Below are 52,108 nucleotides of genomic sequence, written 5' to 3' on the forward strand. Positions count from 1 at the left end.
GCGGCTGACCAATTTGCAGTCGCCGCACCGGGCCTGGCAGGTGGGTGAGGTGCATTACGACTTGGGCAACGATTTGTACGAAGCCATGCTGGACCCGTCCATGGCCTACAGCTGTGGCTACTGGCCCGCTGCCCAAACCCTGGCTCAGGCGCAAGAGGCCAAGCTGGACCTGATTTGCCAAAAGCTGCAACTCCAACCTGGCATGACGCTGCTGGACATCGGTTGCGGCTGGGGCAGTTTGATGCTGTTTGCGGCCCGGCATTACCGGGTGCAGTGCGTGGGGCTCACGGTGTCCAAAGCGCAAGCCCAGCTGGGCGCAGACAAGGCGCGGGATTTGCCTGTGCGTTTTGAGCTGGCCGATTACCGGCAGTTCAACCCGCTGGGTGAGCAGCGCTTTGACCGCATCGCCTCGGTGGGCATGTTCGAGCATGTGGGCCACAAAAACTACCGCGCTTACTTCGACATGGCCCGGCGTTGCTTGCGGGACGATGGCCTTTTTTTGCTGCACACCATCGGCAAAAACAGGGCAGGGGCGGGGATCGACCCATGGATTGAAAAATACATTTTCCCCAACGGGGCGCTGCCATCGGCCTCGGAGATCGCGTTTTACAGCGAGGAACACTTCGTCATGGAAGACTGGCACAACTTTGGCGAGGACTACGACAAAACCCTGATGGCCTGGCACGAGCGCTTTGAGGCGGCTTGGCCCGCGCTGAAAGACCGCTATAGCGAGCGCTTTTACCGCATGTGGCGCTATTACCTGCTGTGTTGCGCGGGCACTTTCAGGGCGCGTGACAACCAGCTGTGGCAGGTGGTGCTGTCGCCCAGCGGGCAAGCGGGGGGCTACCGCAGGCCGCTGCTGTGAGGGGCTGGCGGCGCAGGGCCAGACGCAAATCAAATCAGTTGCACAAAGTCGTGCTCCAATGCGCGGGTTCCATTGATCGCTTTGCGCCCAGCCCCCATGTCCAGCCCTTCGTCTGCTCCATCGTCCTTTTCCGTGCCCGAAGCCTGGCCCTTGTCGGTCCGGTGGTTTTTGGCCTTGGGGGCGATCAGCGCCTGCACCAGCGTGGTGTTCAGCGCCGCCTTTGCGCATTTGCCGGTGTTTGCCGGGGGCGTGCCCACGGCGGTGCAAACCGCTTTGAGCCAGCAGCAATTCCATTCGCTGGGTTTGTTGTTCACGGGGCTGGCGCTGCGGGTCTGCGGGGCGTCTCGCTGGCTGCAGGCGGCAGGCTGGCTCATGCTGGTCGGTTTGCTCTTGTTCAGTTTCAACCTTTATGCCCGGCATGTGTGGGCTTGGGACGCTCTGCGCGCCCTGGTGCCATGGGGTGGCGCAGCCTGGATATTCGCTTGGCTGGCTTTGGCCGTGGGTTTGGTCAAGGGGTTTGGCAGATCAAATCGTTAGGGCTGAGTTGAAAGCTTTTTCCTATGAGGCTGATAGAAACTACTCATGAGTAGAAACCCTAGGCTGCATTATGATTGCAACCAATGAGTTATCTCATTCGATAGTTTTTTTAAACCACCAAAGGAAACACCATGTCATCTTTGATCAATACCCAAGTCCAGCCCTTCAAGACCCAAGCCTTCCACAACGGCAAGTTCGTCCAAGTGTCCAACGAAACCCTCAAGGGCGAGTGGTCCGTGCTGATTTTCATGCCTGCCGCTTTCACCTTCAACTGCCCCACCGAAATCGAAGACGCGGCCGACAACTACGCTGAGTTCCAGAAAGCCGGTGCCGAGGTCTACATCGTGACCACCGACACCCACTTCTCGCACAAGGTGTGGCACGAGACTTCGCCTGCCGTGGGCAAGGCCAAGTTCCCCTTGGTTGGCGACCCTACACACCAGCTGACACGCGCTTTTGGCGTGCACATTGAAGAAGAAGGCCTGGCATTGCGCGGCACCTTCATCATCAACCCCGAAGGCATGATCAAGACCGCCGAAGTGCACTCCAACGAGATCGCTCGCGACGTGTCCGAGACCCTGCGCAAGCTCAAAGCTGCTCAATACACCGCCGCCAACCCCGGCCAAGTGTGCCCCGCCAAGTGGAAAGAGGGCGCCAAGACTTTGGCTCCTTCCATCGACCTGGTCGGCAAGATCTAATTCTTGACCTCTGCGCCCTGTATCGCAGGGCGTTGAGCACAGCACAACAGGGCCACAAGCCCGGTGTGTGCTGTCCTCAACGATTTCCCCCAACCCCACCCTCTGTCCGAGGCCCCGCCACAAGCGTGGGCCTGGGATGATTGCAGCCTGAAACCGGAGAACACCATGCTCGACGACACCCTCAAAGCCCAATTGCAGCAATACTTGGCCCTGTTGCGCCATCCGATTCGCCTGATCGCCACGCTCGACGACAGCGAGACTGGCCTGGAGATGAAGCAACTGCTGGAAACCATCGTGGGGCTGTCCGACAAAGTCACGCTGGACACTTCCGGCAGCGACGCTCGCAAGCCTTCTTTTGTGGTGGCGCGTGAAGGTCAAAGTACCGGTGTGCGCTTTGCTGGTTTGCCGCTGGGCCACGAATTCACCTCGCTGGTGTTGGCCTTGCTCTGGACCGGTGGACACCCCCCGAAGGTCGAGCAAGACGTGATCGACAGCATCAAGGTACTGGAAGGCGACTTCAATTTCGAGGTCTACATGTCACTGAGCTGCCACAACTGCCCTGACGTGGTGCAGGCGCTGTCGATCATGGCCATCGTGAACCCCAAGGTCAAGACCGTTGTCATCGAAGGCGGTGCCTTCCAGGGCGAAGTCGAGGCGCGCCAGATCATGGCCGTGCCCATGGTGTTCTTGAACGGTCAGGTGTTCGGCTCGGGCCGCATGTCGGTCGAAGAAATCGTGGCCAAGCTCGATACGAATGCCGGTGAACGCGACGCGGCCAAGCTCAGCGCCAAAGACCCGTTTGACATGCTGGTGGTGGGCGGTGGCCCGGCTGGTGCGGCCGCTGCCGTGTACGCCGCTCGCAAAGGCATACGCGTGGGTGTGGCTGCCGAGCGTTTTGGCGGTCAGACCAACGACACCATGGCGATTGAAAACTACATCTCGGTGCTGGAAACTGACGGCCCCAAGTTTGCAGCGGCTCTGGAAGCGCAGGTGCGCCACTACGAAGTGGACATCATGAACCTGCAACGTGCCGACAAAATCATCCCCGCCAGCCAGCCCGGCGGCCTGATCGAGGTGCAGATGGCCAACGGCGCCAGCCTCAAAGCCCGTTCGGTCATCTTGTCCACCGGTGCCCGCTGGCGCAATGTCAACGTGCCCGGCGAGCAAGAGTACAAAAACAAGGGCGTGGCCTACTGCCCGCACTGCGACGGCCCCTTGTTCAAGGGCAAGCGCACGGCGGTGATTGGCGGCGGCAACTCCGGCATCGAAGCGGCGATTGACCTTGCGGGCATCGTGGCCCATGTCACGGTGTTCGAATTTGCCGACCAGCTCAAGGCCGACGCGGTGCTGGTGAGCAAGCTCAAGAGCCTGCCCAACGTCACGGTGCACACTCACGCGCAGACCACCGAGATCACTGGCGCTGACGGCAAGGTCAACGGCATCCGCTACAAAGACCGCACCACGGGCGATGACCACTGGGTGGAGCTCGAAGGCGTTTTCGTGCAAATCGGCCTGGTGCCCAACACCGAGTTCCTCAAAGGCACTCTGGAGCTGAGCAAATTTGGCGAGATCGTGGTGGACGCCAAAGGCCACACCAATGTGCCCGGCGTGTTTGCAGCGGGTGACTGCACCACCGTGCCTTACAAGCAGATCGTGATCGCCGCAGGCGAGGGCGCCAAAGCCGCCTTGAGCGCTTTTGACCACCTGATCCGCATGCCTGCTTTGCCGGTGAGTGACGCCACAACACCCGCACACGCCGAAGCCGTTTAAGCTGGCGGTTTTTTTACCCCCACCAGGAGCCCTGTGATGACGTGTTTTGTGATCGACCCCACCGCCAAAACCATCACCTCCTTCCCTTGGGATGGCGGGCTGGAGGCGATCCGTCAGCTGATCGGTTTTGAAACCATCGACAGCGACGAGATCGATGCGAATGGTGACCGTTTGTTTTTCGACGAAAAATGCTTCATCCGCCAGACGCCGGGCGTGGGCCGTTTCCAGCTCGACAGCCTGGCCCCGGTGGCGGGGGGCGGTGTGGTGGTGGGGGCTGGGGCAGCTTCCCCGCAAGTGACGCTGCAAGCCTTGCAGGGGCGGGTCAAGTTTTTGTGAACGGCCACGGCTGCCAGCGGGGATTTCCCGTTGGGTCTTGAGAACTTCACGCCCGGCATGCTTGCAGGGTTTTTATTTGGTCAGGATCAATTTGCCTTGCCGCGTGGTTTGCAGGCGATAGATTTCGCCCAAATGGCGAATAAGCACCAGGGCCTGCTCGCCCAAGAGGTCATGGCTGTCCAGGGTGCGCGGACGGGTTGACCGGCTTGCGCTGCGGGGGGAAGCCGCCAGCGACTCAGGCGTTTCTGGCGCAATGGTTGCGCTTGTGGTGTCTGTTGGCCCAGTCACAGGCGATTTGATGCTCATGGTTTCTGGCCCTCGGTCACAAAACCTATTTTTGCCAGCCCCGCACGCTGCGCAGCGCTCATGGCCTGGGCCACATGTTCATAAGCCACTTTTTTGTCGCCCCGGATGTAGAGCTGGGGTTGCGGGTCTTTGGCTGCGTGTTCGCGCAGTGAATCCTCCAGCGCGTCAGTCGCTACAGGCTGTTGGCCTAAAAAGAACTGGCCCTGACTGTCCACGGCCAGTTGCAAGTTCTCGGGCGGTGTTTTGTCTTGGCTGCTGGGGGTGCGGGGCAGTTCCACTTTCACGGCGTGTTGCACCACCGGGATGGTGATGATGAAGATGATGAGCAGCACCAGCATGACATCCACCAGGGGCGTCATGTTGATTTCGTTCATCACGTCATCGTTGTTGTCGTTGATTTCAAAGGACATGCGGGTTTCCTTGTCGGCGAGTCAGGTGCTCAGTGGCCAACATGCGCTGCAGCTAGGTGGGATGGGAGATTGGCCTGCGCCGACGGGCTCACGCGGGCACCGGTCACGTAATAGGCGTGCAAATCGTGCGCAAAACGGTTCATGCGGGCGATGACGAATTTGTTGCCATGCACCAGGGCGTTGTAGCCCAGCACCGCCGGAATGGCCACGGCCAGGCCCAGCGCGGTCATGATCAGGGTTTCGCCAATCGGGCCGGCCACCGCGTCGATGCTGGCGTTGCCGGTGGCGCCGATGGCCACCAGCGCGTGGTAGATGCCCCAGACGGTGCCAAACAAACCCACGAACGGGGCGGTGGAGCCCATCGACGCCAGGATGGCCAGGCCGTTTTGCAGGCGGCTGGTGTGGTCGTCAATGCAGTTGCGCAGGCTGCGCGTGACCCAGTCACTCACGTCCAGACGGTCATGCAACTGTTTTTGCGCCGCCTGGTGGTGTTCTGTGGCCTCTTGCCCCACTTGGGCCAGCGTGTGGAACATGTTGTCCGGGCGGTGGCTGAGCACGGCCAAGCCTTCGGCCAGACTGGTGGTGTGCCAGAACTGTTCGCTGCTCAAGGCACTTTGTTTGTGTTTCCACACGTCCAGCGCCTTGAGCACGATGACGACCCAGCTGGTGACCGACATGCCGATCAGGGCGATGAGGATCAGGCGGGTGACGGCGTCCCCTTGGGTCCAGATGTGGGCGAGGCCAAATGATTCGGGCATGAAAAAACTCCTGTGAATGGGATCGGGCAAAAAATGGTTGGCAGTCGGGCCGGTGGGGGCGAATCAGTCCAGCACAAAGCGGATGGGCACGTTGAACCACATGGCCTCGGGCGCGCCGTTGCGTTGGCCGGGCACAAAGCGCCAGCGCTGCACGGTGGAAAGGGCTGTCTCGTCCAGGCGCAAGTAACCGCTGGATGTTCGGATTTCGGCCTTTTCGGCGCGGCCCTCGGGCGTGATCAAGACGCGAATGATGACGGTGCCGTGCTCGCCCAGGCGTTTGCTCTGGCGCGGGTAGGGTGGGGCCGGGTTGTTCAGGTAGTCGGCGCTGGTGGACGGCAGCACCAAGGCCGCCGCTGTGGCGTTGTTGGTCGGGCGCTGGTTGCCTGCTGCCATCGGTGTGGCAGCGGTAGGGGGCGTGACCGTAGCCGTTGCAGCTGAAGGCGCAGCGCTTGGCACGATGGGCGCGGCATCGCTGGGGGCCGCAGGTGACAGCACAGGCGCGGGTTGCACTGGAGGGCTGATGGGCTTGGCCTGAGGCTGCCGCTCGGGTTCTGGTTTGGTTTTGGCTTGGATTTGGGGTTTCGCCGGTTCAGGCTTGGGTGCGGCGGGGGCGGGGGCATCCATGACCACGCTGGCCATGATCACCTTGTCGGGTGCGCCTGCGGGGGCCACGCGGGTCCATAAACCGCTGCCCAGCAAGCAAGCCACGCCAACGTGGCCCAGCATCACCGCACCAGTCACGCGCCAGGTACGGCTTGGATGCGTGCGGTGGGGCTGATGCATCGGTTCTTCTAAATGGGCTGCTTGCATAAAAGGGGCTCAATGGAAATCAAGGGGCGTCAAACGGGCTGCAGAGGCCACAAGCGGTCTCTGTCAATGTCTTGAAGGTGCGCGCAACCCGTCAGAGCCATGGTGGCCTCGAACTCGTCGCGCAGCAGGCGCAGCACATGCGCTGCACCGCGGGCACCCGCATGGGCCAGGCCATACAGGGCAGGGCGGCCAATCAGCGCGGCATCGGCTCCCAAGGCCAGTGCTTTGAACAGGTCGGTGCCACGTCGGATACCACCATCGACAAGCACCGGCGCTTGTGGGTGGTGCTGGCGAACGGCTTGCACGATGCGCGGCAGCAACTCGGCTGTGGCCGGCAGGGTGTCCAGCACGCGGCCGCCGTGGTTGCTGACGATCACACCTGCTGCGCCCAGATTCAGCGCTTGCACAGCGTCTTGCGGGTGGATGATGCCCTTGAGCAGCACGGGCAGGCGGGTCTGGCCAATCAGCCACTGCACATCGGCCCAAGTGGGCGCGGCATCGGTCAAGCCAGCGCACAGGCCTTGGGCGTGGGTTTTTGTTGGGCTGTTGTCGGGGGCCTTCCAATGCGCCGCCTTCACGCCCTCGGGCAAAGGCATGCCCTGGCGGCGTTCGCGGTCACGCACGCCGTGTACCGGGGCGTCCACCGTGAGCACCAGGGCTTCAAAACCAGCGGCTTCAACCTGTGCCAACAGCTCGCGCAGGGCACCCCGGTCGGTCAGCCAGTAGAGCTGAAACCACAAGGGGCCACGTTCGCCGTCGGAGGCCACCAGCGCAGCCACATCGTGCAAAGGCGTGCTGGTTTGGTGGGACAACACCATGCCGCAGCCTTGCGCGGCGGCGGCCAAAGCCATGCCCGATTCCCCATCGGCATGGGCCCAGCGCTGGTAAGCCATGGGCGCCACCAGCAAGGGCATGGGCCATTCGCGGCCCAGCAAACGGCAACGCGTGTGGCCACCGCGCAGGTCTTGCAACACGCGCGGCGACAAGCGCAGACTTTGCCAAGCGGCCACGTTGTGGCGCAGTGTGATTTCGTCTGCCGCACCGCCGCTGAAATAGGCCCAAGCCGCCTCGCTCAGCGCCGCTTGTGCGGCGTGTTCGTGGTCTTGCAGGTTGACGATGGGCTGGGTCATGGTGTGTGCGGGTTCAAGGGGCAGATCAGGTGTTGGCCCACTGGCGCAGCAGCTGGTGATACACCCCGGTCAAAGCCGTGGTCTCGGGCGTTTCGCCGTGTTGTTCACGCAGCTTGAGCAGGTTCATGTCCAGATCGAACAGGATGCGGCGCTGTTCATCTGAGCGCACCATGCTTTCGACCCAGAAAAAGCAAGCCAGGCGCTGCCCGCGTGTGACGGGCGTGACCTCGTGCAAGGTGTTGCCGGGGTACAGCACGGCATGGCCTGCGGGCAGCTTGACGCGGTGCACCACGCTTTGGTCTTGCGCACTCAGCTCGCCGCCTTCGTAGTCATCGGGATCGTTCAAAAAGACGGTGCACGACAGGTCGCAGCGCACGCGCTGGCCGTCGGCACGCAGTCGAATCGCGTTGTCAATGTGCCAGCCGTAATGCGGAAATTCTGGCGTGTAGCGGTTGATGCGGGGTGTGAACACCTTCAAAGGCAAGGCCGCTGAAAAGAAGGTGCTCGACTGGTCCAGCCCACCGAGCACCCAGTGGCGAATTTGCGCGGCCACCGGGTGTTGGTGCGGCAGTTGCAGGTTGTCTTTGACCGTGCGGGCTTGCGGGCCTGCACTGTCCCGCCCGTCCGCCCAGTCCGATTCGGGCAGGGCCAGCAACAGGTCGCGGGCCTGGCGCACGGTGTCCGGGCTGAGCAATTCGGGCAGGAAACGGACCATGTGGGTGTCGTCCTCAGAATTTGTAGGACGCGGTGATTTGCGTCAAACGGCCTGCACCCGGGATGTAGTGGCCGGGGTACAACTGATCGGCATACAGCTTGTTGGTGACGTTGCTCACATTGGCTTTGAAGCTCAGGGCATCGCTGTAGGCGTATTCGGCCATCACATCGCCCACCACAAAGGAGGGCACTTCAAATGCGACACGGGTGGGGGTCTGGCGTCCCCGGAAAGTCAGACCAACGCCTGCACGCCATTGCCCGTTGATTTGGTAAGTCGTCCAGGCGCTGCCGCTGTGCACGGGGGTCAAAGCGGGGCGATCGCCTACCCGTTCACCAAGGGCGCCCTGGCTGCATGGGCCTGTTGCAGGGCAGGGGGCGGCCTTGCTCACTTTGGCATCCGGCATCCAGGTGAAGGAGCCAAACACTTCCCATTTTTGCGTCAAGCGACCCGCCACATCGATTTCCAGCCCCGAGGCATAGCGGCTACCGCTCAGTGTGACCACAGGCAGCAAGGGGTCGGTGTTGCGTTCATTCTTTTTGGTGGCGCGGAACAAAGCCAGGCGCGTGGTGAAGCGTTTGTCGGCCGAGTCGAGCTTGGCGCCCAGCTCCCAATTCACGGATTGTTCGGGTGGTGTGTCCACATTCGAGGCACCAAGGGAATAGGAGTCCCCAGTGGTGTTGAACGAGGTGCCATAAGACAAGTGGAAGGACTGCAAGTCATTGGGCTGGAACAGCACGCCTGCGCGTTGGCTCCACTCGCCCACCTTCATGCGGTAGCGGGTTGGGGTGCCATTTTCTGTGGCGTTGGGGGGAGGGCCGAACTGGTCGTAGTCGCCTTTGAGGCTGTCGTAGCGCAAGCCTCCCAATACTTTCCACTGGGGTGCCACTTGCACCAGGTCTTGCAGGTACGCACCCCAGCCGGTGCTGCTGTACTGGTTGTTCACACGCAGCACGCGGGTGCTTTCGTTGACCCTGGCGCCGTCATGGGGTGTGCCAATGGTGGTGGTAGGCTTGGTGATGGTAACGCCACCTTGCGCACCCGCTGTGCGGGCGACGTAGACGGTTTTGTCCTCGGTGGCCAGGTCCACCCCGGCCAGCAATTCGTGTTTCAGACCCAGCGCCTGGAACTTCTTGCTGAAATCACTTTGCACATGCAGCGTGTCCATGTCCTGAATCTTCAGGTGATTGCCCCGGGTCATGACCGTGTTGGGGCCGAAGGTGGCCAAACTGACGGCTTGCCTGCCCGGTTGGCTGGCGGCGTTGGCAAACCGCACGGCGCCTGCGCGCTGATCGCGCTCGTATTGCCCCTTGCGGATTTGCGTTTTCAGTTCGCTGTCGGCCGAAAAGCGGTGTGTGTGGCTGGCCGTCAAGTGTGTCGCGCGGCTCGCGTTGTAGTCGCTGGCTGCGCCGTAATAGGCCTTGGGGTCCAAAGGCAAGACGGTAGACTCCAGCGGGGAGGTGGAGGTGCTTGGGCGAATCCAGGGCATGCCATAGTTCATGCCATTGTTGTTGTTCAGGTGGTACAAGCCAAGTTGGAACTCGTCCTTCTCGCCAATGCCCCATCGGTAAGCCCCGGCGATGCCTTCTTTGTCCAAAGAACTGCCCGAGCCGTTGTTGTCGGCTTGGGTTTTCATCACGTTCAGGCGCAGCGCGGCGCTCTCACCCGTTTGCTTGTTGAAATCGCCCACCAGCCGCACATGCTTGTGTGAGCCCAGGGTCAAGTCCACCTGGCTTTCATCCATGAGGCGAGGTGTTTTGCTGACCTGGTTGACCGCGCCGCCCGTGGAGCCACGGCCAAACAGCATGGAAGCGGAGCCGCGCAGCACTTCCAGGCGGTCCAGGTTGAATGTGTCGCGCTCATAGAAAGCCGGGTCGCGCACGCCGTCAACAAACACATCACCCGTGGCCTGCAAGGAAAAGCCGCGCAAACGGATGTCTTCTTCACCCCCTTCGGCTGCCAGAAAGCTGATGCCTGCGGTGTTTTTCAACGCTTCTTTAAAGGTGTCCAGGTTGCGGTCATCCATGAGTTTTTCGGTCACCACGGTCACCGATTGCGGAATGTCGCGCAGTGCTTGCTGGCCTTTGCCGATGCGTGTTTCCGTGGCGCGCACGCCGTGCTTGCCCTCGGCCATGTCGGTTTCAGCCTTGTCCTTGACGGTCACCGTTTTGAGGGTGCTCTCTTCAGGCTTGTTTTGGGCCATGGCAGCAGGCGCGGCTGAGAGCGAACCCGCCAGCATGATGGCGGCCAGGGGCAGCAATTTGGCTGGAGGGCGCGAATTTTGGGCGTTTGTGTGTCTTTGAGTCATGGTGATGCGAGTCATTGATGGATGGGGAAAAAGGCAAAACAGGTTTGCCGATGGGGTCAATGGCTGGCTATCACCACCCGGGCGTGCGCCCGGTGTGAATGGCTGGCTGATGGAGAGAAGGTGGGTCGCCAGCGGCGACCCCCGGGCGAGGCTTTACTTGAAGCCCACGCGGTCCAGCATTTGCTGCACCTTGATTTGGTTCATGCCCACGGCACTGATCGGGATCAGCTCGCTTTTGAAACTGCCGCCGGTCATGGCTTTGAGGGCCGGGTTGTCAAAGCTCACGCCTTTGGCCGCTGGCCACTCGTTGTTGCCGTTGGCAAAGTGGTTTTGTGCTGAAGGGCTGGCCAGGTATTCGAGGAATTTGACCGCGTTGTCGGTGTTTTTGGCATGGCGGGCCACAGCGCCACCGGCCACGTTCACATGCGTGCCCCAAGAGTTTTGGTTAGGGAAGACCACACCGATTTTTTCGGTCACCGCTTTGTCGGCCGGGTTGCTTGACCGCATCATGCGGGCCAGGTAATAGGTGTTGGTGACGGCCACGCCGCATTCGCCCGAGGCCACGCCTTTGATCTGGTCTGTGTCACCGCCTTTGGGGCTGCGGGCCATGTTGTCCACCAGACCTTTGAGCCAGACCTCGGTTTTGGCAGGGCCCAGGTGCTCGGTCATAGCACCAAACAGGCTCAGGTTGTAGGGGTGCGAGCCGCTGCGGATGCACAAACTGCCCTTGAGCTTGGGATCGGCCAGTTTCTCGTAGCTGTCCACGTCTGCTTTGCTGAACTTGAGCTTGTCGTAAACGATCACACGCGCCCGTGTGGACAGGCCAAACCAGGCCGTGCCGCCATTGTCGGCGGGCTTGGCGCGCAAGTTGGCGGGGATGGCGTCTTCAAGTTTGACCGACTTGATGGGCAAGAAGAGACCATCCACCTCGGCACGCCACAAGCGGGCGGCGTCCACCAGCAAAATCACGTCGGCGGGTGAGGCCGCGCCCTCGGCCTTGAGTCGGGCGAGAATACCCGCATCATCGGCATCCACGCGGTTGATCTTGATCCCAGTGGCTTTGCTGAAGTCGCTGTACATGACTTCATCGGTGGGGTAATGCCGGGCCGAGTAAATGTTCAGGCTCTTGTCGTGTGCAATGGCGGCAGCAGATGCGCTCATGCAAGCAATGATGAATGCAGATTGGACGAAGTTCATGGAATTTGGCCTCAAGATGTTGCGGTGCGTTGGCTGAAGTTTATATCAAATGAGAATCATTATCAATAAGGTGGGTTTGTGAATCAAAAAAACAATGACAACTTGAGGTGCGAGGGCTCGGGTAGGCGCGCGGCTTGGGTGCGGGCCATGGGGGCGTTCGCTTTGGCTTGCGGGCTTTTGTCTGCTGGGTGTTCCAGTGTCGGTCCCGCCCGGCCGGATGCCTCTGGAGCCAGCACCGCGCCTGAGCGCCGCACTGTGCAGCTGGGCCTGGCTTTGGGCGGAGGCGCGGCCAGAGGCTTTGCCCATGTGGGGGTGATTCAGGTGCTTGAAGAAGCCGGTCTGCATCCGAGCCATATGGCCGGAACGTCGGCCGGCAGTCTGGTAGCAGCCCTGTATGCAAGTGGCAAAAGCGGCAGTGAACTGACCCGGCTGGCCGAGTCCATGCAGGAAGCGGAAATCACCGACTGGATGCTTCCCATCCTGAACCGGGGCGCCCTGCGCGGTGAGGCCTTGGCCAAATATGTGAACACCCAGGTTGGTGGCAAAAACCTGGAGCAGATGAAGATTCCCTTGGGCATTGTGGCCACCGATTTGCGCACGGGTGAGGCCATCACGTTCAGACGGGGCAATACGGGGGCTGCTGTGCGGGCATCGAGTGCGGTGCCTGCGGTGTTTCAGCCTGTTCGCATCGGCGGGCATGAGTATGTCGATGGCGGTTTGGTCGCCCCGGTGCCCGTGCGTCAGGCCCGTGAGATGGGGGCTAATTTCGTGATCGCGGTGGACATTTCCAGCGACCCCGAGGGCAATCCATCAGGCGACACCTTCCAGATCCTCATGCAGACCTTTGCCATCATGGGCAAGAGCATCAACACGCTGGCCTTGAAGGACGCCGATTTTGTGGTTCGGCCCGCCTTGTCGGGCGTCAAAAGTGCCGACTTTGGTGCCCGTCGACGCTCCATTGAAGCCGGGCGTGCAGCGATGCTGGCCCAGTTGCCAAGCCTGAAGGATCGGTTGGCCGCCTTTGAAGCGGGGCGTTGAACTGATGCCTGGCCTGCCGCATGTGGCAGGCCCTGCAAAAGCACAAAAAAAGGGCTGATCTTGCGATCAGCCCTGGAAGGGATCCCTGTTTCCCTGACGAAATTCAAAGAGATCCGAGGAGACAACTTGCAAAAACAGCAGCAGATCTTTGCAAAATCTGCCGCTTGAGAAAATCACTTTTTCTTGGCAGCCTTGGGAGCAGCAGTTTGTGCCACGGCAGCCAAGTTGGTCTCGGCCAGGTCAGTGGCTTGCTTGACGGCTTTTTGCACGGACTCGAAAGCCGTGTTGGCGGCGGTCACGGCACCCTTCATCATGGCCACGGCATGCTCGGAACCTGCTGGAGCGTTTTGAGCGGCGCTGTCCACCAAAGTGGCGAACTGCTTTTGCGCAGCGGAGCTTTGGGCTTCGAAGGCCTTGGTGAACTCGCTGCCCGTGCCCGACGCGATGTCGTACAGGTGGCGGCTGTAAGCGGCAGTTTTTTCAGCCAATGGCTGGAACAGGTTGGCTTGCATGGCCAGCAATTCCTGGGCGTCTTTCACGCTCAAAGCGGCTTGGGTGTTATTGGCGGATTCGTCCAAGGCGGCCTTGGCCACGCTCAGGTTCAGTTCAACCATTTTTTCCACGCCTTCGAAGGCTTTGGCGGTCAGGCCAAACAGGGTTTCCACATTGGCTTTGTGCGAGGCAACGATTTGTTCGGGTGTCATCATGAGGGGCTCCAGAGATAAGTTCGGTTTCAAGAAGACTGCGCCGTAACTGGCCGGGACCGTACAACTTTGTTGCAGTGCAGCATGGGTTGAATTTTAGGGTTTCTACTGGGTATTGCAAGGGGATGGGCCCACACGTGGCTCAGTTTAGAGAGGGTTTTCTAGAATCACCTTGCTCAGAATCAAAACATGCACGCCTACTACGCCGACCACTTTGTCCTGCCCCTGCCCGAAGGCCACCGCTTTCCGATGCGCAAATACAGCCGTTTGCGCGACCGCTTGTCGCAAGAGTTGCCCGGCGTGCGCATGCGCGAGGCCCCAGCCGCGAGCGACGGTGAGCTGGCGTTGGTGCACACGCCCACCTACATCCAAGGCGTGGCCACGGGCAGCCTTGAGGCGGCTTTGCAACGCGAGATCGGTTTCCCCTGGAGCCCGGCCATGGCCGAGCGGGCGCGTCGATCCGTCGGGGCCACGGTGGCTGCGGCCCGCGATGCGCTGGCCCAAGGCGTGGCAGGCAACCTGGCGGGCGGCACGCACCACGCCTATGCGCACAAGGGCGGGGGCTTTTGTGTGTTCAACGACATCGCCGTGACGGCCCGCCTGATGCAGGCCGAGGCCTGGCGGCACCACCGCCAGCAGATGAAGGTGGCGGTGATCGATCTGGACGTGCACCAGGGCAATGGCACCGCGCATGTGTTTGCCAACGACCCCAGCGTGTTCACCCTGTCGATGCATGGCGAAAAGAACTTTCCTTTCCGCAAGGAGCCGAGCGATCTGGATGTGGGCCTGCCGGACGGCTGCACCGACGAACCTTATTTGCAAGCCCTGCACCAGGCGCTGCAGACCCTGCAGGACCGCTTTGACCCACATTTGGTGATTTACCTGGCCGGGGCCGACCCGCACGAGGGCGACAGGCTTGGACGGCTCAAATTGACGATGGACGGCATGCAGGCCCGCGACCGGGTGGTGATGGACTGGGCCTGGCAGCGCAGGCTGCCGGTGGTGCTGTGCATGGGCGGGGGCTACGGCCACGACATCGAGACCACGGTGCAGGTGCAAATGCAGACCTGGGATGTGGCTTTGGGCTATTGGCAACGCTGGCACAATCTCGGGCGATGAACACGCCTGCCAAACCCCAAGCCGACGCCCGCAGCAGCTACAAAGCGTTTCGCCCCATCAGCACGCGCTGGATGGACAACGACGTCTACGGCCATGTGAACAACGTGGTCTATTACAGCTGGTTCGACACCGCCGTGAACGCCACCCTGATCGAGCAGGGCGTGCTCGACATTCACGCTGGCACCACCATCGGCCTGGTGGTGGAAACCCAGTGTTTTTACTTCGCGCCGCTGGCTTTTCCGCAAACCGTTGACGCGGGCATCCGTGTGGCCAAGCTGGGCACGTCCAGTGTGCGCTACGAGGTGGGCCTGTTCGCGCAAGGCGAAGACCTCACCGCCGCCCGTGGCCATTTTGTGCATGTGTACGTGGACCGCGAGACCCGCCGCCCTGTGCCCTTGCCGGCCGCACTCAAAGCATTTTTGGAGACATTGACATGAGCATTTTGGACATCGGACCCCAGGTCAGCACCCGCGTGAACGACCCGGCCAGCGTGGACGCGGCCATCTTGAGCCGCTTTTCGGCCCGGGCCTACCTGCCCCAAGCGGTGGAGCGCAGTGTTTTGCAAGAGGTGCTGAGCGTTGCAGCACGCTCGCCCAGCGGCACCAACACCCAGCCCTGGAAGGTCTATGTGTTGCAGGGCGCCAAGCGCGACGAGCTGGTGGCCAAGACCTGCGCGGCGCACGACGCCATCAGCGCCAATCCGGCCTTGGCCGCTGACTACGCTGAGTCTTATGACTATTACCCTGAAAAATGGGTCAGCCCCTACATCGACCGCCGACGCGAGTGCGGTTTTGGTTTGTATGGCGTGCTGGGCATTGGCAAGGGCGACAAAGCCCAGATGCACGCGCAGCACCAGAAAAACTTCCGCTTTTTTGACGCACCCGTGGGCCTGATCTTCACCATCGACAAGGTCATGGGCCGGGGCAGTTTGCTGGACTACGGCATGTTCTTGCAAAGCATCATGGTGGCCGCCCGCTCGCGCGGCCTGCACACCTGCCCGCAAGCGGCCTGGAACGGCTTTTCCAAAATCATCTTGCCGCTGGTCGGTGCGGGTGACAACGAAATGGTGGTCTGCGGCATGTCGCTGGGCTATGCCGACGAGTCGGCTTTGGTCAACACCTTCCAGACCACCCGCGTGCCGGCCCAAGACTTCACCCACTGGGTGGACTGAAGTCGAACGGCCCGAACATCAGGGCCTATCTGACGGGCCTCAGTCAGCAATAGATGGCGCCTTGCTTGTGCATTGGGACGCCGATCCCTCAAGGCGCTTGCTTTACCATCTGCCATCGCCTAACGAGTTGCTCCCTCATCAGGGGTGACCCTCACACGCCATGATCATCACCAGCTTGCTCGACACCGACCTCTACAAATTCACCATGATGCAGGTCGTGCTGCACCAGTTTCCGGGGGCACAGGTCGAATACAAATTCAAGTGCCGCAACCCGGGCATACCTCTGGCGCAGTTTGTCCAAGAAATTCGCCAGGAAATCCGCTCGCTGTGCAGCCTGAGTTTCACCGAAGGCGAGCTGCAATACCTGCGGTCCATGCGCTTCATCAAGAGCGACTTTGTGGACTTTTTGGGGCTGTTCAAACTCAACGAAAAATACATCCAGGTCACGGCGCTGCCCTCGCAAGAGATCGACATCACCATCCAGGGCCCCTGGCTGCACACCATTTTGTTCGAGATCCCGGTGTTGGCCATCGTCAACGAGGTCTATTTCCGCAACACCCAAAAGGTGCCTGATCTGATGGAGGGGCGCCGCCGACTCGACACCAAAATCGCCCAATTGCAAGCCCCGGGCCTTGAAACACTCAAAATTGCCGACTACGGCACGCGTCGACGGTTTTCACGGGCTTGGCATGAAGAGGTGCTGCGGGTTTTGTCAGCGCGCTTGGGCACAGGACCTGGCGGTCAATTCGCCGGAACAAGCAACGTGTATTACGCCTATTTGTTGGGCCTGACGCCGCTGGGCACCATGGCACACGAATATTTGCAGGCCGCGCAAGCACTGGGGCCGCGGTTGCGCGACAGCCAGATTTTTGCCTTTGAGTCGTGGGCCAAGGAATACCGGGGAGACCTGGGCATTGCGCTCAGCGATGTCTATGGCTTCAACGCCTTCTTGCGCGATTTCGATTTGTACTTTTGCAAGCTGTTTGACGGCGCACGGCACGACAGCGGCGACCCCTTCAGCTGGGGCGAGCGCATGATTGCGCATTACCAGCAAAACCGGGTAGACCCCAGGACCAAGACCCTCATCTTCAGCGACAGTTTGACCATTCCGCGCACGATTGAGCTGTACCAACAATTCCGCGAACGCTGCCTGCTGGCCTTTGGTGTGGGGACCAACTTGACGAATGACCTGGGTTACGAGCCGCTGCAAATCGTCATCAAAATGACGCGTTGCAACGGTCAGCCCGTGGCCAAGCTGTCGGACTCGCCCGGCAAGGGCATGTGCGACGATGAAAAGTATTTGGCCTATTTGCGCCAGGTTTTTGAAATTGCCCCCAACGCCTGAACAAGAGGCTTGGGCCGTTAACATACGGCAGCATTTAACAGGAGATTTGCATCATGGCTCGATGGGGTAAGCGGTGGACCGCGTTGCTGGCTTTGCCGCTGTTGTTGTTGTCCGGCGGGGCTTTTGCCGCCGATTTTGATGGCGCTCAGCTGTCGGTGATGTGGGGTGTGCCTTTTGCAGGCATTTTGTTGTCAATTGCCTTGATGCCTTTGCTGGTGCCCCATTTCTGGCACCACCATTACGGCAAAGTAGCCGCCGCTTGGGGCTTGGCATTCCTTGTGCCTTTCGCCATGGTGTTTGGTCCCGCAGCAGCAGGCGCGAACACGGTGCACGCCCTGTTTGCCGAATACATCCCCTTCATCATTTTGCTCACTGCCTTGTTCACCGTGTCGGGCGGTATTTTCATCCGTGGTAACTTACACGGCAGCCCGGGCCTGAACACCGCCATCTTGGCCATTGGGGCCGTGCTGGCCAGCTTCATGGGCACCACAGGTGCGTCCATGCTGCTGATTCGCCCGCTCATCCGCGCCAACGACAACCGAAAGCATGTAGCGCATGTGGTGGTGTTTTTCATCTTCATCGTGTCCAACGCAGGCGGCTCTTTGACGCCTTTGGGCGATCCCCCCTTGTTTTTGGGTTTCTTGAAGGGTGTGGACTTTTTCTGGACCGTTAAAACCATCTTCCCCGAGACACTGTTTTTGGTGGGCAGCTTGCTCGCCATCTTCTTTGCGCTCGATTCCTGGTTTTACCACCGCCGTGAAGAGGTGCTGCTGCATGACCCGACACCCGATTCCAAAGCGATTGGTTTTGACGGTGCCATCAATTTCTGGCTGCTGGCAGCCGTCGTTGGCTTGGTGTTGATGAGCGGCTTCTGGAAATCCCCCGTGTCTTTCAACATCTACGGCACCGAAGTCGGTTTGCCGGGCGTTTTGCGCGATCTGGGTCTGGTGGCCTTGACCATTCTGTCACTCAAGATCACACCGGCCAAAGTGCACGAGGACAACCAATTTGGCTGGGCTCCCATGGCCGAAGTGGCCAAGTTGTTTGCCGGCATTTTCCTGACCATCATCCCGGTCATCGCCATGCTCAAGGCGGGTGTCAATGGCCCATTCGGCGCAGTGGTTCAAGCGGTGACCCGGCCCGATGGCAGCCCCGACGTGATGATGTACTTCTGGATTACGGGCGCATTGAGTTCATTCCTCGACAACGCACCCACTTATTTGGTCTTCTTCAACACCGCAGGCGGTGACCCGCAGGTGCTGATGACCACCTTGGCCCCGACGCTGGCCGCCATTTCGGCTGGTGCCGTGTTCATGGGTGCCAACACCTACATCGGTAATGCGCCCAACCTGATGGTCAAAGCCATCGCCGAAGACCGTGGCGTGAAGATGCCCAGCTTCTTTGGTTACATGTTGTGGTCGGGCGCTGTCCTGATTCCTTTGTTCGTGGTCATGACTTTCATCTGGTTCAAGTGATGTCCAAACCCGCTGTTTTGGTGGCCCGCGCCATCTTCCCCGAGGTCCTGCAGTCTTTGGCGCAGGTGTTTGAAGTCGAAAGCAACCAGGCCGATGAGGTCTGGTCTGCCGCTGAGCTGACCCGCCGCATGCAAGGCAAAGTGGGGGCCCTGACCACCGGCAGCGAGCGCATCGACGCGGCGCTGCTGCAGGCCAACCCGCAACTGCGCATCGTGGCCAATATGGCTGTGGGCTTCAACAACTTTGATGTGCCCGCCATGACTGCTGCGGGTGTACAGGCCTGCAACACACCCGACGTACTGACCGAAACCACGGCCGATTTTGGCTTTGCTTTGCTCATGGCCACCGCCCGCCGCATCACCGAAAGCGAGCATTTCTTGCGCGCAGGTCACTGGACCAAGTGGAGCTACGACATGTTCGCCGGGGCCGAAGTGCATGGCTCAACCCTTGGCATCATTGGCATGGGCCGCATCGGTCAGGGCATTGCCCGCCGGGCGGCGCATGGCTTTGGCATGCAGGTGATTTACCACAATCGCTCGCGCCTGAATCCCGAGTTGGAGGCTGCCAGCAAAGCCCGCTATGTGAGCAAGGAGGAATTGCTCAACACGGCGGACCATGTGATGCTGGTGGTGCCCTACAGCGCCGAGTCGCACCACACCATTGGCGCGGCCGAGCTGGCCCAGATGAAGCCTACAGCCACCTTGGTCAACATTGCACGCGGCGGCATTGTGGACGATGCGGCCTTGGCCAAAGCCTTGGCAGCGCGCCAAATTGCTGCGGCGGGCATCGATGTGTTCGAGGGCGAGCCTTCGGTGCACCCTGACTTGCTCAAAGTGCCCAATGTGGTGCTCACCCCACACATCGCCAGCGCGACCATCCAGACCCGAAAGGCCATGGCCCAGCTGGCAGCTGACAACCTGGTGGCCTACCTGAGCCGTGGCCAGGCGCTGACACCTTTGAACAGCTTGCCCGGCACCGCTGCATGAACGAATGGGTCTTGCTGGCCCTGGGTGGGCTGAACCTGTTGTTGTTGGTCTGGCTGCTGCTGCGCCGCAGCGCTTCGCCCGATGCGCAAGCGCAGCGAACCGCTGCGCTGCTGACCGAGCAAATTGCAGCGCAAAGGGGCGAACAATACGCCTGGTATCAGCAACAGTTTGCGGCCATACAAAGCCAAACCGAACGCCTTGAGCGCGAACTGCGCACCGAAATCAGTCAATCCGGTGTGCAAGGCCGACAAGAGGCCATGCAGACCCTCACGCTGTTCCAGCAATCGTTGCTGCAGCAAAGCGCTGAAGCTACCCGCACGCAAAACCAGCAAATCGACGCGCTGGCCCAGCAACTGGCCTTGCTGCAAAAAAGCCTGACCGACAGCCTGGCCCAGCAGGTCAATGCGTTGTCTGAGGCCAATGCCCGACGCTTGACCGAAATGCGCGGCACCATGGAAACGCAATTGGCGCAGCTGCAGCAAAGCAATTCTGCCAAACTGGACGAGATGCGCCAGACCGTGGACGAAAAACTGCAAGCCACCTTGCAAGCCCGCTTGGGCGAGAGCTTCAAACAAGTGGCCGATCGCCTGGAGCAGGTGCACAAGGGTCTGGGCGAAATGCACACCCTGGCGCAAGGCGTGGGCGACCTCAAGCACCTGCTGACCAACGTCAAGACCCGAGGCATGTTTGGCGAAGCGCAGCTGGCTTCATTGCTCGAACAAGTGCTCACGCCCGAGCAATACGCGGTGCAGGTGGCCACGCGGCCTGGCGACAAAAACCGGGTGGACTTTGCGATTCGTCTGCCCGGCCGCTCGGACAGCGGCCTGCCCGTGTGGTTGCCGATTGACGCGAAGTTTCCCAATGAAGATTACGAGCGCCTGCTCGAAGCCCAAGGTCGCGCTGACCCGGTGCAGGCTGAGCTGTGCGCCAAGGCGCTGGAGACACGCATCAAGCTTGAAGCCCGGTCGATTGCGGACAAATACCTGGAGCCCCCGCACACCACCGACTTTGCGGTCATGTTTTTGCCCACCGAAGGCTTGTATGCCGAAGTACTGCGTCGCCCAGGGCTGATGGAAGCCCTGCAGCGCGACCACCGCGTCACGCTGGCCGGCCCCACCAACCTGATGGCCATGCTCAACGCCTTGCAAATGGGCTTTCGAACCTTGGCGCTTGAAAAACGCTCCAGCGAAGTCTGGCAGGTGCTGGGTGCGGTCAAAACCGAGTTCGGCAAGTTTGGCGATGTGCTGAGCAAGGTGCGCAACCAGACCCAGACGGTGCTCAACACGCTCGACCAAGCGCAAACCCGCAGCAACGTGATGCATCGCGCCCTGCGCCAGGTGGATGCGCTGCCCGAGTTGCAAGCCCAAACACTCTTGCCCAGCGGGCCGGATGTTCCCCAAGAGGATGACAAGTGAGCCCCGATCTGGCCCGCCTGATTGCTGGCCAGATGTTTTTGCATGCGTGCATGGCGGGGACACGCATGGCCATTCCCTTGTTGGCCCTCAAGCAGGGATTCAGTCCCGTGGCAGTGGGGGCACTGTTGGCCTTGTTCGCGCTGTCTGCCATGTTTTTGGCGCTGCCTGCAGGCCGTTACAGCGACCGACGGGGCTTGCAAAAAATCCTGCGCATCAGCATTGTCCTGGCGGCATCGGGTGTGCTGTTGTCGGCGCTGTGGCCAATATTCCCGGTCATGTGCCTGAGCGCTTTGGCCACAGGCGGTGCCACCGGCATGGCTGTGATCGCCATGCAGCGCCATGTGGGCCGCATGGCCAAAGACCCGGCCGCACTCAAGGTGGCGTTCAGTTGGTTGTCTCTGGGGCCTGCCGTGTCCAATTTTGTCGGCCCTGTGCTGGCTGGCTTGTTGATTGACTTTGCCGGACCCGAGGCGGGGCACGTTTCGGGCTTCAGATGGGCCTTCTTGCTGATGGCCGTGTTTCCGTTGTTCACATGGTTTTGGGTACGCCCAGTGCCTGAGCTGCCCCTTTCACCCGAACTCGCCAACGCCCAACCCCGACGTGCGCTGGATTTGCTGGCCGAGCCCATGTTGCGGCGCTTGCTGGCGGTCAACTGGTTGCTGTCTTCGTGCTGGGATGTTCACACCTTTGTGGTGCCTGTGCTGGGGCACGAGCGCGGTTACAGCGCTTCGGTGGTGGGCGCCATCCTGGGGGCCTTCGCCTTGGCGGCGGCTTTCATTCGGGTGTGTTTGCCATTCATCGCGCGCCACGTCAAAGAGCACCAAATCATCACGAGCGCGATGGTGTGCACCGCCTTGCTGTTTGCGGTCTACCCCCTCATGCCCACCGCTGGGACCATGGGGGTGTGCTCGGTGTTGCTGGGTTTGGTGTTGGGTACGGTGCAGCCCATGATCATGAGCACCTTGCACCAGATTACCCCGGCACACCGTCAGGGCGAGGCGCTGGGTTTGCGGCTGATGAGCATCAACGCGTCGAGTGTGCTGATGCCCATGCTCTTTGGCACGGCCGGTGCCATTGCGGGCGTGGCCCCCGTGTTTTGGGTGGTGGGCACATCGGTGGGCCTGGGTGCCCGAATGGCCTGGAAACTCAGGGCCACACACAGCCATTGAACCTGAGGGCGAGGGGCAGGCCCACCGCCTTGGGGGCTTATTTTTGCAGCAGGGCGTTGATACTTTGCAGGTCTTCGGCCTTGAGCGTGCCGCTGGCCTGGCGCAGTTTGAGTTGGCCCACCAACACGTCGTAGCGGGCTTTGGCCAGATCGCGTTTGGTCTGGAACAGCTGGCTTTGGCTGTTGAGCACGTCGATGTTGATGCGCACCCCCACTTGGTAACCCAGCTTGTTGGCGTCCAAAGCAGCCTGGCTGGAGGCTTCTGCGGCTTCCAGCGCCTTGACCTGGCCCAGACCCGATTGCAGGCCCAGATAGGCGGTGCGCGTGGCTTGTGCCACCTGACGCTGAGCGCCTTCCAGATCGTTGCGAGCCTTGTCTTCCAGGGCCAGGGTTTCACGGATGCGGTTTTGGGTGGCGAAGCCCGCGAACAGGGGGACGTTCAGGCTGACGCCAGCACTGGCGATGGTGATTTGGTTATTGACTGGAAGTATTGAAACAGACGTTCCGTTGATGTTTTTCTGTATGTTGTAACCCAGTGTGAAGTCCACAGTGGGTTTGTGTCCCGCTTCGGCTTTTTCAGTTTCGAGTTTGGCAATTTCCAGATTGGCGCGGGCTTGCCGAATACCGGGGTGCATCTGTTCGCTTTGGGTGATCCATTCCTGGGCATCAGTGCCTGGAGCAGAGGGCAGGATGGCAGCAGCATTCAGCACGGTGGGCTTGATGCCCGTTTTGCCGACCAGCAATTCCAGTGCGACTGTTTTCACGCGGAGATCATTGTCCGCGGCAATTTCCTGCGCAGTGACCAGATCAAACCGGGCTTGGGCTTCTCGGGTGTCGGTGATGGTGGCTGTGCCTACTTCGAAATTGCGTTTGGCGCTGGCCAGTTGTTCCGCCACTGCGGCTTTTTGTGCTTTCACGAAAGTCAAACTGTCTTGTGAGGACAGAACATCGAAATAGGCCTGACTTGTACGCACGATCAGGTCTTGTTCTGCCTGCAGCAAGGTCGCCCGGGCAGCATCCAGTGCTTTTTGGCTTTGTTGGTAAGTGGCCAGATTGGCCGGGCGGTATAGCGGTTGTGTTGCGTTGATGCCCGTAGTTTGAGTGGTGTAGTTGTAGTTTGAGTTAGCAGTTTCAGGACTCATGGACCTGTCTGCTCGCGTCACGCCAGCGCCCAGACCCACAGTTGGCAACAACACCGCCTTTCCCTGATCTGCTTTCGCCAGATTGGCCTCGTACTGAAATTTTGCAGACTGGTAGCTGGCGTCATAGCCTTTGGCCATTTCGTACACGTCCACCAGGCTTTGTGCCTGGCTGGTGCTGGCCAAAGCCAGGGAGGCAAGCAGGCTCACGGGCAGGCGGCGAAACAGGGTGGTGGACGGGCGGGGTTGCTGCATGGACATCTTTCTTGAAGCCGAAATGGCAAATTTCAATAAACCGGAATGGACGGATCAACTTGCGCAGACCAGGCATGGATACCGCCTGCCACGTTCACCACTTGAAAGCCATGCTGCTGCAAAAACGCAGCGACTTGCATGCTGCGGCCACCATGGTGGCACAGGCAGGCTATGGCGCGGGATTTGTCCAGTTCGTCCAGCCGAGCCGGGATGGTTTGCATGGGCATGTGGACCAGATCGAGCGCCTCAGGCCTGGCGCTTGCGGTTTGCACTTCCCAGCCTTCGCGCACATCGAGCAAGACGGGGCGCTGGGCTTGTTGGCTGGCCCATTGGGCAACTTGGGCGGGGTAGATCTGTTCCATGGTGGTTTCAGAATTGGAAGCTGGAAGGTTCGGCAAAGCCCGACAGGCGGGGTGCGTTGCAGTCCCAGGGTTCGGTGGTGGTGAAGCTGCTGTTGCTGGTGCGGGTGATCAGCGTGGCGCGCATCATGGGCTCGTTGCCAACGATGGCGGCCAGGCGGCCGCCGATGGTGAGTTGTTGCAGCAAAGTGGCTGGCACTTCGGCCACAGAGCCACTGAGCAAAATCACGTCAAACGGTCCTTCGGCTGCGGCACCCTGGCTCCCGTCGGTGTTGCGCACAGTCACATTGCTCATGCCCGCTTTTTGCAAGTTGGCTTGGGCTTGGGCGGCCAGTTGGGCGTCCATTTCCAGGCTGAGCACGCTGGCGGCCTGGTGGCCCAGCAGCGCGGCCATGAAGCCTGAGCCGGTGCCGATTTCCAACACTTTGTCGGTTTTTTTGACGGCCAGATCTTGCAGCAGACGGGCCTGAACGCGTGGGGCCAGCATGACCTGGTTGGCCGCAGTACCAAGCGGGATGTCCATGTCCACAAAGGCCAGGGCTTTGTGGGCCAGTGGCACAAAGTCTTCCCGGCGCACCACAGACAACAGGTCCAGCACTTGGGGGGCGAGCACCTCCCATGGGCGGATTTGCTGTTCAATCATGTTGAAGCGGGCCTGGTTCAGATCCATTTTTTTCTCCTGGGGGGACGTTGATCAATATCCGAAAGATTTTACTGTTCAGTCGCGTCGTGGGGCTGACGCACAGGGCCTATACCGGCTTTGCGGCGCAGCCACTGGGCCAGATCGTCCATGTAGCAGTACACCACCGGCACCACCACCAAGGTCAGCAGCGAGGACGTGATGACGCCGCCAATGACCGCCTGGCCCATGGGCGCGCGTTGCTCGGCGCCCTCGGTCAGGGCAAAAGCCAGTGGCACCATGCCAAAAATCATGGCCAAGGTGGTCATCAAAATCGGACGCAGTCGCACTTTGGCCGCCAGCAGCAGGGCTTCGGCGCGTTCCAGTCCGTCCTCTCGGGCGCGGATGGCAAAGTCCACCAGCAAGATGGCGTTTTTGGTGACCAGGCCCATGAGCATGATCACGCCAATGACGGAGAACATGGACAAAGTGGAGCGGAACGCCATCAGGGCCAGCACCACGCCGATCAAGGTCAGGGGCAGGGCGGTCATCAGGGCCAGGGGCTGCAGGAAGCTCTTGAATTGGCTGGCCAAAATCATGTAGATGAAGATCACCGCCATGGCCAGGGCCGACAAGGCGTAGCCAAAGGATTCAGCCATGTTTTTGGTCGAGCCGCCAAAGCTGTAGCGGTAGCCGGGCGGCAGGCTCAGGCTGTCCATGGCTTGGCGGATGTCGGCCGAAACCTCACCCGCTGAGCGTCCGAACACGTTGGCGTTGATGGCCACCTCGCGCATCAGGTCGCGCCGGTTGATCTGGTTGGAGCCAGTGGTTTCGGTGACGCGGGCCACCTGGCCCAGGCGCACGATGCGTGGGCTGCCATCGACGGCAGCTGCCACCATGAAGGGCAGGCGCTCCAGGTCCTGCGGGCTGTTGCGGGCTTCAGGCGAGAGGCGCACGTTCACGTCGTAGGTCTGGTCGTCCGGGGCGCGCCAGTTGCCCACGGTTTGCCCGGCCACCAGGGTGCGCAGGGGCCCGGCCAGTTGCGCCGTGCCCAGGCCCAGGTCCGAGGCCGAGTCGCGCAGCACTTCCACACCGATGACAGGCTTGTTGGGCTTGACGCTGGAGTCCAGATCGACCAGGCCGGGAATGTCCCGCACCTTGGCCAGCGCCAGCAGCGCCAGGCGCTCCAGCTCTTTTTGGTCCGGGCCTTGCAGCGAGAACTCCACTTGCTTGTTGCCGCCAATGGCGTCGAGCAAGCCGGCGTGCGTGACCGCGATGCCGGGCACTTGTTTGAGGCGATCTCGAAGTGCGGCGGACATCTGGTCGGCGTTGCGGCTGCGGTTTTTGCGGTCCACCAAACGGATGTACAGGTTGACGTTGTTCTTGCCCTGCGCATTGGCGGTGTTGATGGTGCTGACGGTGTAGCGCACTTCCGGGAAGTCGCGCAGGATGGCCTCGACCTGGCGTGTTTTGGCCTCGGTGGCTTCGAGCGAGGTGCCTACCGGGGTTTCGAACTTGAGCGAGGTCTCGGAAAAGTCGGCCTTGGGCACAAACTCGGTGCCCAGCAAGCGGACCATGAACACACTGGCCACAAAAATGCCGAGAGCTAAAAAGACGGTGGATTTTTTGTGCACCAGCGCCCAGCGCAAGATGCCCTGGTAGCCATCGGCCAGGCGCTCGGTGCCCCGGTCAAACCAGCCGGTCACCCGGCCAATGGTCCTGTCGTACCAGCTCACAGGCGCTTGGTTTTTGCCGTGTGCGTCGATGGCCGGGTCGTGCCAGATGCTGGACAGCATCGGGTCGAGCGTGAAGCTCACAAACATCGAGATCATCACCGCCGCCACGATGGTGATGCCGAACTCGTGGAAGAACTTCCCGATGATCCCTTCCATGAAACCAATCGGCAAAAATACCGCCACGATGGACAAGGTGGTGGCCAGCACGGCCAGGCCGATCTCTTGAGTCCCCTCCATCGAGGCGCGGTAGGCGCTTTTGCCCATTTGCACATGGCGCACGATGTTCTCGCGCACCACGATGGCGTCGTCGATCAGCAGGCCCACACACAGACTCAGCGCCATCAGCGTGATCATGTTGATGGTGAAGCCGAACATCTGCATGAACATGAAGGTGCCGATCAGCGAGATCGGCAGCGTCAGGCCCGTGATGACGGTGGAGCGCCAGGAGTTGAGGAACAAAAACACGATCAGCACTGTGAGGATGGCCCCCTCGATCAGGGTCTGGCGCACGTTGTTGACCGACACGCGGATGGGCCGCGAGTTGTCGGTGATGGGCTCGAGCTTGACGCCGGGCGGCAGCTGGCTCTGCAATTCGGCCACGGCCTTGACCAGGCCGTCCACCACCTGGATGGTGTTTTCGTCTTGCGACTTTTGCACCGACATCAAGAGGGTGCGCTGGCCGTTGTAGAGGGCCAGGTTCTCCAGCTCTTGGGCGCCGTCCTGCACCGTGGCCACTTGCGACAGTCGAATCGGCGTGCCGTTTTTGCGCGCCACGATGATGCGGCCAAAGTCCTCGGGCCGCGCCATGCGCGAGCTGATTTGCACCATGCGCTCTTGCTGCAGCGAGCGGATCGCGCCCACGGGCAAGTCCTGGTTTTCGTTGCGCACAGCGGCCACCACCTGCTCGGCCGTGACACCCAGCGCTTCCATGTTGGCCGGTTGCAAATACAGGTTGATCTCGCGCTTGCTGCCGCCCACCAAGGTGACCGAGCCGACACCGCGCACATTCTCCAGGCGCTTTTTGAGCACCTGTTCGGACCAATTGGTCAGCTCCACGGCGTTGAGTTGATTGCCCTCGGGGATGACAGCGAGCGACCACACGGCGCGGCTGGCCGGGTCAAAGCGCAGCACCCGGGGCTCTTTGACTTCGGTGCGCAGCAGGGGGCGCAGCGAGGCAACTTTTTCGCGCACATCTTCAGCGGCTTTGCGGCCGTCGATCTGCAGCTGGAATTCGATCACAACGACCGACTGGTTTTCGTAGCTGCGCGAGGTCAGGGCGCTGATGCCGGCAATCGAGTTGACGCCTTCCTCGATCTTTTTCGAGACTTCGCTTTCCACGATCTCGGGCGAGGCCCCGGGGTATTCGGTGGTGATGACGACCACCGGAAAGTCGATGTTGGGGAACTGGTCGACTTTGAGACGCTGGAAGGAGAACAGGCCCAGCACCACCAGGGCCAACATGACCATGGTGGCAAAAACCGGGTTTTGCAGGCTGACGCGGGTGAACCACATGCTGTAAACCCTTTTATTTCGCTGCGCTGGCGGGCGAAGCCGGAGCGGCTGGCGAGGTCACCGTTGACTGGGGCGGTGCAGTGAACTTGACTTGAACCCCTTCGCGCACCGTACCCACGCTGCCCGACAGCACTTGTGCGCCTTCAGAAACGCCGGTCACCGCCACCAGGCTTTCCCGCTCGCCTTCGCTGCGCACATCGGTTCGCACCGTGATGTGCACCACCTTGCCGTCTTGCACCACCTGCACATAAGGCTGGGGTTTGTCGGTGCGCACGCTGCTCACGGGCACGGCCAGCACTTGCATGGTTTGTGTGCCCAGACTCCCTTGCGCAAAGAGGCCCTGGCGCAAGCCTTCGCGGCCTGTGACGCCCAGGTAGACCACGATGCTGCGGCTGCCCATCTGGGCGCTGGGGTTGATGCGCAAGACTTTGGCAGTGACCGGTGCGTCCACGCCCTCGACTTGCAGCTGCGCTGTCATGCCCACCCGCACGCGGCTGGCGTCTTCTGCCGTCAGGGCCGCTTCGAGTTCCAGTTGCGAGAGGTTGATCACCTCGATCAGCCGGGCATCGATGGCCACGCGCTCGCCCGGCTGGGCCAGGCGCTGCGCCACCACGCCCGACAAGGGCGAGCGCAGCGTGGCATCGGCCAGTGACTTGTTGGCCAAGTCCAGCGCTGCCAGCGCGGCTGCGTGAGTGGCCTTGGCCCCGTTCAGGCTGGCCTGCGAGGTGAGCAGGGCAGTTTGCGAGATGAAGCCCTGGTTCACCAGCGCCTGGTTGTTGTCAAACTGGCGCTGGGCAATGTCCACCTGGGCGCGGGCCGCATCGGCTTGCTGCTGGGCCTGGCGCACACGCGCCAGGTATTCTGTTTGGTCGATGCGGGCGACCACCTGCCCGGCCTGGACGCGGTCGCCTTCGCGCACGCTGAGTTCTTGCAACTCACCGGCCACGCGGGCTTTGACGATGGCGCTTTGGCTGGCTTTGAGCGCGCCCGAGACCGCGATGCCCAGGCTCAGGGTCTGTGTGCGGGCGGTGAACACGTCGCTGCTGGCCAGCTCCAGTGTGGGGGCTGCGGCCGTGGCGACTGCGGCTGGGGTGCTGTTGGCGGCTTTGCGTTGGCTCAAGAGGCGAGCGCCACCAACTAAAACGATGGCTGCGGCCACGCCAGTGAGGATCCAGAGAGTTGATTTTTTCATGGAAGATCAGGATGTAGACAAGCCACGCACCAGCAATTGGGCGTGTTGGGAGATGAAGGCTTCAGGGTCGATTTGTTCGCTGGTCGGGCAGCACGGCCCCATGGAGTGTTTCCACATGACCAAAAAAAGCAGAGGCGCCATGACTGAATGCAAGGTCAGGTCCAGATTGACCAGGCGAAATTCGCCCTGGTCAATGCCGCGCTGCAGCACCGAGCGCACCATGGCGTGTGCGGGCTCGATCACTTCTTCACGGAAAAACGTGGCCAGATCAGGAAAATTGCTGGCTTCGCTCATGACCAGTTTGGAAATGCCCGAGGCTTTGGTCGCGCCGTAGCGCCGCCACCATTGCAGCATCATCCATTCGAGCAACTCGCCGGTGCCACCTTGAAACTGGGCCAATTCGGCAGCCCCTTGATTCACTGGGTGCACCACGTTTTCGCGCACCACGGCCTTGAACAGGTCTTCCTTGGTCGGAAAGTACAGGAACAAGGTGCCTTTGGAGACGCCAGCGCGCAAGGCCACTTCTTCGACGCGGGTGGCGGCAAAGCCTTTTTCCACGAACAAATCCAGCGCCGCTTCCAGGAGTTCTCCGGGGCGCTCTTGCTTGCGGCGTTCGCGTTTGTGGGGGGGGATGTCTAGCACGGATGCGATTTTAATGACTGACTGGTTAGTAATGTAGGTGAAAAGCCCTTATTCGTCAACGCAGGGAAGAATCGGGGCCCTGTAGAACTTCGGTGAACTCGCTACAGTCTCGGGCAGGCTTGTGGCCTTGTCCTGAGGTCAGGGTGTTGTCACACAGCAGCGGTCTTTTTCCAAGGGGCCGGACCCACAATATTGATGTAATGGACACAAAAATGACGGAAACACTGGTGTTGGGCGGCGGTTGCTTTTGGTGCACCGAGGCCGTTTATGTGAAAGTGCGCGGCGTGATCGACGTGGAGTCGGGTTACTGCAATGGTCAGACCGTGGCACCCACTTATGAGCAGGTATGTACCGGCCGCACGGGCCACAATGAGGTGGTCAAGTTGGTCTATGACCCGGCGCAAGTCAGCGCCCGGGAGTTGCTGGAGGTCTTTTTTGTGATCCACGACCCGACCACCCTGAACCGCCAAGGCAACGACACTGGCACGCAGTATCGAAGTGGCATTTACTTCACCACGCCTGACCAGGCCGAAGTAGCACACACCATGATGGCCGAGCTGGCCGCAACCAGAGCATTTGGCCAGCCCATCGTGACCGAGGTGCTGGCCCTTGACAACTACAGTGCTGCCGAGGACTACCATCAGGACTTTTTTGAGCGCAACCCCTACCAGGGCTACTGCATGGCGGTGGCCGCGCCCAAGGTGCTTAAATTCAAAAACACGTTTGCACGCCTGGTGCGTGAGTGACAATATGCGCAGCCGTTGTCGGCTGTTGACCGAGTTGAACGCTCGCGCCAGAAAGCCAATCATCCCTTAGCCCAAAAACATGAAAAAAACAGCCTTTTTCCTCTTCGCCCTGAGCTTGTCCTGGGCTGCCCTGGCCCAGCACAGCGCCAAAGAAGTCCAGGCCGACATTGCCCGCCATCGCGCCATGGCCGAGGCACACGAAGAGGCCGCCAAGTGCCTTGAATCTGGCAAGAAGCCCGAACAATGCGCCAAAGCCCTGCAAGCGGCCTGCAAAGGTTTGGCACTGGGCAAGTCCTGCGGCATGAAGCACGTCCATTGAGCGGTCAATTCAAGGCGGCCCCAAGATGAGTTTCACGCGTTCACGCCTGCCCAACTGGCTGAGTTTTCTGCTGGTTTGGGCCTTGCTGTGGACGCCACTTTGGGCGCATTGGCACCGCATTGCACACAGCACGCCTCAGGGGGGTTCTGCCCCCATCGGCCTGCACGAAGCGCATGCAGCTGAAGACGGGCAGGCAGCCAGTGAGTCTGCACTTGGGGGGCATGCTGCCGGGTCTGAACTTTGCCTGGTGCTCGACCACCTGGCCCATGCCGAGCGCCTGAGCGCATCGGCAGCGGCCTGGACCGCCCCGAGGGTGCCCGCGCAGGCCCCTGTCTTTGAGCTTGCCTTTTCTTCTGACCAGGACCGCTGGTCCCCGGCGCAAGCCCGTGCGCCGCCTGTGTTGATTTGAATCCCTGATCTTGTCTGGCTGGCTTTCCGTCTGTGGCGGAAGGCGCTGGGCTGTTCCTGTTTTTCAAATCACACCGTCATGACACATTCTTTTCAGCTTTCGGCCTTGGCTTGCGCCTGCTTGGCCACTTTGTCTTGTTCAAATGCCTGGGCGCAAAGCGCCACACCGGGCGCGCCCAGCGAAATCGTCATCACCGGCAACCCCTTGGGCCGCGACAGCACCACCGTGCCCGTCAGCACCATGGGCCGTGCCGACCTGCTCGAGCGCGGGCAAAGCACTTTGGGCGAAACCCTGAACGGCTTGCCTGGCGTGTCCAGCACCTACTTTGGCCCCAACGCCAGCCGCCCCACCATTCGCGGGCTTGATGGCGACCGCATCCGGGTGCTGAACAACAGCGCCTCCAGCCTCGACGCCTCGGCGCTGAGCTACGACCATGCGGTGCCGCTGGATGCCTTGTCCACCGACCGCATCGAGGTCTTGCGCGGCCCGGCAGCCTTGCTTTATGGCGGCAGCGCCGTGGGCGGCGTGGTCAACGTGATCGACAACCGCATCCCGCGTGCACCGGTCTCGGGCGTTCTGGGCAAAGCCCAGCTGCAAGCGGGCACGGGCAACGACGAGCGCAGCGTGGCCGGTTTGGTCGAGGCGGGTAACGAACGTTATGCCCTGCATTTGGACGGTTTTGACCGCCGCACAGGCGAAGTGCGGGTGCCGGTGTCGCTCGATTGCACAAAACCCGGCTCGCCTGCCAACGCCCGGCGCATCTGCAACTCGGCCAGCACCGCCCGGGGTGGTGCTTTGGGGGCCAGCACCTTCTGGGATCACGGCTATTTGGGCGCATCGGTCAACACCTACCAAAGCGACTACGGCACCGTGGCCGAAGACGAAGTGACGATTGGCATGAAAACCACCCGCTACGCGCTGGAGGGGCAAGTGCGCCAACTGCCGGGCTGGTTTGAGAGCGTCAAAGCCCGCCTGAGCCAGACCGACTACCAGCACACCGAGTTTGAGGGCGCCCAAGCGGGCACTGTGTTTGCCAACAAGGGCCATGACCTGCGCATTGAGGCGCGGCACCGCCCGCTGGCGGGGTGGCAAGGCGTGGTGGGTCTACAGACCGAGTCGAGCCGCTTTTCTGCGGTGGGCGATGAAGCCTTTGCGCCCTACAGCCGCACACGCAGCCAAGCCCTTTTTGTGCACGAAGAGCTGCCCACCGCCTGGGGCCAATTCACGGCCGGGGCGCGTTGGGAGTCGGTGCGGGTCGAATCCTTGGGCAACCCCGAACTGGACCGTTTTGACGAGGGCATGGGTGCCCAAAAATTCACGCCCTTCAGTGTGGCCACCGGGGCGGTGTTCAAGCTCTCGCCCACTTGGTCTTTGACCGGCAACGCGGCCATGACGCAGCGTGCCCCCAAAGACTACGAGTTGTTTGCCAACGGCCCGCACCTGGCCACCCACGCCTGGGAAATCGGCAACAAAGACCTGGGTCTGGAAAAGTCCAAGAGCCTGGATGCGGGTGTGCAGTGGAAGTCCGGCCCCGACAGTGTGAATGTCACGGCCTTTGCCAGCCAGTTTGCCAACTACATTGGTTTGATGAACACCTCGGATATCGAGGAAGACTTGCCCGTGCAGCTTTACCAAGGCGTCAAGGCCCAATTCAGGGGCCTGGAAGCCAGCGGTCGCCAGCGCCTGTGGCAGGGCGCTTCGACGCTCGATCTGGATTGGCGTGCCGACAGCGTGCGGGCCAGCAACCGCAGCTCGGGCGAGCCCTTGCCGCGCATCTCGCCCCTGCGTGTGGGCGCTACCCTGGTGCACGGCCAAGGGCCTTGGAGCGCCAAGCTGGGGGCCGACTGGCATGCGGCGCAAAAGCGCGTGCCCGAGGGCAGTGTGGCCACGGGCGCCTACACCTTGGTCAATGCCAGCGTGTCATACCGCCAAAAGCTCGACGCCACGGTGCTCAACTGGTTTGCCCGCCTGGACAACCTGAGCGACCAACTGGCCTACAGCGCCAGTTCCATCCTCACGAGCACGGCATTTGGCAAGTCGCCTTTGCCGGGGCGCAGCTTCAAGTTGGGGGTTCAGGTCACGTTCTAAAGGCTTGCGTGGCGTCGCCCAAGGTGGCGGCGCTACGTGGTTTCCGCTGAAATCAGGCGCAGGCAGGTCGGGATAATCCATCCATGAACCTTGATCACCCCGTCCTGTCCTCCCTCTTGCCCGTGGTGCTGCTCATTTTGATTGGCTTTGTCGCAGGCAAGGCCAAGCTGGTGCGGGGTGAGTCGGTGCGCGATTTGTCGAACGTGGTGTTTCTGGTGCTGACGCAGGCTTTGCTGTTTCGCACCATGAGCAGCGTGTACATCGAGCAGCTCGATTTCAAACCCGTGGCGCAATACTTTTTGGTGGCTGGCGTTTTGTTTGTCGCCATGCTGTGGGCTTATGGTGGCAACAGCCGGGCCTCGGTGCTGGCACTGGCTGGCATTTTCAGCAACACCTTGATGATCGGCGTGCCCCTGATCGGTCTGGCCTATGGCCAAGAAGGCCAGGTGCTGCTGTTCACCTTGATTTCACTGCATGCCCTGGTTTTGCTCAGTGCCGCCACTTTGGTGCTGGAGCTGCAAGTGGCGCACGAGCAAGCGGCTTTGTCGGGTGAGCGGCGGCCCATCTGGCGCACGGTGGCATCGGCCGTGCGCAACGCCATCATTCACCCTGTGCCTTTGCCCATTTTGCTGGGGCTGGCCTACGCCCAAACCGGCTGGGGTCTGCATCCTGTGGTGGACCGTCCCCTGGCTTTGCTGGGCAGTGCCTTTGGCCCCATCGCCTTGGTGTTGGTGGGCATCACCCTGTCGCAAACGCCTGTGGGGCGACAGTTCACATCGGCCCTCAAGCCGTCTTTGGTGAAAACCGTGCTGCACCCGGCGCTCATGCTGGCGCTGGGCTGGGGGCTGGGCCTGCGGGGCTTGCATTTGTCGGTCATGGTCGTGGCGGCGGCTTTGCCCATTGGGGCCAATGTGTTCTTGTTCTCTCAGCGCTACCGCAAGGAAGAAGACACGGTGACCGCCGCCGTGGCCGTGTCCACACTCATCTCTATCCTGGGGATCTCACTGACCATGGCCCTGCTGGCCGAGCTGCCAGGCTGATCCATGGGGTTGATCCATGGATTCGACACACTCAGTAGCCCGTTTGACCGCATGCCCTAACATCCAGCCATGAACACACCCCTGCCGCCTGCGCTTCAAGCCGATCTGAACACGTTGAGCGGAGACTGCGGGCGCATCGCGGTGTACTCAGGGGGCTCCGGTCCCCCTGTGCTCTTGGTGCACAGCATCAATGCGCTGGCTTCAGCGGCTGAAATCAGACCCCTGTTTGAGGCCTTGCGCCAGGACCACAGCGTCTACGCCCTGGATTTGCCAGGCTACGGTTTGTCTGAGCGCTGGCCACGCGCCTACACCGTGGGCGACATGTGCGCCGCCATCGGCCAAGTGGCGCAATGGGTGGCGCAGCGGCACCCGGGCCAGCCGCTGCAGGCCGTGGGCGTGTCCCTGTCGTGCGAATTTGTGGCCCGCGTGGCCCAGCAGACGCCGCAGCTGTTCGCCGCTTTGGCCTTGGTCAGCCCCACGGGCTTTCGGGGCGGCAAGTCCTTGCGCCAGCCTGCGGGCAGTACGCTGTTCATGGCCGGGTTCGACCGTTTCTTGCGCAGCCCGGGGCCGGGCTGGGGGCGCATTTTGTTTCGGCAGCTGTCGCGGCCTTCGGTGGTGCGTTACTTCTTGCAACGCACCTGGGGCGGCAAAGACATTGATGAAACGCTGTGGGCTTATGCGGTGCGCACAGCCCATGTGCCCAACGCGGAGCAAGCGCCTTTGTCTTTTTTGAGCGGGGGCTTGTTCAGCGCCGACATGCACAACGTCTACGAAAGCCTGCGCCTGCCGGTGTGGGTGGTGCACGGCACCCGGGGCGACTTCACCGATTACCGGGCGCTGGACCTGGTGCGCCATCGGCCCAACTGGCAGGTGACGGTCATGCAAGCCGGCGCCATGCCTTACTTTGAAGACATCGACACTTTCATGGCGGCTTACCGGGTGTTTGAGGCTGCGGCTCGCAAGTCTTTGGCTTGACCTGTCTTAAGGCGCCAAGCGTTCGCGCAGCCAGCCGCTGCCCTCTTGGGTGTAACGCAAGCGGTCATGCAGCCGACTTTTGCGCCCTTGCCAAAACTGCCAGTTGTCGGGCACCAGGCGGTAGCCGCCCCAGTGCGGCGGGCGTGGCGGGTTGAGCATGAATTGCGCCGCGTATTTGGCGGCGTTGGTCACCAGCACCGTGCGCCCGTCGATCACCTGGCTTTGTGGCGAGGCCCAAGCCCCGATGCGCGAGTCCAGTGGGCGGCTGTGGAAGTAGGCGTCGCTTTCTTCATCTGAGACCTTTTCCACCCGACCTTCGATGCGCACCACACGTTCGAGTTCAACCCAGTGAAACTGCAGCGCCGCAAACGGATTGCCCGCCAGCTCCTGCCCCTTGCGGCTGTCGTAGTTGGTGTACCAGACGATGCCGCGCTCGTCATAGCCCTTGATCAGCACCACCCGGGTGCTTGGGCGCAGGTTGCTGGCCACGGTGGCCAGCGTCATGGCGTTGGGCTCGGGCACTTCGGCGGCGATGGCCTCTTGCAACCATTGTGCAAATTGCTGCAAGGGGTCGGCGTGGGAGGCGTTTTCGTTGAGCTCGGCTTTTTCGTAGCTCTTGCGCAGGTCGGCGATGTTCATGGTGACAAGTATAGGGATATGGCTTTGTCAGGCATTGAGCCCGCGCAATCCGGGCGGCTTTGATCTGAATGGATGCCGTGCGCCTGACTGACGCGGCGGAGTCACCCGCATCACGCCCAACGCCCAACGCCCAACGCTCAACGCTCAACGCCCAACGCTCAACGCTCAACGCTCAACGCTCAACGCTCAGTCAGCGTGGCGAAGCAGTGCGGCCAGTGCCCGGTCTTCGATGCCGTGGGCCCGCAGGCTCTCGTAGGTTTGGCGGGCATAGTCCAGCGTGGTGCCAAAGCGCCCGCAGGCCTGCTGAAAAATTTGCCGGTAAGTCTCGTCAGGCAACTGACCTGTGAAGCTGGGGCTGCTGCGTGGCAGGGTAAAGGCCAGCGCCTGCACTGGGCCTTGGGGTGTGTTGCAAGGCAGCCAGCTGGGGGTGTAAACATCCATGGGCATTTCGCGCTCCCACAGCCGCACCAGCACCTCGTCGGCCTGGTCTCGGGCCACCCGGTAGGCCACGCCCTGGCAGCTGCCACCGGGCAACAAGGCAAACACCAGACCCGGGCACTCGGGGCTGCCGCGGTTGAGCCGACTCCACATTTTCAGGGCGCGGTGCCAACCCCAGACGCGGCTGATGTACTGCTCCTGGGCCTCGAACTCGGGCCGCCACAAGAGCGAGGCGTAGCCAAATACCCACAAATCACTGCCTGCCGTTTGTGCCCGGAATTGGTCGAGCAAAGCCCCCTGAAATGCCGTGGCACGGCCAGCGGTGGCAAGCGTGCTGGGCGCATCGGCGGGTGTGTCAGTCATGTGCAATTGGGCCCCATTACAATCTGCCCACTATTTTCGGAGAAAAACCCCCATGTCGACCCCTCAAGATGACAATCAACCCGTAGTCTGGACCGTTTTGGTGGCCGTGATCGTGCTGGCCGTGGGCCTGGCCGTCGGTTTTGGCATTGCCAAGAGCAAAAAAGCCGCACCGGCAGCGGCCCCTGCAGCCACGGCACCCGCTGTTGAAGCCTCCGCCCCTGCGGCAGATGCTTCTGCACCTGTTGCTGACGCTTCGGCCCCTGCGGCAGATGCCTCTGCCCCCAAGTGATTCGCCGCACAACGCGCTAAAAACCCGCCTCGGCGGGTTTTTTTGCGCCTGTTTGGGGGGCGCCTCTCGCTTGTACCCAGTCTGTAACCGCGCCAACGCACCAAAGCGCAGGAACGCGGTTACCATCTGTCGTGTAATTTTGTTACAGACCCTCCAGGCGTATCACCCATGAACATTCACCCCAGCGTGGCGGCCGTCACCGCCCGCATCACCGAGCGCAGCCGCCCCACCCGCCAGGCCTATTTGCAGCAGGTGGACGCCGCCGCCAGTCAGGACCCCGGTGCCCAGCGCCTGGGCTGCGCCAATGTGGCCCACGCCTTTGCCGCCATGCCCGAGGGAGACAAGAGTCGCGCCACGGCGCTCGACAAAATCAAAGTGGTGGCCCCGCGTGCACCCAACATCGGCATCGTGAATGCCTACAACGATCTGCTCTCGGCCCACGCGCCGCTGCAGCACTACCCCGACCTGATCAAAGACGAAGCCCGCAAGCTGGGCGCCACAGCCCAAGTGGCCGGGGGCGTGCCCGCCATGTGCGACGGCGTCACGCAAGGCACGCCCGGCATGGAGCTGAGCCTGTTCAGCCGCGATGTGATCGCCATGGCCACAGCGGTGTCGCTCAGCCACGATGTGTTTGACGCCGCCCTGATGCTGGGCGTGTGCGACAAGATCGTGCCGGGCCTGCTCATTGGCGCTTTGCAGTTTGGCCATTTGCCCACGGTGTTTGTGCCCGCAGGCCCCATGACCAGCGGCCTGTCCAACAACGAGAAATCCAAGGTGCGTGAACAAGCGGCACTGGGACTGGTGGGCCGCCCCGAATTGCTGGAAGCGGAGTCGAAGGCCTACCACGGAGAAGGCACCTGCACCTTTTACGGCACGGCCAACAGCAACCAGATGCTGCTTGAAGCCATGGGTCTGCATGTGCCGGGCACGGCCTTCATCAACCCGGGCGAAGGCGTGCGCCAGGAGCTGACGCGCGAAGCGGCGCGCACCGTGCTCGATTTGGTCAAGGCCAAAAACTTCACGCCCATTGGCCGCCTGGTCGACGAGCGCTGCATCGTCAACGCCATGGTGGCCTTGCTGGCCACGGGCGGCTCGACCAACCACCTGATCCACTGGGTGGCGGTGGCGCGTGCGGCGGGCATCGTGATCGACTGGGACGATTTTTCGGCCCTGTCGGATGTGGTGCCGCTGCTCACCCGCGTCTACCCCAACGGCAGCGCCGACGTGAACCAGTTCCAGGCCGCAGGCGGCCCGGGCTACGTGATCCGCGAGCTGCTCGACGCGGGCTTCATGCACGCCGATGTGTTGACGGTGCGCGCAGGCGGCCTGCGCGAATTCACCCGCATCCCGTCTGCCCACAATGGCCAGCTGGTCTGGCAAGACGCGGGTGCCAGCCAAGACGACACGGTGGTGCGCCCCGCCAGCAGCCCGTTCAGCACCACGGGTGGCTTGAAGCTCTTGCAAGGCAATTTGGGCCGCAGCGTGATCAAGATTTCTGCCGTACCCGAAGCGCTGCACGTCATCGAAGCCCCGGCCCGCGTGTTCAATTCACAAGACGAATTGCAAGCCGCGTTCAAGGCGGGTGAACTCGACCGGGATATCGTTTGTGTGGTGCGCTGGCAAGGCCCGCAGGCCAACGGCATGCCCGAGCTGCACAAACTCACGCCGCCGCTGGCGGTGCTGCAGGGCAAGGGCTTCAAGGTCGCGCTGGTCACCGATGGCCGCATGAGTGGCGCGTCGGGCAAAGTGCCTGCAGCCATCCACGTCTCACCCGAAGCCGCAGCAGGCGGCCCGCTGGCCAAAGTACAAGACGGCGATTTGATCCGGATCGACGGTGTGTTGGGCACCCTGCATGTGCTGTTGAGCGAAGCCGAATGGGCCGCCCGCCCATTGGCCCCAATGCCCGCTGAATTGCGCGCTGCCAACGGCGTGGGCATGGGCCGTGAACTGTTTGCCAACCTGCGCCGCAACGCGCTCAAAGCCGAAGAAGGAGCCTGCACATGGCTGTGAATCTGAGTGGACATTTGACTGCCCTGCAAGTGATGCAGGACGCGCCCGTGATCCCCGTGATCGTGCTCAACGACGTGGCCCACGCCGTGCCCATGGCCCGCGCCCTGGTGGCGGGCGGCATCCGCATGTTGGAGGTGACCCTGCGCACCCCGCAAGCACTGGCCTGCATGGAAGCCATTGCCAAAGAAGTGCCCGGCGCGGTGGTGGGGGCAGGCACCGTGCGCAGCCCGGCTGACGCTGCGGCTGCAGCCAAAGCGGGCGCGCAGTTTGCCGTCAGCCCGGGTTACACCCGTGCGGTGGGGCAAGCCTGCCGTGACCACGGTTTGTCATTGCTGCCCGGTGTGGCCACCGGCAGCGAAATCATGATGGCGCAAGAAGACGGCTACACCGAACTCAAGTTTTTCCCGGCCATGCAAGCGGGCGGCCCGGCCATGCTCAAGGCTTGGGGCGGCCCGTTCTTTGACGTGAAGTTCTGCCCCACGGGCGGCGTCACACCCGGTAATGCCTTGGACTTTTTGAGTCTGCCGAATGTGGCTTGCGTGGGGGGCTCGTGGTTGGTGCCTGCCGACGCGCTGGCCCAAGGCGACTGGGCGCGCATCGAAGCGTTGGCACGCGAAGCGAGTTTTTTGCCGCGCTGAGTTTCAGTGCAGCCCTTGCCCACCGGCAAACTCGGCGCGCTGGATCAGCTCGACCTTGTAGCCATCGGGGTCGGTGACAAAGGCGATCACGGTGGTGCCTCCTTTGACGGGGCCGGGCTCGCGGGTGACCTTGCCGCCAGCGGCTTTGATCTTGTCGCAGGCGGCATAGGCATCCGGCACGCCCAGAGCGATGTGGCCATAGGCTGTGCCCATTTCGTAGCTTTCCACGCCCCAGTTGTAGGTCAGCTCCAGCTCGGCGTGGTCGGGGTTGTTGCCGTAGCCCACAAAGGCCAGCGAGTATTTGTACTCGGGGTTTTCCGAGGTGCGCAGCAGCTTCATGCCCATCACGTTGGTGTAGAAATCGATGGAGCGTTGCAGGTCGCCCACGCGCAGCATGGTGTGAAGAAGTCTCATGGTTTATTTCCGTGGGTTGAGGGGATTTCAAAAACAAGGCAAGCGGTGCTGGCGTGCGCATACAGCGTGCCGTCGGGGCCGACCAGCTGGGCTTCGGCGGTGGCCAGTTGGCGGCCGCAGTGCAGCACTTTGCCAATGGCCCGCACACGCTGCACTTTGGGCGTGATGGCCTTGACCAGTTTCACGCTCAAGTCGGCCGTGGTGTAGCCGCGCCCGGGCGGCATCAGGGTGTGCACCGCGCAGCCCAGAGCCGAGTCGAGCAGGCTGGCAAACCAGCCGCCATGCACTGTGCCTAAAGGGTTGAGGTGCTGCACGCCGGGTGTGCCCTGAAAAATGGCCAGTCCCGGGCCGACCTCGATCAGCATGAAGTCCAGCGTTTTGGCCATGTGCGCAAAAGGCAACTCGCCCGTCAGCAGACCCTGCATGACCTGCAAGCCCGTCTTGCCCGCCACTTGCTCAGGGCGGGCCACACCGGGGCCGACCCCGGTATCGATGCGTGTGCGCACGTCGCGCTCCTGGGCCAGCCAGGCCTCTAAATCATTGGGGCGTGTGTCGGTCGTGGTGCTCATGAAAATGGTTTCTCTCAAGCTATTCTTAAACTTTTATCAAACAGGCACGGTGTAGTTGAGTGCCATGCGCCCGCCGTCCACGGTGACGATTTCCCCGGTGATGTAGCTGGCCGCGTCGCTGGCCAAAAAGGCCACCACCTTGGCCACCTCGTCGGGTTCGCCCAGGCGCTTCATGGGCGTGCGCATCATGATTTTCTTTTCAGCGGCCTCGCTGGTCAGCACCGCCTGGCGGGCCAGTTCGGTGGCAATGGTGCCCGGGGCCACCGCGTTCACCCGGATGCCAAAGTCGGCCAGGGCCAGCGACATGGCGCGGGTCAGCTGGTTGATGCCGCCTTTGCTCACGTTGTAGCTGGCGATGTTGGGAATGGCCAGCACCGCGTTGACCGAGCTCATGTTGACAATCGCGCCGCCCCCAGTGCTTTTCATGGCGCGGGCTGCGGCCTGCCCCATCAAAAACGAGCCTTTGATGTTCACGTTGATCACGGCATCAAAGTCTTCTTCGGTCACGTCCAGAAAATCGGCCGCCTTGAAAATGCCCGCGTTGTTCACCAGCACGTCGATGCGGCCAAAAGCCTGCAACACATGGTCCACCAAGGCGTCGACATCGGCCTTGCGCGAGACGTCGCAGGCCATGAATCCCGCGCTGTGGCCTGCGCTGCGCAATTCGGCCGCCACGGCAGCGCCGCGCTCGCTGTTCACGTCGGCCAGCACCACATGGGCGCCTTCACCCGCAAAGCGGCGGGCGCAGGCCTCGCCAATGCCATTGGCTGCGCCGGTGACGATGACCACGCGGCCTTGCAGGCCAAACGAGAGGGCATTGGAAATGGGCATGCGGGGGTCTCCTTGTAACGCATGCATGCGATGCTGCCACAAGGCCAAATGCTTTGCTGTCACCAGTTACCCTGATCGCATGGGGTTTGCGGGCGGGGCAGCTAGGACTTGGGGTTTGTGGCGGATTTGAGCGTTCACCTCATCAAGTAACATGGCCGCAATTCGATTCGCCCGGCAACGGGTTTTTTACTGGAGAGTGCGATGTTCAGTCATGTGATGCTGGGTGTGAATGACCTGGAGGTTTCCAAAAAGTTTTATGACGCCATGCTGGGCACCTTGGGCTATGGCCCTGGGGTGGCCAACAAAAACCGTTATTTCTACCGCAGCCCCACTGGCACCTTCGCCATCACCACGCCCATCAACGGCGAACCCGCATGCCATGGCAATGGCAGCACGATCGGTTTCACGGTGCAGTCGGCAGAGCAGGGTGATGCCTTCCATGCGGCGGGTGTGGCCAACGGCGGCACCACTTGCGAAGACCCCCCTGGTTTCCGTGAAACGCCTTCAGGCAAGCTGTACCTGGCTTACTTGCGCGATCCCGACGGCAACAAAATCTGCGCCTTGCATCGTCCTGGATGAAGGCTCCTCCCAGACTGCAGACCCTCGTTGAAGAGGGCCTGATCGACACTGTGGTGCGTCAGCTCATGAGTGGCAAGGAGGCCATGGTGTTCGTGGTGCGCTGCGGGGACGAGACCCGCTGCGCCAAGATCTACAAAGAGGCCACGCACCGAAGTTTTCGGCAAGCGGTGGACTACACCGAAAACCGCAAGGTCAAAAACTCGCGCTCGGCCCGCGCCATGGCCAAGGGCAGCAAGTTTGGCCGCCAGGAGCAAGAAGCCGCCTGGCAAAGCGCCGAAGTGGACGCGCTGTACCGCCTGGCCGCAGCCGGTGTGCGCGTGCCCCGGCCCTTCAATTTTTTTGACGGCGTGCTGCTCATGGAGCTGGTCACCGATGCGCAGGGTGATGCTGCCCCGCGCCTGAACGATGTGGCCTTCACCCCCGCGCAAGCCCTGCAGCACCACGCTACCTTGATTGGCGAAGTGGTGCGCATGCTGTGCGCCGGTGTGGTGCATGGCGATTTGTCGGAGTTCAATATTTTGCTGGCGCACATCCCCGGCGAGGGTGATCTGCCCGGTGTGGACGAGCCCGTCATCATCGACCTGCCCCAAGCCGTGGACGCTGCGGGCAACAACCACGCCCAGCGCATGCTGCTGCGCGATGTGGGCAACCTGAGGGATTTTTTCGGGCAGTTCGCGCCAGAGTTGCGACAGACCGAATACGGCCCTGAAATCTGGAGCCTTTACCAAGCCGGTTTGCTGAGCAATGAAACACGGCTGACGGGCCGCTTCGAGCGCTCGACGGCCGATGTGGACATGCAGGCCGTGCTGCGCGAAATTGACGATGCGCGCGACGAAGAAGCTGCGCGACGTTTGCGCATGGCCACGGCAGTTTGAGGCTTTCGTCAGCGCATGAGTTCAACAAGACCTGAGCAGGACAAAGCCCCTCACGCGGTGTCGCGCCTGCGCACCGAGCGCCTGGCCCGCAGCGCCAAACCCTTCATGGCCCGTGGCGGCATCAAGGGTGAGCGCTGCCCCGGCTGCCGTCTGGTGCCCAGCCACTGCATCTGCGGTCTGCGCCCGGAGTTGCCCACGCAATCGGGCATGTGCTTGCTCATGGCCGACATCGAACCCCTCAAACCCAGCAACACCGGCTGGTTGATCGCCGATGTGGTGACGGACACCTTTGCCTTTGGCTGGGCCCGCACCGAGGTGGACTCGGCTTTGCTGGCGCTGTTGGCCGATCCGCAGTGGCAGGCCTTTGTGGTGTTTCCGGGCGAATTTGTGGCACCTGAGCGGGTGGTGGGTGACGTGCCCACCCTCTTAGATAACTTGCCCGCCGGGCGGCGCCCGCTGTTCATCCTGCTGGACGCCACCTGGCCTGAAGCCCGAAAGATGTTCCGCAAAAGCCCTTACTTGAACCACTTGCCGGTGCTCAGTCTGAAGCCCGAACAGATCTCTCGTTACCAACTGCGCCGCTCTCAACGCGATGACCACTTTTGCACCAGCGAGGTGGCTTCGCTGTGTCTGGAATTGGCGGGCGAGGTGCGTGCAGCCGGCACCCTGCAGGCTTATCTGGACGTTTACACCCACCACTACTTGCAGGCCAAGCACCAGCTGCCGCCGGACCTGCAAGGGGTCGCGCATGCACAGTTAAAGCGCTGTGCAAGTTCACAATAGCCCAGCTTCCCAGTGGCATCTGGCAGGGCAGCTGGCGGTGCATTTCCATTGATTGATCCGGCACGCTGAAGTTTGAAATCGGTGAGACATGTCTTCTCGTAGGTCGGCACTCGCAGAGTCCGACGTTTTCAGCCTTAGGCACAGGCACCCTGTCGGGGTCTTCGACCGCCGACCTGCAACATCTTTGAGCATTGAAAACTTCACAGGGCCGAATCAAGAGGTGACAGCTCAGCAGGCGATGCAATGCATGCAGTCGCTAAACTCCCATCATGAGCACACCAACCACCCCCTTGAGCGGCCACCCAACGGTCAGCATTTCCCGCACCATCGAGCGCCTGGTCACCGGCCAGGCCACGTCAGACGGCGCAGGCGTCAAGCTCAGCCGCATCCTCACGCAAGACCTGCAGCACCGGCTTGACCCGTTTTTGATGCTGGACGCCTTTGGCAGCGACAAGCCGGACGACTACATCGCAGGTTTTCCGGACCACCCGCACCGGGGTTTTGAAACCGTGACCTACATGATCGCCGGGCGCATGCTGCACCGCGACAGTGCGGGCAACGAAGGCCTGTTGCAAAACGGCGGCGTGCAATGGATGACCGCAGGCCAAGGCGTGATCCACTCCGAAATTCCGCAGCAAGCCGATGGCGTGATGGAGGGTTTTCAGCTCTGGCTGAACCTGCACAGCTCCGAGAAGATGAACGCGCCGTGGTACCGCGATTTTCAGAACGACCAGCTGCCGCAGTTCCAGACGCCCGAAGGCGTGGCCGTGACGGTGATTGCCGGGGCCAGTCACGGCGTGCAAGGCGCGGTGAGCCGCGAGATCACCCAGCCGATTTATCTGGACGTGCACATGCCCGCAGGCTCTCGTTTTGAGCAAACCCTGCCCGCCGGGCACAACGCCTTTGTGTACGTGTACCGGGGCGAGGCGCGCATTGCAGGGCAGGCCTTGCCCTTGCAGCGCATGGCCATTTTGAAAAACACACCGCAGGCCGACGGCGTGGTGATCGAAGCCAGTGCCGATACCCAGTTGATTCTGGTGGCGGGCAAACCCCTGAAAGAGCCCATCGTGCAATACGGTCCCTTTGTCATGAACACCAAGGAAGAGATCTACCAGGCCTTGGCAGATTTTCGGGATGGGCGGCTGGGTGAGAAGGCCTGACGTCAGTTTTCAACGCGCTTGCACGGCTGAACAACAAGGATCCTTGTAGGGTCTGGATTCGTTGGCCATGATTGATCCGGCCCTGTGAAGTCTGCAGGGTGACTTCAATCTTGCGTCTTGTGGGAGCTAGCCCTGCTGGCGATCAGACGCTTGTGGACCACATGCTTTTCGCTTGGCTGGCAAGCTCCCACAAAATCCTCCCAACTGGCAACACACGGCTCAGACTTCATCGGGCCGAATCTATAGGCTGTAGTCAACAGCGCTGCATCGCCTGCAAGGCCGTGGCATCCCACAAAACCTGATGCAGACATTTGGTGTGAAAACGCACCGACCCTGCTCGGATGAGTGCATACAGTGAATCGTGGATACCTCGAAAACAGCTTCACACATACATCTGTGAAGCGGTGAATTCAGAGGTGTCCATTTTCTCCACCTTCCACAAGGAAAATCACTGTGACTCAAATACCACCATCCTCTTTCCAAAATACACCCATCAAGGCATCGAATGTCATCGGCAAAGATGTGGTGAATTCAATGCAGGAAAACCTGGGGGACATCAAAGAACTCATGCTGGACCCCGTGAGCGGAAAAATTGCCTACGCAGTCCTGTCATTTGGCGGCTTTCTGGGCTTGGGCGAAAAGCTTTTCGCAGTGCCTTTTTCGGCCTTGACTTACAGCCACGTCAACGATGAGTACGTGCTGGATGTCAGCAAAGAGATTTTGAGCAAGGCACCTGGTTTTGATTCTTCCAATTGGCCAACGATGGCCACTGAGGAGTGGAATCGCGACATTTACAAGTACTACGAAAAACGCCCTTACTGGGAAATCTGAACACTGAATATGGGGGGCAATTGGATGCCGTACAGCTTCCCTCCATTTCAAATTTTCATTGACGTTTTGCCCCCCAGTCAAAGACCCCACCGACTTTTTCGGCAAGCTCCATCAGATGGGCTTGTGGGTGTTCGTTGCCCGATTCATTACCCCATCCAAGTAAAAAACTGTTCGTTCATTTTCAAGGACGCCCATGAACACTTCAATGCCTCTCCCGGGAAGCCCTGCCTCCCCGGATTATCAGAATTTGCGTGCGAACGCTGATGCGGCCAAGTCGGCAGGTCTGCAGCTCAGCGCCGTTTCCTGGGCGGCCATTTTGGCAGGTGCAGCAACCGCGACGGTCATGTCGATCCTGCTCTTGATTCTGGGCACGGGCTTGGGCTTATCGGTCGTTTCGCCGTGGTCCGCAAAAGGCATCAGTGCCATCAGTTTGGGCATCACTGCGATTGTGTGGTTGACACTCACACAGTTGATCTCTTCAGGCTTGGGGGGCTACATTGCGGGTCGCTTGAGAACGCGCTGGACACACGTCGACAAGGCAGAGACCTATTTTCGGGACACCGCGCATGGTTTTTTGTCCTGGGCCGTCTCGACCTTGGTCACTGCAACCGTGCTGGCTTCTTTCGTTTCTTCCATCACAGGCGCAGGCACACAAGCTGCTGCCACTGTGATCAGTGGCGCCTCCATTGCGGGAGCCACGGTGGCCCATGTCGGGCTGACACGATCCGATGCTGACAACCTTCAAAACGTTTACTTTCTGGATTCCTTGTTCCGTATGCCTTCATCAGCCAGTTCAGTCAATGGACCTCGAACAGGCGGTGAGCGTTTGAACCCGGAATCCTCAGCGTCTGAGCAACAGTCCGAGGTCATGCACATCATGCTCAACAGTTTGCGCACAGGCCCATTGCCGCCAGATGATTTGAGCCATGTCGCGCAGATCGTTGCGCAACGCACGGGTTTGACGCAACAAGAAGCGCAGCAGCGGGTCACTGATGTGTATGGACGCATGCAAGCGCGATTCATTGCGGCACAAACAACCGCCATCCAGGCTGCAGAGCAGGCACGCAAGGCATCGACCTATGCGGCATTGTGGATGGTTGTCTCCATGCTTGTGGGGGCTTTCATGGCCAGTTGGGCTGCCATTTTTGGCGGTCGACAACGTGACCTGTAACAACCCACCCCTATTGATATCACTTTGACTTAGACAGGACTCACTATGCGTTCATTGCTGTTGTATCTGCTCGGTATTCCGATTCCCATCATCATTTTGATTGCCTTGTTTTTACGATAGTTTGCGGTTGGATTCTCCAACTCACATGGCTTCAAAAACCTCAGAAACGGCGGTTCATTCCTATGGCTAAAAGCAAAATTCAAGGCAAAAGCAAGGGTGCTGTGCAAGCAGGTGTTTTCAACCGTGCAGCTGAAAAAGCAATGCAAACGCAGGAGCTTGCAACGGCCATGCCGTTCAATGCCCACAAAGGTTTGGAGTATGGCCTTGGCAACGCGCTGAATCCAAAATCCGGGCAGACCGTACAGCCCGAGTCGCGACTGCCCACCGGCAGCACACTGTCGGAGTCCCAAGGCACGCCCAAGACGGGCAGCATGGCCGCAGAGGGTATGAATGCCGGCATCGGTTCACTCGACCGTGTGCGGGTGGATTCGAGCGGGCAAATGTTGACGACCAATCAAGGCGTGCCCATCAGCGACAACCAGAACTCCCTCAAGGATGGCTTGCGGGGACCGGTCTTGCTGGAAGATTTCATCTTGCGCGAGAAGATCACGCATTTTGACCATGAGCGCATTCCTGAGCGCATCGTGCATGCAAGGGGTTCGGGGGCGCATGGATTTTTTGAATGCTACGAAGCCTTGACGCCGTTGACCCAAGCTGCACCGTTTCAAGAGGCAGGCAAGAAGACGCCTGTGTTTGTCCGGTTTTCTACGGTGGCCGGCGAGCGGGGCTCCAAGGACACGGCGCGTGATGTGCGTGGCTTTGCCGTCAAGTTCTATACCAACGAAGGCAATTGGGATTTGGTGGGCAACAACATGCCGGTTTTCTTCATACAGGATGCCATCAAGTTCCCCGACCTCATCCATGCGGTCAAACCCGAGCCGCATCACCAGATGCCACAGGCCGCCAGCGCGCACGACACTTTCTGGGACTTCGTTTCCTTGATGCCGGAGTCCACCCACATGTTGATGTGGGTCATGAGTGACCGCGCCATCCCGCGCAGCTACGCGACCATGGAAGGATTTGGCGTGCACACCTTCCGTTTGGTCAATGCACACAATGAATCTGTGTTCGTCAAGTTTCACTGGAAGCCCAAGTTTGGCACCCACTCCATGGTTTGGGATGAGGCGGTGAAAATTTCTGGCGCAGACCCCGACTACCACCGCCGCGACCTTTGGGAGCGCATCGAGTCGGGCGCATTCCCCGAGTGGGAACTGGGATTGCAGATCTTCACAGAAGAGCAAGCAGCCAAATTCAGTTTCGATGTGTTGGACGCCACCAAGCTGATTCCTGAAGAATTGGTGCCCGTCAAGCTGGTGGGGCGCATGGTCTTGAACCGTAACCCGGACAATTTTTTTGCAGAAACCGAACAGGTGGCTTTTTGCGCAGCCCATGTCATCCCCGGCATTGATTTTTCGAACGACCCCTTGCTGGCCGGTCGCATCCATTCCTATATGGACACGCAAATTTCACGGCTGGGCGGCCCCAACTTTCACGAACTACCCATCAACAGTCCGATCAATCCCGTTCACAACAACCAGCGTGACGGCATGCATCGCCAGGCCATTCCACGCGGTCGGGTGTCCTATGAGCCCAACTCACTGGGGGGTGGCTGTCCTTTTCAGGCCGGCGCTGAGCAGGGTTTTGTCACGGTGCATGAACGCTTGCAGGCCAAAGATTTGCGTGCCAAGGTGCGTGGCAAGCCGGAAAAATTTGCTGACCACTACACCCAAGCAAAATTGTTCTACAACAGCCAAACGCCTGTGGAGCAGGCCCATATTGCCGCTGCGTTTCGATTTGAATTGAGCAAGCTGACGGTGCCTGCGATTCGCCAACGCATGGTGTCTTCTTTGCGCAATGTGTCCGAAGCACTGGCCCGGCAAGTGGCGGATGGCTTGGGCATGAGCAGCATGCCGCCTGCCATGCCCTTGGCATTGGCCAAGCCGTCCAAGCCCGAGGTGTCGGTTTCGCCCATGCTGTCATTGACTGCCCGTCCCGGTGAAGGGTTGATTGCAGGCCTGAAGATCGCGATCCTGTCTGCGCACGGCATGCTGGGTCAAAGCGCAGCTGCTGTATATGCCGAACTGGCTGCGCTGGGTGCAACGCCCTGTTTCGTGGCACCACACATCGGTGAAGTTCAAACAAGCGATCAAGTGCCGGTCGTGGCGGATGCATCGCTTGAAAATGAACCTGGATTTTTGTTTGATGCGCTGGTGTTGCCAGAGGGTGAGCAAGCGGTCAAAAATTTGGCCAATGACCCCCACACCCTGGACTTCATCAAAGACACATACAGGCATGGAAAAACCCTGTTGTCCCTGAGCGACTCACAAGCACTTCTGGCCGCAGCTGGCGTGCCATCGCAAGTGGCAAAGGGCAGTACGGATCAAGGCTTGATCATCGGGAAAACCTACACGAATGTTCTGCGGGATGCATTCATCCAAGCCCTCTCACTTCAACGGCACCCACAACGCGAAGCTGCCTTCTTGCAAAGTCAAGGCGCTCCATCATGATGGGCCTTGTCAAGACAGTCGGCCAGATTTCGCAATTTGCAACGAGTCGAAAACACAGGGTGGATGCACACATCCCTTCTTCGGCACCGATGTACTGACCCGAATGGCACGGCGCTCAACCTGGGGACTGTTGTCGCGCATGGCCAACAAACAAGCGCGCTGGGTGATGCGTCGTGCGGCCAGTGCGGGCCAAGGTGTTTTGCGGCTTGCATCGCGCTCTTCTGCTGCCCCACGTAAGTCCCGGGTGGCTGCGCCCGCTCAAGGGTGGAGCGAGGGCCTGTCGCTCAACCCCTCGGGGCTGCGGCGATATGGTTTCTATAGACCCCCCAACTTGTCCCCATCCAAACCAAGCCCACTGTTGCTGATGCTGCACGGCTGTGGTCAGGATGCATTGGAATTTTCTGCCAGCACCAAGATGAATCAGCTGGCCAAACGCTTGGGTTTCATGGTGCTTTACCCACAGCAAGACCGGCAAGCCAATGCCATGGGGTGTTGGAACTGGTTTCAAAAGCGCAACGCTCGCGCCAAACTTGAAGCGGCCAGCATTGTGGCGGCTTTGGACCATGTCAGCAGTTTGCATGCAATTGATCGCTCGCGGGTTGCCATCGCAGGACTGTCTGCGGGCGCCAGCATGGCAGCGCTCACGGCGCTGCACTTTCCACGCCGTTTTGCTGCAGTGGTGATGCACTCAGGGGTAGAGCCCACTTCCGCCAATTCTTCGGCCACTGCAGTGGCGGCCATGCACGGACGTTTTCGCGTGCCATTGCATCTGGCCGACAAAGATGCAGCAGTCTTGCCCGCATTGCTGGTGATTCAAGGCAACGCAGACCCGGTGGTTGACAGTGCCAATGGACTGCGGGCAGCGCTGCAGTGGGCTGCTCATGGTCACGCGCAACCCGAAGCGGCGCGTGCGGTTCGTCATGGAAAGCGTTATGCGTTCACCACCATGGACTGGTTTGTGGGTGAGCGTTTGCAGGTGACCTACAAGGAGATCAGTGGCCTGGGACATGCTTGGAGCGGTGGGGCTGCGTCACAAGCCTATTCGGATCCCAAAGGACCTGATGCCTCGCGCATGGTGTGGGCATTTGCAAAACAGCAGTTTGAACAGATCGCCGCTGAGAATCAATCCAGCAAAAGCCATTGATGACTGATTGATCCGGCTCGCTGAAGTTTGAAATTTTTGCACCGTCAAACCGTAGGTCGGTAGATTTATAGATTCGGCCCGATGAAGTCTGAGCCCTGTGTTGCCCGCTGCGAGGATTTTGTGGGAGCTTGCCAGCCAAGCGAAAAGCCTGTGGGCCACAAGCGTCTGATCGCCAGCAGGGCTAGCTCCCACAAGGTGCAAGGTTGAAGTCACCCTGCAAACATCACAGGGCCGGGTCAATAGCTCCGACGTTGGTGGTTGAGCGAAGATCCATGTCGGGGCCGAAGCCACCGATTCCGGGGTGACCTGGCGCACACATCTCAGACTTCAGCGTGCCGGATCAAGAGATGCACCCCGATGCCTGAAGGCCCTGACAAATGCTTCAGCTTGAACTCGCACCTCCTGGGCGCTGCGCCCCGGTGCAAACAAGGCCGACCCCAAACCGAAGCCGGACGCACCAGCCTCCAAATAAGCCGCAACGTTGTCCGGCGTGATGCCGCCCACGGGCATCAGGGCGGCCGATTTGGGCAGCACGGCCCGCAGGGCTTTGACGGTGGCGGGCGAGATCATCTCGGCAGGGAAAAGTTTGAGGCCGTGCGCACCCGCATCGAGGGCGGCAAAGGCCTCGGTGGGCGTGGCCACGCCGGGCAGCGCCACCATGTTCAGGGCCAGGGCTTGCGCCACCACGGCGGGGTTGAAGTTGGGGGCCACAACCAGGCGGCCGCCCGCAGCGTGCACGTCCTTGACCTGCTGCGCGTTCAGCACGGTGCCTGCGCCGATCAGGGTTTGCGGAAAAAGCTTTGTCAGGGCGGCGATGCTCTGCAAGGGCTCGGGCGAGTTGAGCGGCACCTCGATGATGGCAAAGCCGCTGGCCACCAGCGAATCGCCAATGGCGGGTGCTTCAGCGGGCGTGAGGCCGCGCAGGATGGCGATCAAGGGCAGTTGGGCCATGGCTTGCGCCAGGGTTTGAGCGGGGTGGGTGTGGGGTGTCATTTTGAGGTGGTGATGGTTGATTCAGGGCGTGTGCCACGCCCATCGCCCACGGGGTGGGCTCCTACAAAAGAAGGCAGGCGCATGCGTTGTAGGAGCGCACCCTGTGCGCGATGGTTTTCAGGGCGTGTGCCACGCCCATCGCCCACGGGGTGGGCTCCTACAAAAGAAGGCAGGCGCATGCGCTGTAGGAGCGCACCCTGTGCGCGATGGTTTTCAGGGCGTGTGCCACGCCGATCGCCCACGGGGTGGGCTCCTACAAAAGAAGGCAGGCGCATGCGCTGTAGGAGCGCACCCTGTGCGCGATGGTTTTCAGGGCGTGTGCCACGCCCATCGGCCACGGGGTGGGCTCCTACAAAGGAAGGCAGGCTCATGTGCTGTAGGAGCGCACCCTGTGCGCGATGGTTTTCAGGGCGTGTGCCAGGGCGCAATCGCACTGATGAGCAGTGCAGCGGGCACCAGGATGGCTTTGTTGAGCAAAGACCCCTTGGCCACCGCCCAGACCACCGGCAATTCGCGGTCGGCTTT

The 52,108-nt window shown here is 61.0% G+C and carries 53 protein-coding genes and 1 pseudogene (1 of these 54 only partly in view); 31 read left to right on the plus strand and 23 right to left on the minus strand.

Features of this window, described 5'->3' with window-relative positions:
- From cfa to AMM33_RS13940, 5 genes are all read left to right on the plus strand, one after another.
- Window positions 1-865 carry the 3' portion of a cyclopropane fatty acyl phospholipid synthase gene (gene cfa / locus AMM33_RS13920; RefSeq protein WP_090141955.1) on the plus strand. It extends 311 nt beyond the left edge of the window, so only the last 865 of its 1,176 coding nucleotides appear in the window; its start codon lies off the left edge, out of view; its stop codon occupies window positions 863-865.
- Window positions 866-961: 96 nt separating this feature from the next.
- On the plus strand, window positions 962-1,402 hold the full coding sequence (locus tag AMM33_RS13925; RefSeq protein WP_090141907.1) for a DUF423 domain-containing protein: 441 nt from the start codon (window positions 962-964) through the stop codon (window positions 1,400-1,402).
- Window positions 1,403-1,533: 131 nt separating this feature from the next.
- The gene (gene ahpC, locus AMM33_RS13930; RefSeq protein ID WP_090141908.1) at window positions 1,534-2,100 is read left to right on the plus strand and encodes an alkyl hydroperoxide reductase subunit C; all 567 of its coding nucleotides are present in this window, start codon (window positions 1,534-1,536) and stop codon (window positions 2,098-2,100) included.
- A 165-nt stretch (window positions 2,101-2,265) separates the two neighbouring features.
- Window positions 2,266-3,870, plus strand: coding sequence for an alkyl hydroperoxide reductase subunit F (ahpF, locus tag AMM33_RS13935; protein ID WP_090141909.1), 1,605 nt, complete (start codon window positions 2,266-2,268; stop codon window positions 3,868-3,870).
- 36 nt (window positions 3,871-3,906) lie between these two features.
- Window positions 3,907-4,206: a hypothetical protein gene (locus AMM33_RS13940; protein WP_090141910.1), complete on the plus strand. Its 300-nt coding sequence runs from the start codon at window positions 3,907-3,909 to the stop codon at window positions 4,204-4,206.
- Between the two features lie 72 nt (window positions 4,207-4,278).
- On the opposite strand, the gene hemP is transcribed toward AMM33_RS13940, so the two are convergent.
- The 8 genes from hemP to AMM33_RS13980 all read right to left on the minus strand — a co-directional run bounded on the left by hemP (window position 4,279) and on the right by AMM33_RS13980 (window position 11,801).
- The gene (gene hemP, locus AMM33_RS13945; protein WP_090141911.1) at window positions 4,279-4,512 is read right to left on the minus strand and encodes a hemin uptake protein HemP; all 234 of its coding nucleotides are present in this window, start codon (window positions 4,510-4,512) and stop codon (window positions 4,279-4,281) included.
- Entirely contained in the window at window positions 4,509-4,922 is a 414-nt protein-coding gene (locus AMM33_RS13950; RefSeq protein ID WP_090141912.1) for an ExbD/TolR family protein, read from the minus strand. The genes hemP and AMM33_RS13950 overlap by 4 nt, the downstream gene beginning before the upstream one ends.
- Before the next feature lie 29 nt (window positions 4,923-4,951).
- Window positions 4,952-5,680: a MotA/TolQ/ExbB proton channel family protein gene (locus AMM33_RS13955; protein WP_090141913.1), complete on the minus strand. Its 729-nt coding sequence runs from the start codon at window positions 5,678-5,680 to the stop codon at window positions 4,952-4,954.
- Window positions 5,681-5,743: 63 nt separating this feature from the next.
- Window positions 5,744-6,463, minus strand: a complete 720-nt coding sequence (locus AMM33_RS13960) for an energy transducer TonB (protein WP_228768135.1) — start codon at window positions 6,461-6,463, stop codon at window positions 5,744-5,746.
- Window positions 6,464-6,519: 56 nt separating this feature from the next.
- A complete protein-coding gene (locus tag AMM33_RS13965; protein WP_090141914.1) occupies window positions 6,520-7,620 on the minus strand; it encodes an alpha-hydroxy acid oxidase in 1,101 nt (366 codons plus the stop codon).
- 25 nt (window positions 7,621-7,645) lie between these two features.
- Complete coding sequence (locus tag AMM33_RS13970) at window positions 7,646-8,335, minus strand: Fe2+-dependent dioxygenase (RefSeq protein ID WP_090141915.1); 690 nt, start codon at window positions 8,333-8,335, stop codon at window positions 7,646-7,648.
- A gap of 13 nt (window positions 8,336-8,348) precedes the next feature.
- The gene (locus AMM33_RS13975) at window positions 8,349-10,640 is read right to left on the minus strand and encodes a TonB-dependent receptor (RefSeq protein WP_090141957.1); all 2,292 of its coding nucleotides are present in this window, start codon (window positions 10,638-10,640) and stop codon (window positions 8,349-8,351) included.
- Between the two features lie 153 nt (window positions 10,641-10,793).
- Window positions 10,794-11,801, minus strand: coding sequence for an extracellular solute-binding protein (locus AMM33_RS13980; RefSeq protein WP_369802444.1), 1,008 nt, complete (start codon window positions 11,799-11,801; stop codon window positions 10,794-10,796).
- 183 nt (window positions 11,802-11,984) lie between these two features.
- On the opposite strand from AMM33_RS13980, the gene AMM33_RS13985 reads away from it, so the two are divergent.
- Window positions 11,985-12,875, plus strand: coding sequence for a patatin-like phospholipase family protein (locus tag AMM33_RS13985; protein WP_090141958.1), 891 nt, complete (start codon window positions 11,985-11,987; stop codon window positions 12,873-12,875).
- Window positions 12,876-13,048: 173 nt separating this feature from the next.
- Here the strand turns inward: AMM33_RS13985 and AMM33_RS13990 are convergent, their stop codons facing one another.
- Window positions 13,049-13,582 (minus strand): phasin family protein, encoded by a 534-nt coding sequence (locus tag AMM33_RS13990; RefSeq protein ID WP_090141917.1) that lies wholly within the window; start codon window positions 13,580-13,582, stop codon window positions 13,049-13,051.
- A gap of 186 nt (window positions 13,583-13,768) precedes the next feature.
- Between AMM33_RS13990 and AMM33_RS13995 the strand changes: the two genes are divergently transcribed.
- The 8 genes from AMM33_RS13995 to AMM33_RS14030 all read left to right on the plus strand — a co-directional run bounded on the left by AMM33_RS13995 (window position 13,769) and on the right by AMM33_RS14030 (window position 22,259).
- Complete coding sequence (locus tag AMM33_RS13995; RefSeq protein ID WP_090141918.1) at window positions 13,769-14,698, plus strand: histone deacetylase family protein; 930 nt, start codon at window positions 13,769-13,771, stop codon at window positions 14,696-14,698.
- A complete protein-coding gene (locus AMM33_RS14000) occupies window positions 14,695-15,135 on the plus strand; it encodes an acyl-CoA thioesterase (protein ID WP_090141919.1) in 441 nt (146 codons plus the stop codon). Before AMM33_RS13995 ends, AMM33_RS14000 begins: the two co-directional genes overlap by 4 nt.
- On the plus strand, window positions 15,132-15,869 hold the full coding sequence (locus AMM33_RS14005) for a nitroreductase (protein ID WP_090141920.1): 738 nt from the start codon (window positions 15,132-15,134) through the stop codon (window positions 15,867-15,869). The genes AMM33_RS14000 and AMM33_RS14005 overlap by 4 nt, the downstream gene beginning before the upstream one ends.
- Window positions 15,870-16,029: 160 nt before the next feature.
- On the plus strand, window positions 16,030-17,214 hold the full coding sequence (gene pncB / locus AMM33_RS14010; protein ID WP_090141921.1) for a nicotinate phosphoribosyltransferase: 1,185 nt from the start codon (window positions 16,030-16,032) through the stop codon (window positions 17,212-17,214).
- A gap of 53 nt (window positions 17,215-17,267) precedes the next feature.
- Window positions 17,268-18,689: a sodium:proton antiporter gene (locus tag AMM33_RS14015; protein WP_090141922.1), complete on the plus strand. Its 1,422-nt coding sequence runs from the start codon at window positions 17,268-17,270 to the stop codon at window positions 18,687-18,689.
- On the plus strand, window positions 18,689-19,675 hold the full coding sequence (locus AMM33_RS14020) for a 2-hydroxyacid dehydrogenase (protein ID WP_090141923.1): 987 nt from the start codon (window positions 18,689-18,691) through the stop codon (window positions 19,673-19,675). Before AMM33_RS14015 ends, AMM33_RS14020 begins: the two co-directional genes overlap by 1 nt.
- Window positions 19,672-21,090 (plus strand): DNA recombination protein RmuC, encoded by a 1,419-nt coding sequence (locus AMM33_RS14025; RefSeq protein ID WP_090141924.1) that lies wholly within the window; start codon window positions 19,672-19,674, stop codon window positions 21,088-21,090. The genes AMM33_RS14020 and AMM33_RS14025 overlap by 4 nt, the downstream gene beginning before the upstream one ends.
- Complete coding sequence (locus AMM33_RS14030) at window positions 21,087-22,259, plus strand: MFS transporter (RefSeq protein ID WP_090141925.1); 1,173 nt, start codon at window positions 21,087-21,089, stop codon at window positions 22,257-22,259. Before AMM33_RS14025 ends, AMM33_RS14030 begins: the two co-directional genes overlap by 4 nt.
- A 37-nt stretch (window positions 22,260-22,296) precedes the next feature.
- Here AMM33_RS14030 and AMM33_RS14035 read toward each other — a convergent pair whose 3' ends face one another.
- The 6 genes from AMM33_RS14035 to AMM33_RS14060 are packed head-to-tail and all read right to left on the minus strand — an operon-like array spanning window position 22,297 to window position 29,712.
- A complete protein-coding gene (locus AMM33_RS14035) occupies window positions 22,297-23,652 on the minus strand; it encodes a TolC family outer membrane protein (RefSeq protein WP_090141959.1) in 1,356 nt (451 codons plus the stop codon).
- 32 nt (window positions 23,653-23,684) lie between these two features.
- Window positions 23,685-24,014, minus strand: coding sequence for a rhodanese-like domain-containing protein (locus tag AMM33_RS14040; protein WP_090141926.1), 330 nt, complete (start codon window positions 24,012-24,014; stop codon window positions 23,685-23,687).
- 7 nt (window positions 24,015-24,021) lie between these two features.
- Window positions 24,022-24,681 carry a protein-L-isoaspartate O-methyltransferase family protein gene (locus AMM33_RS14045; RefSeq protein WP_090141927.1) on the minus strand — a complete coding sequence of 220 codons (660 nt, stop codon included), beginning with the start codon at window positions 24,679-24,681 and terminating at the stop codon, window positions 24,022-24,024.
- 41 nt (window positions 24,682-24,722) lie between these two features.
- On the minus strand, window positions 24,723-27,878 hold the full coding sequence (locus tag AMM33_RS14050; protein ID WP_090141928.1) for an efflux RND transporter permease subunit: 3,156 nt from the start codon (window positions 27,876-27,878) through the stop codon (window positions 24,723-24,725).
- 13 nt (window positions 27,879-27,891) lie between these two features.
- Complete coding sequence (locus AMM33_RS14055) at window positions 27,892-29,070, minus strand: efflux RND transporter periplasmic adaptor subunit (protein WP_090141929.1); 1,179 nt, start codon at window positions 29,068-29,070, stop codon at window positions 27,892-27,894.
- Window positions 29,071-29,076: 6 nt separating this feature from the next.
- Window positions 29,077-29,712 (minus strand): TetR/AcrR family transcriptional regulator, encoded by a 636-nt coding sequence (locus AMM33_RS14060; protein ID WP_228768136.1) that lies wholly within the window; start codon window positions 29,710-29,712, stop codon window positions 29,077-29,079.
- Between the two features lie 212 nt (window positions 29,713-29,924).
- Between AMM33_RS14060 and msrA the strand changes: the two genes are divergently transcribed.
- From msrA to AMM33_RS14090, 6 genes are all read left to right on the plus strand, one after another.
- On the plus strand, window positions 29,925-30,458 hold the full coding sequence (msrA, locus tag AMM33_RS14065; protein ID WP_090141960.1) for a peptide-methionine (S)-S-oxide reductase MsrA: 534 nt from the start codon (window positions 29,925-29,927) through the stop codon (window positions 30,456-30,458).
- A gap of 79 nt (window positions 30,459-30,537) precedes the next feature.
- Window positions 30,538-30,777, plus strand: a complete 240-nt coding sequence (locus AMM33_RS14070; protein ID WP_090141931.1) for a hypothetical protein — start codon at window positions 30,538-30,540, stop codon at window positions 30,775-30,777.
- A 25-nt stretch (window positions 30,778-30,802) separates the two neighbouring features.
- Window positions 30,803-31,186 carry a hypothetical protein gene (locus AMM33_RS14075; protein ID WP_090141932.1) on the plus strand — a complete coding sequence of 128 codons (384 nt, stop codon included), beginning with the start codon at window positions 30,803-30,805 and terminating at the stop codon, window positions 31,184-31,186.
- Window positions 31,187-31,264: 78 nt separating this feature from the next.
- Window positions 31,265-33,274 carry a TonB-dependent receptor gene (locus AMM33_RS14080; RefSeq protein WP_090141933.1) on the plus strand — a complete coding sequence of 670 codons (2,010 nt, stop codon included), beginning with the start codon at window positions 31,265-31,267 and terminating at the stop codon, window positions 33,272-33,274.
- Window positions 33,275-33,357: 83 nt separating this feature from the next.
- Window positions 33,358-34,314, plus strand: coding sequence for an AEC family transporter (locus AMM33_RS14085; RefSeq protein ID WP_090141934.1), 957 nt, complete (start codon window positions 33,358-33,360; stop codon window positions 34,312-34,314).
- A gap of 69 nt (window positions 34,315-34,383) precedes the next feature.
- Window positions 34,384-35,289: an alpha/beta fold hydrolase gene (locus AMM33_RS14090; protein ID WP_090141935.1), complete on the plus strand. Its 906-nt coding sequence runs from the start codon at window positions 34,384-34,386 to the stop codon at window positions 35,287-35,289.
- 6 nt (window positions 35,290-35,295) lie between these two features.
- Here AMM33_RS14090 and pdxH read toward each other — a convergent pair whose 3' ends face one another.
- Together pdxH and AMM33_RS14100 are read right to left on the minus strand one after the other, a co-directional pair.
- Window positions 35,296-35,928: a pyridoxamine 5'-phosphate oxidase gene (gene pdxH / locus AMM33_RS14095; RefSeq protein ID WP_090141936.1), complete on the minus strand. Its 633-nt coding sequence runs from the start codon at window positions 35,926-35,928 to the stop codon at window positions 35,296-35,298.
- Window positions 35,929-36,114: 186 nt separating this feature from the next.
- Window positions 36,115-36,729: a gamma-glutamylcyclotransferase gene (locus tag AMM33_RS14100; RefSeq protein ID WP_090141937.1), complete on the minus strand. Its 615-nt coding sequence runs from the start codon at window positions 36,727-36,729 to the stop codon at window positions 36,115-36,117.
- A 52-nt stretch (window positions 36,730-36,781) separates the two neighbouring features.
- Between AMM33_RS14100 and AMM33_RS14105 the strand changes: the two genes are divergently transcribed.
- The 3 genes from AMM33_RS14105 to eda all read left to right on the plus strand — a co-directional run bounded on the left by AMM33_RS14105 (window position 36,782) and on the right by eda (window position 39,666).
- Window positions 36,782-37,018 (plus strand): hypothetical protein, encoded by a 237-nt coding sequence (locus AMM33_RS14105; protein ID WP_090141938.1) that lies wholly within the window; start codon window positions 36,782-36,784, stop codon window positions 37,016-37,018.
- Window positions 37,019-37,186: 168 nt separating this feature from the next.
- Window positions 37,187-39,028 carry a phosphogluconate dehydratase gene (gene edd, locus AMM33_RS14110; RefSeq protein WP_090141939.1) on the plus strand — a complete coding sequence of 614 codons (1,842 nt, stop codon included), beginning with the start codon at window positions 37,187-37,189 and terminating at the stop codon, window positions 39,026-39,028.
- A complete protein-coding gene (gene eda / locus AMM33_RS14115; RefSeq protein ID WP_090141940.1) occupies window positions 39,019-39,666 on the plus strand; it encodes a bifunctional 4-hydroxy-2-oxoglutarate aldolase/2-dehydro-3-deoxy-phosphogluconate aldolase in 648 nt (215 codons plus the stop codon). Before edd ends, eda begins: the two co-directional genes overlap by 10 nt.
- Window positions 39,667-39,669: 3 nt before the next feature.
- Here the strand turns inward: eda and gloA are convergent, their stop codons facing one another.
- Genes gloA through AMM33_RS14130 form a run of 3 tightly spaced genes read right to left on the minus strand, consistent with a single transcriptional unit; the run spans window position 39,670 to window position 41,480 of the window.
- Entirely contained in the window at window positions 39,670-40,080 is a 411-nt protein-coding gene (gene gloA, locus AMM33_RS14120; protein ID WP_090141941.1) for a lactoylglutathione lyase, read from the minus strand.
- Entirely contained in the window at window positions 40,077-40,649 is a 573-nt protein-coding gene (locus tag AMM33_RS14125; protein WP_090141961.1) for a PaaI family thioesterase, read from the minus strand. The genes gloA and AMM33_RS14125 overlap by 4 nt, the downstream gene beginning before the upstream one ends.
- 36 nt (window positions 40,650-40,685) lie before the next feature.
- Window positions 40,686-41,480, minus strand: a complete 795-nt coding sequence (locus AMM33_RS14130; protein WP_090141962.1) for an SDR family NAD(P)-dependent oxidoreductase — start codon at window positions 41,478-41,480, stop codon at window positions 40,686-40,688.
- A gap of 201 nt (window positions 41,481-41,681) precedes the next feature.
- On the opposite strand from AMM33_RS14130, the gene AMM33_RS14135 reads away from it, so the two are divergent.
- The 8 genes from AMM33_RS14135 to AMM33_RS14170 all read left to right on the plus strand — a co-directional run bounded on the left by AMM33_RS14135 (window position 41,682) and on the right by AMM33_RS14170 (window position 50,590).
- Complete coding sequence (locus tag AMM33_RS14135; RefSeq protein WP_090141942.1) at window positions 41,682-42,059, plus strand: VOC family protein; 378 nt, start codon at window positions 41,682-41,684, stop codon at window positions 42,057-42,059.
- On the plus strand, window positions 42,056-42,934 hold the full coding sequence (locus AMM33_RS14140) for a PA4780 family RIO1-like protein kinase (RefSeq protein WP_090141943.1): 879 nt from the start codon (window positions 42,056-42,058) through the stop codon (window positions 42,932-42,934). Before AMM33_RS14135 ends, AMM33_RS14140 begins: the two co-directional genes overlap by 4 nt.
- Window positions 42,935-42,949: 15 nt before the next feature.
- Complete coding sequence (locus AMM33_RS14145) at window positions 42,950-43,717, plus strand: tRNA-uridine aminocarboxypropyltransferase (RefSeq protein WP_090141944.1); 768 nt, start codon at window positions 42,950-42,952, stop codon at window positions 43,715-43,717.
- Between the two features lie 269 nt (window positions 43,718-43,986).
- Window positions 43,987-44,877 carry a pirin family protein gene (locus tag AMM33_RS14150; protein ID WP_090141945.1) on the plus strand — a complete coding sequence of 297 codons (891 nt, stop codon included), beginning with the start codon at window positions 43,987-43,989 and terminating at the stop codon, window positions 44,875-44,877.
- A gap of 453 nt (window positions 44,878-45,330) precedes the next feature.
- Window positions 45,331-45,708, plus strand: a complete 378-nt coding sequence (locus AMM33_RS14155; protein ID WP_228768137.1) for a PRC-barrel domain-containing protein — start codon at window positions 45,331-45,333, stop codon at window positions 45,706-45,708.
- 247 nt (window positions 45,709-45,955) lie between these two features.
- Entirely contained in the window at window positions 45,956-46,879 is a 924-nt protein-coding gene (locus AMM33_RS14160) for a hypothetical protein (protein WP_090141963.1), read from the plus strand.
- 182 nt (window positions 46,880-47,061) lie between these two features.
- Window positions 47,062-49,446, plus strand: a complete 2,385-nt coding sequence (locus AMM33_RS14165; protein WP_090141947.1) for a catalase — start codon at window positions 47,062-47,064, stop codon at window positions 49,444-49,446.
- Between the two features lie 139 nt (window positions 49,447-49,585).
- Window positions 49,586-50,590, plus strand: coding sequence for an extracellular catalytic domain type 1 short-chain-length polyhydroxyalkanoate depolymerase (locus AMM33_RS14170; RefSeq protein WP_194945462.1), 1,005 nt, complete (start codon window positions 49,586-49,588; stop codon window positions 50,588-50,590).
- A gap of 327 nt (window positions 50,591-50,917) precedes the next feature.
- Here the strand turns inward: AMM33_RS14170 and AMM33_RS14175 are convergent, their stop codons facing one another.
- The 3 genes and pseudogenes from AMM33_RS14175 to AMM33_RS14185 all read right to left on the minus strand — a co-directional run.
- Window positions 50,918-51,583 (minus strand): 2-dehydro-3-deoxy-6-phosphogalactonate aldolase, encoded by a 666-nt coding sequence (locus tag AMM33_RS14175; protein WP_090141949.1) that lies wholly within the window; start codon window positions 51,581-51,583, stop codon window positions 50,918-50,920.
- Window positions 51,580-51,954, minus strand: coding sequence for a hypothetical protein (locus tag AMM33_RS14180; RefSeq protein WP_194945463.1), 375 nt, complete (start codon window positions 51,952-51,954; stop codon window positions 51,580-51,582). The genes AMM33_RS14175 and AMM33_RS14180 overlap by 4 nt, the downstream gene beginning before the upstream one ends.
- Window positions 51,955-52,000: 46 nt before the next feature.
- A pseudogene (locus AMM33_RS14185) lies at window positions 52,001-52,108 on the minus strand (DUF808 family protein); the annotation flags it as partial.

Source organism: Limnohabitans sp. DM1 (assembly GCF_001269385.1).
Taxonomy (GTDB): Bacteria; Pseudomonadota; Gammaproteobacteria; order Burkholderiales; family Burkholderiaceae_C; genus Limnohabitans_A.

Coding starts and splice junctions, on each gene's coding strand:
- AMM33_RS13925 (WP_090141907.1), top strand. CDS start 962: ATGTCCAGCCCTTCGTCTGCTCCATCGTCCTTTTCCGTGCCCGAAGCC.
- ahpC (WP_090141908.1), top strand. CDS start 1,534: ATGTCATCTTTGATCAATACCCAAGTCCAGCCCTTCAAGACCCAAGCC.
- ahpF (WP_090141909.1), top strand. CDS start 2,266: ATGCTCGACGACACCCTCAAAGCCCAATTGCAGCAATACTTGGCCCTG.
- AMM33_RS13940 (WP_090141910.1), top strand. CDS start 3,907: ATGACGTGTTTTGTGATCGACCCCACCGCCAAAACCATCACCTCCTTC.
- hemP (WP_090141911.1), bottom strand. CDS start 4,512: ATGAGCATCAAATCGCCTGTGACTGGGCCAACAGACACCACAAGCGCA.
- AMM33_RS13950 (WP_090141912.1), bottom strand. CDS start 4,922: ATGTCCTTTGAAATCAACGACAACAACGATGACGTGATGAACGAAATC.
- AMM33_RS13955 (WP_090141913.1), bottom strand. CDS start 5,680: ATGCCCGAATCATTTGGCCTCGCCCACATCTGGACCCAAGGGGACGCC.
- AMM33_RS13960 (WP_228768135.1), bottom strand. CDS start 6,463: ATGCATCAGCCCCACCGCACGCATCCAAGCCGTACCTGGCGCGTGACT.
- AMM33_RS13965 (WP_090141914.1), bottom strand. CDS start 7,620: ATGACCCAGCCCATCGTCAACCTGCAAGACCACGAACACGCCGCACAA.
- AMM33_RS13970 (WP_090141915.1), bottom strand. CDS start 8,335: ATGGTCCGTTTCCTGCCCGAATTGCTCAGCCCGGACACCGTGCGCCAG.
- AMM33_RS13975 (WP_090141957.1), bottom strand. CDS start 10,640: ATGACTCAAAGACACACAAACGCCCAAAATTCGCGCCCTCCAGCCAAA.
- AMM33_RS13980 (WP_369802444.1), bottom strand. CDS start 11,801: ATGAGCGCATCTGCTGCCGCCATTGCACACGACAAGAGCCTGAACATT.
- AMM33_RS13985 (WP_090141958.1), top strand. CDS start 11,985: ATGGGGGCGTTCGCTTTGGCTTGCGGGCTTTTGTCTGCTGGGTGTTCC.
- AMM33_RS13990 (WP_090141917.1), bottom strand. CDS start 13,582: ATGATGACACCCGAACAAATCGTTGCCTCGCACAAAGCCAATGTGGAA.
- AMM33_RS13995 (WP_090141918.1), top strand. CDS start 13,769: ATGCACGCCTACTACGCCGACCACTTTGTCCTGCCCCTGCCCGAAGGC.
- AMM33_RS14000 (WP_090141919.1), top strand. CDS start 14,695: ATGAACACGCCTGCCAAACCCCAAGCCGACGCCCGCAGCAGCTACAAA.
- AMM33_RS14005 (WP_090141920.1), top strand. CDS start 15,132: ATGAGCATTTTGGACATCGGACCCCAGGTCAGCACCCGCGTGAACGAC.
- pncB (WP_090141921.1), top strand. CDS start 16,030: ATGATCATCACCAGCTTGCTCGACACCGACCTCTACAAATTCACCATG.
- AMM33_RS14015 (WP_090141922.1), top strand. CDS start 17,268: ATGGCTCGATGGGGTAAGCGGTGGACCGCGTTGCTGGCTTTGCCGCTG.
- AMM33_RS14020 (WP_090141923.1), top strand. CDS start 18,689: ATGTCCAAACCCGCTGTTTTGGTGGCCCGCGCCATCTTCCCCGAGGTC.
- AMM33_RS14025 (WP_090141924.1), top strand. CDS start 19,672: ATGAACGAATGGGTCTTGCTGGCCCTGGGTGGGCTGAACCTGTTGTTG.
- AMM33_RS14035 (WP_090141959.1), bottom strand. CDS start 23,652: ATGCAGCAACCCCGCCCGTCCACCACCCTGTTTCGCCGCCTGCCCGTG.
- AMM33_RS14040 (WP_090141926.1), bottom strand. CDS start 24,014: ATGGAACAGATCTACCCCGCCCAAGTTGCCCAATGGGCCAGCCAACAA.
- AMM33_RS14045 (WP_090141927.1), bottom strand. CDS start 24,681: ATGGATCTGAACCAGGCCCGCTTCAACATGATTGAACAGCAAATCCGC.
- AMM33_RS14050 (WP_090141928.1), bottom strand. CDS start 27,878: ATGTGGTTCACCCGCGTCAGCCTGCAAAACCCGGTTTTTGCCACCATG.
- AMM33_RS14055 (WP_090141929.1), bottom strand. CDS start 29,070: ATGAAAAAATCAACTCTCTGGATCCTCACTGGCGTGGCCGCAGCCATC.
- msrA (WP_090141960.1), top strand. CDS start 29,925: ATGACGGAAACACTGGTGTTGGGCGGCGGTTGCTTTTGGTGCACCGAG.
- AMM33_RS14070 (WP_090141931.1), top strand. CDS start 30,538: ATGAAAAAAACAGCCTTTTTCCTCTTCGCCCTGAGCTTGTCCTGGGCT.
- AMM33_RS14075 (WP_090141932.1), top strand. CDS start 30,803: ATGAGTTTCACGCGTTCACGCCTGCCCAACTGGCTGAGTTTTCTGCTG.
- AMM33_RS14080 (WP_090141933.1), top strand. CDS start 31,265: ATGACACATTCTTTTCAGCTTTCGGCCTTGGCTTGCGCCTGCTTGGCC.
- AMM33_RS14085 (WP_090141934.1), top strand. CDS start 33,358: ATGAACCTTGATCACCCCGTCCTGTCCTCCCTCTTGCCCGTGGTGCTG.
- AMM33_RS14090 (WP_090141935.1), top strand. CDS start 34,384: ATGAACACACCCCTGCCGCCTGCGCTTCAAGCCGATCTGAACACGTTG.
- pdxH (WP_090141936.1), bottom strand. CDS start 35,928: ATGAACATCGCCGACCTGCGCAAGAGCTACGAAAAAGCCGAGCTCAAC.
- AMM33_RS14100 (WP_090141937.1), bottom strand. CDS start 36,729: ATGACTGACACACCCGCCGATGCGCCCAGCACGCTTGCCACCGCTGGC.
- AMM33_RS14105 (WP_090141938.1), top strand. CDS start 36,782: ATGTCGACCCCTCAAGATGACAATCAACCCGTAGTCTGGACCGTTTTG.
- edd (WP_090141939.1), top strand. CDS start 37,187: ATGAACATTCACCCCAGCGTGGCGGCCGTCACCGCCCGCATCACCGAG.
- eda (WP_090141940.1), top strand. CDS start 39,019: ATGGCTGTGAATCTGAGTGGACATTTGACTGCCCTGCAAGTGATGCAG.
- gloA (WP_090141941.1), bottom strand. CDS start 40,080: ATGAGACTTCTTCACACCATGCTGCGCGTGGGCGACCTGCAACGCTCC.
- AMM33_RS14125 (WP_090141961.1), bottom strand. CDS start 40,649: ATGAGCACCACGACCGACACACGCCCCAATGATTTAGAGGCCTGGCTG.
- AMM33_RS14130 (WP_090141962.1), bottom strand. CDS start 41,480: ATGCCCATTTCCAATGCCCTCTCGTTTGGCCTGCAAGGCCGCGTGGTC.
- AMM33_RS14135 (WP_090141942.1), top strand. CDS start 41,682: ATGTTCAGTCATGTGATGCTGGGTGTGAATGACCTGGAGGTTTCCAAA.
- AMM33_RS14140 (WP_090141943.1), top strand. CDS start 42,056: ATGAAGGCTCCTCCCAGACTGCAGACCCTCGTTGAAGAGGGCCTGATC.
- AMM33_RS14145 (WP_090141944.1), top strand. CDS start 42,950: ATGAGTTCAACAAGACCTGAGCAGGACAAAGCCCCTCACGCGGTGTCG.
- AMM33_RS14150 (WP_090141945.1), top strand. CDS start 43,987: ATGAGCACACCAACCACCCCCTTGAGCGGCCACCCAACGGTCAGCATT.
- AMM33_RS14165 (WP_090141947.1), top strand. CDS start 47,062: ATGGCTAAAAGCAAAATTCAAGGCAAAAGCAAGGGTGCTGTGCAAGCA.
- AMM33_RS14170 (WP_194945462.1), top strand. CDS start 49,586: ATGGCCAACAAACAAGCGCGCTGGGTGATGCGTCGTGCGGCCAGTGCG.
- AMM33_RS14175 (WP_090141949.1), bottom strand. CDS start 51,583: ATGACACCCCACACCCACCCCGCTCAAACCCTGGCGCAAGCCATGGCC.
- AMM33_RS14180 (WP_194945463.1), bottom strand. CDS start 51,954: ATGAGCCTGCCTTCCTTTGTAGGAGCCCACCCCGTGGCCGATGGGCGT.